The 57,671-nt window shown below is 62.3% G+C and carries 51 protein-coding genes and 2 tRNA genes (2 of these 53 cut by a window edge); 28 read left to right on the forward strand and 25 right to left on the reverse strand.

The features are described from left to right. Both HY556_09690 and lonB read right to left on the reverse strand, forming a co-directional pair. Nucleotides 1–476, reverse strand: partial view of an Mrp/NBP35 family ATP-binding protein gene (locus HY556_09690; GenBank protein MBI4394050.1) — the 5' portion only. 418 nt of this gene lie to the left of the window's left edge; the window shows 476 of its 894 coding nt (coding positions 1–476); its start codon is at nt 474–476; its stop codon lies beyond the left edge, outside the window. A gap of 230 nt (nt 477–706) precedes the next feature. Then, complete coding sequence (gene lonB, locus HY556_09695) at nt 707–2,695, reverse strand: ATP-dependent protease LonB (protein ID MBI4394051.1); 1,989 nt, start codon at nt 2,693–2,695, stop codon at nt 707–709. Between the two features lie 222 nt (nt 2,696–2,917). Between lonB and HY556_09700 the strand changes: the two genes are divergently transcribed. Further along, a complete protein-coding gene (locus HY556_09700; protein MBI4394052.1) occupies nt 2,918–3,769 on the forward strand; it encodes a ribose-phosphate diphosphokinase in 852 nt (283 codons plus the stop codon). Between the two features lie 44 nt (nt 3,770–3,813). On the opposite strand, the gene HY556_09705 is transcribed toward HY556_09700, so the two are convergent. Next, nucleotides 3,814–5,901, reverse strand: a complete 2,088-nt coding sequence (locus HY556_09705; GenBank protein ID MBI4394053.1) for a hypothetical protein — start codon at nt 5,899–5,901, stop codon at nt 3,814–3,816. A 307-nt stretch (nt 5,902–6,208) separates the two neighbouring features. Between HY556_09705 and HY556_09710 the strand changes: the two genes are divergently transcribed. Next, nucleotides 6,209–10,000 (forward strand): glycosyltransferase family 39 protein, encoded by a 3,792-nt coding sequence (locus HY556_09710; GenBank protein ID MBI4394054.1) that lies wholly within the window; start codon nt 6,209–6,211, stop codon nt 9,998–10,000. On the opposite strand, the gene HY556_09715 is transcribed toward HY556_09710, so the two are convergent. Together HY556_09715 and HY556_09720 are read right to left on the reverse strand one after the other, a co-directional pair. Beyond that, complete coding sequence (locus tag HY556_09715) at nt 9,997–11,202, reverse strand: glycosyltransferase family 4 protein (protein ID MBI4394055.1); 1,206 nt, start codon at nt 11,200–11,202, stop codon at nt 9,997–9,999. The genes HY556_09710 and HY556_09715 overlap by 4 nt on opposite strands. 4 nt (nt 11,203–11,206) lie before the next feature. Continuing rightward, on the reverse strand, nt 11,207–12,415 hold the full coding sequence (locus tag HY556_09720) for a pyridoxal phosphate-dependent aminotransferase (protein ID MBI4394056.1): 1,209 nt from the start codon (nt 12,413–12,415) through the stop codon (nt 11,207–11,209). Between the two features lie 119 nt (nt 12,416–12,534). Between HY556_09720 and pyrC the strand changes: the two genes are divergently transcribed. The 10 genes from pyrC to HY556_09770 all read left to right on the forward strand — a co-directional run bounded on the left by pyrC (nt 12,535) and on the right by HY556_09770 (nt 24,161). Further along, nucleotides 12,535–13,872, forward strand: a complete 1,338-nt coding sequence (pyrC, locus tag HY556_09725) for a dihydroorotase (GenBank protein MBI4394057.1) — start codon at nt 12,535–12,537, stop codon at nt 13,870–13,872. A 262-nt stretch (nt 13,873–14,134) separates the two neighbouring features. After that, nucleotides 14,135–15,010 (forward strand): ATP phosphoribosyltransferase, encoded by an 876-nt coding sequence (locus HY556_09730; GenBank protein MBI4394058.1) that lies wholly within the window; start codon nt 14,135–14,137, stop codon nt 15,008–15,010. A 17-nt stretch (nt 15,011–15,027) separates the two neighbouring features. Then, nucleotides 15,028–16,362 (forward strand): histidinol dehydrogenase, encoded by a 1,335-nt coding sequence (gene hisD, locus HY556_09735; GenBank protein ID MBI4394059.1) that lies wholly within the window; start codon nt 15,028–15,030, stop codon nt 16,360–16,362. Next, on the forward strand, nt 16,359–17,408 hold the full coding sequence (gene hisC / locus HY556_09740; protein MBI4394060.1) for a histidinol-phosphate transaminase: 1,050 nt from the start codon (nt 16,359–16,361) through the stop codon (nt 17,406–17,408). Before hisD ends, hisC begins: the two co-directional genes overlap by 4 nt. Continuing rightward, nucleotides 17,405–18,010, forward strand: coding sequence for an imidazole glycerol phosphate synthase subunit HisH (gene hisH / locus HY556_09745; GenBank protein ID MBI4394061.1), 606 nt, complete (start codon nt 17,405–17,407; stop codon nt 18,008–18,010). Before hisC ends, hisH begins: the two co-directional genes overlap by 4 nt. Then, nucleotides 18,007–18,720, forward strand: coding sequence for a 1-(5-phosphoribosyl)-5-[(5-phosphoribosylamino)methylideneamino]imidazole-4-carboxamide isomerase (locus HY556_09750; protein MBI4394062.1), 714 nt, complete (start codon nt 18,007–18,009; stop codon nt 18,718–18,720). The genes hisH and HY556_09750 overlap by 4 nt, the downstream gene beginning before the upstream one ends. Continuing rightward, nucleotides 18,721–19,263 (forward strand): imidazoleglycerol-phosphate dehydratase, encoded by a 543-nt coding sequence (locus HY556_09755; protein MBI4394063.1) that lies wholly within the window; start codon nt 18,721–18,723, stop codon nt 19,261–19,263. It abuts the gene before it with no gap. Nucleotides 19,264–19,313: 50 nt separating this feature from the next. Further along, the gene (hisF, locus tag HY556_09760; GenBank protein MBI4394064.1) at nt 19,314–20,069 is read left to right on the forward strand and encodes an imidazole glycerol phosphate synthase subunit HisF; all 756 of its coding nucleotides are present in this window, start codon (nt 19,314–19,316) and stop codon (nt 20,067–20,069) included. A 1-nt stretch (nt 20,070) separates the two neighbouring features. Next, nucleotides 20,071–20,760 carry a bifunctional phosphoribosyl-AMP cyclohydrolase/phosphoribosyl-ATP diphosphatase HisIE gene (locus HY556_09765; GenBank protein ID MBI4394065.1) on the forward strand — a complete coding sequence of 230 codons (690 nt, stop codon included), beginning with the start codon at nt 20,071–20,073 and terminating at the stop codon, nt 20,758–20,760. A 2,384-nt stretch (nt 20,761–23,144) separates the two neighbouring features. Continuing rightward, nucleotides 23,145–24,161, forward strand: a complete 1,017-nt coding sequence (locus HY556_09770) for a fibronectin type III domain-containing protein (GenBank protein ID MBI4394066.1) — start codon at nt 23,145–23,147, stop codon at nt 24,159–24,161. A gap of 15 nt (nt 24,162–24,176) precedes the next feature. Here HY556_09770 and HY556_09775 read toward each other — a convergent pair whose 3' ends face one another. Further along, the gene (locus tag HY556_09775; protein ID MBI4394067.1) at nt 24,177–24,647 is read right to left on the reverse strand and encodes a redoxin domain-containing protein; all 471 of its coding nucleotides are present in this window, start codon (nt 24,645–24,647) and stop codon (nt 24,177–24,179) included. 83 nt (nt 24,648–24,730) lie between these two features. On the opposite strand from HY556_09775, the gene HY556_09780 reads away from it, so the two are divergent. Continuing rightward, nucleotides 24,731–25,171, forward strand: coding sequence for a DUF309 domain-containing protein (locus HY556_09780; GenBank protein MBI4394068.1), 441 nt, complete (start codon nt 24,731–24,733; stop codon nt 25,169–25,171). A gap of 356 nt (nt 25,172–25,527) precedes the next feature. Further along, entirely contained in the window at nt 25,528–27,150 is a 1,623-nt protein-coding gene (locus HY556_09785; protein MBI4394069.1) for a M20 family metallopeptidase, read from the forward strand. Nucleotides 27,151–27,168: 18 nt separating this feature from the next. Here HY556_09785 and HY556_09790 read toward each other — a convergent pair whose 3' ends face one another. From HY556_09790 to HY556_09810, 5 genes are all read right to left on the reverse strand, one after another. Continuing rightward, nucleotides 27,169–27,489: a hypothetical protein gene (locus HY556_09790; GenBank protein MBI4394070.1), complete on the reverse strand. Its 321-nt coding sequence runs from the start codon at nt 27,487–27,489 to the stop codon at nt 27,169–27,171. Beyond that, nucleotides 27,489–27,851, reverse strand: coding sequence for a hypothetical protein (locus tag HY556_09795; protein ID MBI4394071.1), 363 nt, complete (start codon nt 27,849–27,851; stop codon nt 27,489–27,491). The genes HY556_09790 and HY556_09795 overlap by 1 nt, the downstream gene beginning before the upstream one ends. A gap of 118 nt (nt 27,852–27,969) precedes the next feature. Then, on the reverse strand, nt 27,970–29,583 hold the full coding sequence (locus tag HY556_09800; GenBank protein MBI4394072.1) for a hypothetical protein: 1,614 nt from the start codon (nt 29,581–29,583) through the stop codon (nt 27,970–27,972). Nucleotides 29,584–29,633: 50 nt separating this feature from the next. After that, the gene (gene gyrA, locus HY556_09805) at nt 29,634–32,201 is read right to left on the reverse strand and encodes a DNA gyrase subunit A (GenBank protein ID MBI4394073.1); all 2,568 of its coding nucleotides are present in this window, start codon (nt 32,199–32,201) and stop codon (nt 29,634–29,636) included. Further along, entirely contained in the window at nt 32,194–34,176 is a 1,983-nt protein-coding gene (locus HY556_09810; GenBank protein MBI4394074.1) for a type IIA DNA topoisomerase subunit B, read from the reverse strand. Before HY556_09810 ends, gyrA begins: the two co-directional genes overlap by 8 nt. 94 nt (nt 34,177–34,270) lie before the next feature. Between HY556_09810 and HY556_09815 the strand changes: the two genes are divergently transcribed. From HY556_09815 to HY556_09850, 8 genes are all read left to right on the forward strand, one after another. Beyond that, entirely contained in the window at nt 34,271–34,798 is a 528-nt protein-coding gene (locus HY556_09815) for a nucleic acid-binding protein (protein ID MBI4394075.1), read from the forward strand. Nucleotides 34,799–34,883: 85 nt separating this feature from the next. Continuing rightward, nucleotides 34,884–34,967, forward strand: a tRNA-Leu gene (locus tag HY556_09820). Nucleotides 34,968–35,127: 160 nt separating this feature from the next. Then, nucleotides 35,128–35,343 carry a hypothetical protein gene (locus HY556_09825; protein ID MBI4394076.1) on the forward strand — a complete coding sequence of 72 codons (216 nt, stop codon included), beginning with the start codon at nt 35,128–35,130 and terminating at the stop codon, nt 35,341–35,343. Nucleotides 35,344–35,692: 349 nt separating this feature from the next. Continuing rightward, nucleotides 35,693–35,767: transfer RNA gene (locus HY556_09830), tRNA-Met, on the forward strand. Nucleotides 35,768–36,062: 295 nt separating this feature from the next. Beyond that, nucleotides 36,063–36,338, forward strand: coding sequence for a hypothetical protein (locus HY556_09835; protein ID MBI4394077.1), 276 nt, complete (start codon nt 36,063–36,065; stop codon nt 36,336–36,338). Nucleotides 36,339–36,342: 4 nt separating this feature from the next. Continuing rightward, nucleotides 36,343–36,702: a hypothetical protein gene (locus tag HY556_09840; GenBank protein MBI4394078.1), complete on the forward strand. Its 360-nt coding sequence runs from the start codon at nt 36,343–36,345 to the stop codon at nt 36,700–36,702. 1,144 nt (nt 36,703–37,846) lie between these two features. Further along, a complete protein-coding gene (locus tag HY556_09845; protein MBI4394079.1) occupies nt 37,847–38,119 on the forward strand; it encodes a hypothetical protein in 273 nt (90 codons plus the stop codon). 78 nt (nt 38,120–38,197) lie between these two features. Beyond that, the gene (locus HY556_09850) at nt 38,198–38,728 is read left to right on the forward strand and encodes an HNH endonuclease (GenBank protein MBI4394080.1); all 531 of its coding nucleotides are present in this window, start codon (nt 38,198–38,200) and stop codon (nt 38,726–38,728) included. A gap of 476 nt (nt 38,729–39,204) precedes the next feature. Here HY556_09850 and HY556_09855 read toward each other — a convergent pair whose 3' ends face one another. Continuing rightward, nucleotides 39,205–40,116, reverse strand: coding sequence for an AsnC family transcriptional regulator (locus HY556_09855; protein MBI4394081.1), 912 nt, complete (start codon nt 40,114–40,116; stop codon nt 39,205–39,207). Nucleotides 40,117–40,307: 191 nt separating this feature from the next. On the opposite strand from HY556_09855, the gene HY556_09860 reads away from it, so the two are divergent. Both HY556_09860 and HY556_09865 read left to right on the forward strand, forming a co-directional pair. Next, the gene (locus HY556_09860) at nt 40,308–40,793 is read left to right on the forward strand and encodes a hypothetical protein (GenBank protein MBI4394082.1); all 486 of its coding nucleotides are present in this window, start codon (nt 40,308–40,310) and stop codon (nt 40,791–40,793) included. Between the two features lie 200 nt (nt 40,794–40,993). Then, complete coding sequence (locus tag HY556_09865; protein ID MBI4394083.1) at nt 40,994–42,343, forward strand: hypothetical protein; 1,350 nt, start codon at nt 40,994–40,996, stop codon at nt 42,341–42,343. 25 nt (nt 42,344–42,368) lie between these two features. Here the strand turns inward: HY556_09865 and HY556_09870 are convergent, their stop codons facing one another. The 5 genes from HY556_09870 to HY556_09890 form a co-directional block, all read right to left on the reverse strand. Then, nucleotides 42,369–43,631, reverse strand: coding sequence for a TCR/Tet family MFS transporter (locus HY556_09870; GenBank protein ID MBI4394084.1), 1,263 nt, complete (start codon nt 43,629–43,631; stop codon nt 42,369–42,371). Between the two features lie 146 nt (nt 43,632–43,777). Next, nucleotides 43,778–44,578 (reverse strand): ABC transporter permease, encoded by an 801-nt coding sequence (locus tag HY556_09875; protein ID MBI4394085.1) that lies wholly within the window; start codon nt 44,576–44,578, stop codon nt 43,778–43,780. Next, on the reverse strand, nt 44,575–45,525 hold the full coding sequence (locus HY556_09880) for an ATP-binding cassette domain-containing protein (GenBank protein ID MBI4394086.1): 951 nt from the start codon (nt 45,523–45,525) through the stop codon (nt 44,575–44,577). Before HY556_09880 ends, HY556_09875 begins: the two co-directional genes overlap by 4 nt. 111 nt (nt 45,526–45,636) lie before the next feature. After that, on the reverse strand, nt 45,637–46,251 hold the full coding sequence (locus HY556_09885; GenBank protein ID MBI4394087.1) for a hypothetical protein: 615 nt from the start codon (nt 46,249–46,251) through the stop codon (nt 45,637–45,639). Between the two features lie 109 nt (nt 46,252–46,360). Next, on the reverse strand, nt 46,361–47,869 hold the full coding sequence (locus tag HY556_09890) for a DEAD/DEAH box helicase (protein ID MBI4394088.1): 1,509 nt from the start codon (nt 47,867–47,869) through the stop codon (nt 46,361–46,363). A gap of 710 nt (nt 47,870–48,579) precedes the next feature. Between HY556_09890 and HY556_09895 the strand changes: the two genes are divergently transcribed. The 3 genes from HY556_09895 to HY556_09905 all read left to right on the forward strand — a co-directional run bounded on the left by HY556_09895 (nt 48,580) and on the right by HY556_09905 (nt 50,202). Further along, nucleotides 48,580–48,864, forward strand: coding sequence for a hypothetical protein (locus HY556_09895; protein MBI4394089.1), 285 nt, complete (start codon nt 48,580–48,582; stop codon nt 48,862–48,864). 85 nt (nt 48,865–48,949) lie between these two features. Further along, nucleotides 48,950–49,954, forward strand: a complete 1,005-nt coding sequence (locus HY556_09900) for a class I SAM-dependent methyltransferase (GenBank protein ID MBI4394090.1) — start codon at nt 48,950–48,952, stop codon at nt 49,952–49,954. After that, on the forward strand, nt 49,951–50,202 hold the full coding sequence (locus HY556_09905) for a hypothetical protein (protein MBI4394091.1): 252 nt from the start codon (nt 49,951–49,953) through the stop codon (nt 50,200–50,202). The genes HY556_09900 and HY556_09905 overlap by 4 nt, the downstream gene beginning before the upstream one ends. Nucleotides 50,203–50,326: 124 nt before the next feature. On the opposite strand, the gene HY556_09910 is transcribed toward HY556_09905, so the two are convergent. After that, entirely contained in the window at nt 50,327–51,286 is a 960-nt protein-coding gene (locus HY556_09910; protein ID MBI4394092.1) for a threonine/serine dehydratase, read from the reverse strand. An 87-nt stretch (nt 51,287–51,373) separates the two neighbouring features. Here HY556_09910 and HY556_09915 point away from each other — a divergent pair, with 87 nt between their 5' ends. Further along, the gene (locus HY556_09915; GenBank protein MBI4394093.1) at nt 51,374–51,832 is read left to right on the forward strand and encodes a RidA family protein; all 459 of its coding nucleotides are present in this window, start codon (nt 51,374–51,376) and stop codon (nt 51,830–51,832) included. Nucleotides 51,833–52,016: 184 nt separating this feature from the next. On the opposite strand, the gene HY556_09920 is transcribed toward HY556_09915, so the two are convergent. The 7 genes from HY556_09920 to HY556_09950 all read right to left on the reverse strand — a co-directional run. Continuing rightward, nucleotides 52,017–52,352, reverse strand: coding sequence for a hypothetical protein (locus tag HY556_09920; GenBank protein ID MBI4394094.1), 336 nt, complete (start codon nt 52,350–52,352; stop codon nt 52,017–52,019). Nucleotides 52,353–52,520: 168 nt separating this feature from the next. Beyond that, entirely contained in the window at nt 52,521–52,835 is a 315-nt protein-coding gene (locus HY556_09925; protein ID MBI4394095.1) for a hypothetical protein, read from the reverse strand. A 124-nt stretch (nt 52,836–52,959) separates the two neighbouring features. Further along, entirely contained in the window at nt 52,960–53,301 is a 342-nt protein-coding gene (locus HY556_09930) for a hypothetical protein (protein MBI4394096.1), read from the reverse strand. A 55-nt stretch (nt 53,302–53,356) separates the two neighbouring features. Next, nucleotides 53,357–54,142, reverse strand: coding sequence for a hypothetical protein (locus tag HY556_09935; GenBank protein MBI4394097.1), 786 nt, complete (start codon nt 54,140–54,142; stop codon nt 53,357–53,359). 10 nt (nt 54,143–54,152) lie between these two features. Beyond that, a complete protein-coding gene (locus HY556_09940; GenBank protein ID MBI4394098.1) occupies nt 54,153–54,557 on the reverse strand; it encodes a hypothetical protein in 405 nt (134 codons plus the stop codon). Further along, nucleotides 54,550–57,336 (reverse strand): PKD domain-containing protein, encoded by a 2,787-nt coding sequence (locus tag HY556_09945; GenBank protein ID MBI4394099.1) that lies wholly within the window; start codon nt 57,334–57,336, stop codon nt 54,550–54,552. Before HY556_09945 ends, HY556_09940 begins: the two co-directional genes overlap by 8 nt. A gap of 319 nt (nt 57,337–57,655) precedes the next feature. Beyond that, nucleotides 57,656–57,671: the end of a hypothetical protein gene (locus tag HY556_09950; GenBank protein ID MBI4394100.1), read on the reverse strand. It continues 350 nt past the right edge of the window; 16 of the gene's 366 nt are visible here — the last part of the coding sequence; its start codon lies beyond the right edge, outside the window — the gene reads right to left on this strand; its stop codon occupies nt 57,656–57,658.

Below are 57,671 nucleotides of genomic sequence, written 5' to 3' on the forward strand. Positions count from 1 at the left end.
ATCTCCTGCGCGATCGAGAGCGGCTCGTCGCTTGTCCCCGGCGGCAAGTCGATGACGAGGTAATCCAACTCGCCCCAGACGACGTCGCCGATGAAGTTCTGGATCATCTTCTGCTTGATCGGCCCGCGCCACACGATTGGTTGGTCGGGCTCGGCCGGAAAGAGGCCCGTGGAGACAACCTTGATCGCCATGCGTTTGGTGCTATCCGGATCTGTTCCCCCGCCAGCGACGCCGGCGACCTCGATTGGTTTCACGAGGTCGGCCTCCCCGGCGAGGCGCCGGCCCTCGATGCCGAACATCTTCGGGATGTTGGGGTTCGTCAGGTCCACGTCCATGAGACCGACGGACTTCCCGGCCCGTTGTATCCCGATCGCGAGGTTCGCGGCCACCGTGGACTTGCCGACCCCGCCCTTCCCGCTCATCACAACGATCTTGTGGCGAATGGCCGCCATGTTGGTGCGGATCCGGTCTAGCATCTCGACGCGCCGCGCGAAGCTCGCAGCCGCTGCCTTCGCCTGCGGCGAGTCGGGGTCCATCTGGCCGCCGTGGCCGCCGGCCCCGTGCGAGTGACCCTCGTGGCCGTCGTCCGCCATGTACGCGGGTTAACGCGACGCTCTATAAAGAGACTACCAGCGGTGGGGGGACAGGGGTCGGAAAAAAACCAGAAGCCGGTCTAAGCGCGGTCGGTCAGCATCTGTGGCGCCCCTCAGCCCGCTACGGGTCCGCGACCGCCTTTCGTGTCCGGAAGCATCGAACTCGGCTTCGGAGCGATCTTGATGAGTTTGGCTAGAAGCCCATTCTTGGCGCTTCCCGTCTTCAAGACCTGGTCGAGGACTTCATCGAGGCTTTCAACCGGGATGATCTCGACGCGGGCCCGGTATTGCTCCTCGATAAGGACGTCCTGCATGTTCGCCTTCGGGATGATGACCTTCCTAAGACCTGCCTTTACGGCGGCCTCGATCTTCGGCGTGACCCCACCGACTGGAAGGACCTCGCCGCGTATCGAAAGCGATCCCGTCATCGCGACGCTCTGATCGACCTCTATCTCCTCCAGCGCGGATATCACGGCCGTTGCCACCGATATGGACGCGGAATCGCCTTCGACGCCCTCGTGAGCGAGGACGAACTGGATGTGCACGTCGTGGTTCGAGATGTCCGTGCCCGTGTACTTCTTTATCAACGCATGGACGTTCTGCACCGCTTCCTTCGCGATATCCCCGAGTTTCCCCGTGGCGATGACCTTGCCTTCGCTCTTCGAAAGGGCGGGAGTGACCTCGGCAGCGATGGGGAGCACTATGCCCGACGGCTCCCCGACTTCACTGCCGCCGATGACGGCGAGGCCGTTTACGCGGCCGATGGCCCCGCCGCTCGTGAGAAACGTCTTGTAATCCTTCCTGCGCTCGATGTACTGGTCCGTGACCTGTTGTTCGAGGCTCCGGGCGATGTTCTTCGCCTTCAACACGTTCGCGGTCGTCACCGTGGGCGCCTTCTCTTCGATGGCGACGTCGCCCGCGACGCGCACGAGTCCGCCGAGCTCTCGAAGTCGAAGCGTGAGTTTCCCGCGGCGTCCGGCGCGTCTTTGCGCTTCACGGAGTATCTCGGCCACGGCGCCCATGTCGAAGTGCGGGATCTTCCCGTCCTTCTTGACCTCCTGGGCCACGAACCGCACGAGCTTCATGCGGTTCTCCTCCGTGTCCTCCATGAAGTTGTTCATGTAGATCTCGTACCCGTAGCCGCGTATGCGGCTCCTTAGCGCCGGGTGCATTCCGGGGTGGAAGGGATCGGTCGGCTTGATCGCGTCGAGGTTCCCGGCCGCCACCAGGATGAAATCACAAGGCACGGAATCGGTCTTGACCATCGCGCCGCTCGACCGCTCGCTTTGTCCAGTGATGTTGAAGCGCTTCTCCTGGAGCGCCGTAAGTAGCGACTGCTGGCTCTCGAGGCGCAGCATGTTTATCTCGTCGACGAACAGGACGCCCTTGTGCGCCTTGTGGATTGCGCCCGGTTCGACACGCTCGTGGGCGGGGGTCTCTAGGCCGCCGGATTGGAATGGGTCGTGGCGCACGTCGCCCAATAGGGCCCCGGCGTGAGCGCCCGTCGCGTCGATGAACGGTGGCTTGTCCGTCTGGTTGTGCGAAACGAGGAGCTTTGGGACAAGCGCCGTCTCCCGTTGCGTCATCTGCCGCATCACGAGGAACAGCATCGCCGCCGCGATGATCCCGAATATCAGGATCTCAGGGTTCGCCGGGTTGCGGATCACGTAAAGGACGGCGAAGAGGATGATGCCGGCGACGATCATGAGCTGGAACATCGCCTTCTTCTCCTGCTTCTTGGCGGCCTCGAGTTTCTGCGCCTGCACGATCTCGCGGCCCTTGCCGGCCGGGACGACGCGGATCTTCGGCGCGTGCGGGTCCTCCGGGTTCGGGTACGCGATGAGGTCTTCGAGTTCGTCCTTTGGAAGGAGCTCCGCCATCGCCTTCGCAAGCATGGATTTCCCCGTGCCAGGGTCCCCGATGAGCATCACGTGCCGGCGCTGCTCGGCGGCCTTGCGGACCACCTCGACGCCCCGGTCTTGTCCTATGACCTGGTGGATGAGGATATCGGGGACGTCGATGTCCGAAGTCGTGTTGTAGGAAAGCTTCCGCACCCAGTCGTCGACGGGCGGGAGTTCTGTCTGTGTCTCGTTCTCGGGCATAAAATCGCTTCGGAAGAAGGCGGGGCCGCGCGCCTTTTTCGTGGTTTTCCTTATAATGTCAACTAATGGGTCGGCGTATATATTGGTTGTGGAACCTCCGCTGAAATGGTTTCCAAGCGGCGCCGCCCGGGACTGCCCGATCTGGCCCAGGTGGTCTTGCTGTCCGCCGAAGCGGCCACGCCTCCGCCAAGTTATTTACCGCGCGGGATGGTTCGCGGCATAGTGAGTATGATCATCCTCGGTGGATCGAAGTCTCAAGGCCTTGCCTCCCGCCTCGCCGCCGAGACCGGCGCGTCGCTTGGCGAGCTGGAGAGGCGTCGCTTCCCCGATACCGAGGCGTACGTCCGCCTCAAAAGCGATGTCGCGGGGGAACGCGTCGTCATCGTCGCGACGACGCACCCTGATCAAGCGCTGGTGGAGTTGCTCCTCTTGGGCGACGCGGTGCGGCGCCAGAGACCGGAATCCATCACGACCATCGTGCCGTACTACGCCTACGGCCGCCAGGACCGCGTCTTCCTGGCGGGAGAGACCGTCTCGGCCGAGGTCGTGGCGAGGCTCATCCAGGGCTTCACGGACGAGTTCGTCACCGTGGACCCCCACAAGGAGCACATCCTCTCGTTCTTCAAATGCAAGGCGGGAAGCGTCACGGCGGTGCCGACGATCGCCGAGCACGTCAAGGCAAAGCACGTGGACCTGGTGCTCGCACCCGACAAGGGCGCTTTGGAGAGAGCGCAATCGTGCGCGGCGATCATGGGGGTCGACGCGGACCATCTGGACAAGGTGCGGCTCGACGCGCACACCGTGGAACTGCGACCGAAGAACCTCTCGGTCAGGGACAAGAACGTTTTGATCCTGGACGACATAATATCCACCGGCGGCACGGTGATGAAAGCCGCGGCGGAGTTGAAGAAACAAGGAGCGCAGAAGGTCATGGCGGCCTGCACCCACGGGCTTTTCGCGGCCGAGGCGCTCGCGCACATCAGGACGGTGTGCGACGACGTCATCGCCACCGATACGGTCGAGTCGTCGGTGTCGGTCGTGTCCGTCGCGAAGTCGATCGCGAAAGCACTGTGACCGGCGGGTCTTCGAGCGTCGCCGATGGCAACCTTCCAGCGCATCTATTCTCTAGGTCGGCGTCGGCGCGGTAACAAGGCAGCCGCGATCGCGACGAGTCCGAACCATGCGATTCCAGGCCCCGGCACCGGGAGCCCCGTGTCGTTTCCGCCGATCGGGAACTTCGGCAGGCCCAAGTCGCCGGGGTCGAACGGCGCGCCGCCGGAGACGCTCGCCATTAGCGTCTTCTTCACCTCGCCGCCGGGCCAAGTCCCGAGGATCTGGAGCTCGTGGTCGCCGCCGTTGAGGGTGATCGTCAACGTGATGCGCTGTGTGGCGCGCTCCGGCATCTCAAGTTCTTCGGGCGCGTCGCGAGGCCACAGGCGCTTGCCGTTGTCGAGGACACTCGCCGTGAGTGTCCCCGCGGTCTCCCCGCGGTTCACGAACGTGAAGTTCAACTTCATCTCCTCGCCCGCCTCCACGGCATCGGGCGTGAGGCTCACGTTCTCAAGTATGAAGGAAGCCGGGACCAGGACCTTGAATTCGTGGGAAAGGTAGACGGCGCGAACGACATACGTGCCCGGCGACTGCGCGAGAAGCTTGAAGGGGAACGATTGGCGCTCTCCTGGGAGGACGTTCACATCGGCCGTCCCGAGCAAGGTGTCGTTCACGTTCACGGCTATTTCCCGGATCACGGGCGACGAACCTGCGTTTGATACGGTGAGCGTGATCGTCAACTCGTCGCCGGGAAGGGCAGGCTCAGGAGAGACAGCGAGGTCCTCGAGGACGAGCGTCTGGTTGGTGTTGATCGCGACATAAGGCGGGTAATCCTGCCCGTATACGAAGGAATTGAAGAACGAGCCGAACCCGCGTTGCGTCATGTTCTCCAGTTCCCTCCTCCCAATCTCGTTGGTGACCTTCTTCTCCGCGTACTTCTTGTTCATGACCCGCAGAAAGGCGTCGAGCGTCACCGCGCCATCGGTGTTCTCCTTGAGGATGCTGTCGAGGTAATTGAGCGTCATGGCCCCCTTGTTGTACATCACGTCCTCGAGCGCGGTCCCGTACGCGGCCTTCGTCAGAGGATAGTAAAGGCCGTTCTCGTCCTTCATCGCCTTCTTCTCCACGTCCTTGAAGTGGTCGTCGAGTTGCTTTCGCGTCCAGAAATTGGTGACGAAAAGCGATACGGGGCCATGATAGTCGGCGTCGCCCTCATTGAGCCAGAGGGACGTCCCGTTGACGATCTCGGCGCGGCCCCAATCGAGTTCGGGGGAGCGTGGCGTCGCGTCTATCGTGAGGAACCGTTGCCAGACGTGGGCGTACTCGTGGGCGAGGGTCTTGAGCGAGACGTTGTCGTGCACGTAGAGCGAGTCTTCGCTTCCGAGTCCGCCACGGAACATCGGATCCGGCGCGTTGATGAGCAGGATGTCCTCTCCTGTCACCGGCCCGTAGACGTCGAGATAGTATGGGGTAGCCGCCTCCACGTAATCGAAAAGCTCCTCGGACCCTCCCGCATAGCCCGCGCCAAGGACGACGTACGAGAAGGTCTTCCCGGCGCGCTCCGCCTCGACCGGCGAAAAGGGCCCTAGGGCGATGAAACCTCGCGGGTTCCCGTCATTTCCGGGCAGTTCGAAAGCGGTGATGCCGATCTTCTTCCAGGGGGCCGCGACCGTCCAACCCGTGGGAAGCGTGAACCGCACGGTGGTCTGGAACTCGGGAGGCCCGGCGGCCGTGTCAGCGTAACTGTAGCTGAAGGGCACCCCGATCGCGTCGCCCTTTAGAACACCCCAATCTGGGCCGAGGTAGGCGTTGTACTCGCCGGCGCGGGATGCGCCCTTGCGAGCCAGCACTTTCCAGACCACGGTCTCCGTCTCGTCGTCGACTTTCAACCGATAGCCGGCGTCGGTATCGTCGAACGTGAAGGGGTCGGACGTGGGCGATCGGACGTCGCTCACGGTGAAAGTGTGGTCCGCGGTGAGGAAATCGATTTCGCGGAGAACGCCCGGGTTCTTGAGCGTGAGTGTGACCTCGAGGAGGCCTTTCGCGGCGTCGAGGACCTCGACCTCATACTCCGCTGCCACGGGCGCAGCGGACGCGAGGCCCGTGAGTGCCACGAGTAGCGCGCCAGCCAGAAACAAGGGGGTCCGCGAAAGCATTAACCCGTGGTCAACAAGACGCACCTAAAAACAAGTTTTGGTAAAGCCCACGGTGTTGCCCGGAAGTTGCGGCTCTCAGCCGCCGGATTTTCCCCTTCGACGAAGCCCGAGCGCTTAAATAGGGGAAATTTGATGCCCATGAGCCCGGCTCCGCGCGTGGAAACGCTGAGGCTTCGCATGGTCCCCAGGCCGATGGATGCCGTACCGGACCCATGCAAGGCCCGCAGGCTTTCCGAGAACGCCATTCGACGGGTTGTGATTTGCTATGACCAACGACGCAAGCGCGACTTCCGCAAGGAAGACCAAGATGAGCTGGGCCATAATGCTCAGCGTCGCCGGCCTCGTACTCCTCGCGTTCTTCCTACGCGCGTACTTCAACGTCGGGCCCGCCACGCTCGATGGCCAAGGTTTCGTGCTTTCGGAATCTGACGCTTATTACCACCATCATGCCGCCGAGTACGCGCAGGCCAACAACTGGCAGACCCTCAGGAGCGACCCGCTCTCCGCCTACCCTGACGGTGGGAACAACGACAATCCGCCCCTGTGGGAATGGTCGATAGCGCTCTTCGGGGCGTGGCTCAAGCCCATCCTCGGGAGCCCGGCTTCCCCACAGTGCGGGATCGGCGCCTTGACGCCGGCAGACCTCTGCACGTCGACCTGGTGGGTCACGGTCACAAGCCCCGCGGTCTGGGGTGCCTTGACGATTGTACCGACCTTCCTCATCGCGCGCGAACTCTGGGGGAACAAGGCCGGCCTCATCGCCGCGTTCCTGCTTGCGACCATGACCGGGCACATCGAGAGGAGTGTCCTTGGATTCGCGGACCACGACGCGTTCGCGCTCTTCTTCATCGTCCTGTGTTTCTATTTCTTCATCCGCGCGCTACGCACGGCCCACGACGGGGATTGGGTGCTCAAGTGGGGGAGGTCGGGCTCCGTGGTCGACGGCCTTTCGGCCTACTACCAGGCCAATGAAAGAAGCATCGGGTATGCGCTCCTGGCGGGCGTTTCGATCGGCGCCGTGAGCCTTGTCTGGAAGGGTTTCCCGTACGCGGTCGCCATGATCGCAGGTTACGCCGGGCTCCAGATGCTCGTGAACCACTGGCGCGGCCGTGACTCGACGGCGGTCTTCTTCACCGCCTTCTTCGCGCTCCTTCCCGGGATGTTCATCGGGCTCCCGTACTACTTCAGCGCAGGGTTCGGCATCCTCGCGACCGTGCATGCGCCCTTCTACATCTTCCTCGCCCTCATCGGCATCGGCCTCGTCTTCGTGCCGACGCGGGACTTCCCGACCGTCCTCGTCTTCCCCGCCTTCATCCTGCTGGCGGCGCTCGGCGTCGTGGGCGCCTTCTTCGTCGTACCAGAGGTCGTCTACTCGCTTCTTGGGCCCCTCATCTACTTCAAGCAGTCGAAGCTCTACACGACGATCGCCGAGGCCCACCCGGGCGACTTCAACCAGGTCGTCTTCGGTACGGGCGTCCTCGTCTTCTTCTTCACCATGATAGGTTTCGTCCTCATGGCGAACCAGGTGCGTAAGACCTGGAACAAGGAGATGCTCTTCGTCCTCATCTGGGGCGTCGTCGCCTACTACATGGTCACTGCGGCCGTGCGTTTCCTCTTCAACGCGACGCCGGCGTTCGCGATAATCGGCGGTTGGTTCGTCGCGCAGATGATCGACTTCCTCAAGTTCGAGGACATCAGGAAGACGATGGCCGGGTTCAAGGGCGACCTCGTGGGCGGCCTTCGCCGATCGGTGAGAGCGAGCCAAGTCGTCGGCACGCTCCTCATCACGGCGTTCCTGGTCCTGCCGAACGTCTGGCTCGCCGTCGACGCCGCGATGCCGGGACAGTACGAAGACCAGCTCCAGAAGGGCATCCTCAACGGCGACCTGCGCGCTCGCGGGGTCGGCTTCTCCGACGAGGAGCTCAAGTCGAAATCCATCCAGGAATTGCGCATCGTCTACATGAAAGACGAGCTTCGCAAGCGCGGTTTCACAGATGAACAACTGGGTGCCAGGCCGACGCTCGACGCCCTCGTGGGCGAGTACACGAAGCATGAACTGGCGGCGCGAAACCTCGACGACACGGCGGAGAACCGGCAGGCGGTCGCGCCGAAGATCCCGGGCGACTTCATCGATTCCCGCCTGCGAACGTTCGGCCAGGGATTCATTCCGGACTATTGGCGCGAACTCTATGTGTGGCTGTCGCAGCGCGACCTCGACAAGGCACCGGTGGACCGCCCGGCCTTCCTGTCGTGGTGGGACTACGGGCACTGGGCGATCTCGATCGGGAACCACCCGGCCGTCGCGGACAATTTCCAGTCAAATTTCGAGTTCGCGGGGCATTTCATCGCGGCGCAGAACGAGACGCACGCGGTGCAGCTTCTCGCGGCGAAGCAGGCTTCGCTCGTCGAGGCCCGCGAGCCTCTCCTCACAAAGGCCCAGGTAGTCGCCGACCTCAAGGCGGTCGGTGTCTCCGACAAGGCCGCCGCCGATGTCGATTGCTCCGACCCCGCGGTCATGGAGACGAACCAGGAGAACGTCTTCTGCAGGTGGGTCGGCTTCAAGCGCTACCAGAAGAACGCGACGGGCGGGATCGTGACGGACGCGGCAGGTAACAACGTCGTCGAGAACGTGCGCCCATTCGGGTTCGTCTCGGAAGCGGAACTGGACCTCGAGCGTAGCGTCACGCTACTCTCCTTGTTCGAGGCGAAGACGGGTAAGCACATCCGCTACTTCGCGGTGGACGTGAGGTTGTTCCCGTACGACAACCCGCAGACACCCTCGATCGACCAGACGTCGATCTTCTACGCGCCACTCACGTTGTCCGACCACAACCCCGACGATTACGTCGAGGCCGTAGGGCTAGGGCCACGCGACGCCTTCCACCCCGACGGCGAGTACACGACCGAGGAGATCAACGCCATACGGCGAGACATCACTCGGGCCCAGGATTTCCAGCTCAGCGGTTTCAAGTACAAGTACAAGGAGCCGTTCTTCGGCAGCATGTTCTACAAGGCGTACATCGGCACTCCGCCGTCTCCCGCCCCGACGCCCGAGAAGCCCGTCGATGGATCCTCCTTGCCGGGCCTCATCTATCCGGGCTTCGGCCTCAAGCATTTCCGCCTGGTCTTCGCCAACAGCGGCGTCCGCATGCTCCAATATTACCCGGGTGCAATAGGTGAAGGCGCGGTCACTGTGAACGGCGGTAGGGCGCTCCCGGACACGGCCGTCTCGGTGGCCGATGATGCCGGTACGCTCACCTATGCGCTTCTCGGGGGCGATTCCCGCGACCGGATAACTGTGCGCGACCTCAACGTCTTCCACGATCGTTCCCAATCCGATGCGCAAGGACGCTTCAGGGTCATCATGCCCTTCGCGACGACGGATGCCGGCGTCGAGATGAGGTTGTCCCGTGGTTCGGTCATCCTTGGCCGCTTCAACGTCTCGGTGTCGGTGGAAGAGGCCGAGAGGTCCGTCACGATAGACCCGGCCAGGTTGGTCTTCGACTTCGCGAACGGGAGCCTCGCGGGTTTCGTCTTCTACGACCGGGACAAGAACGGGGTCTACGATGTCGGAACGGACGACCCGCTGACCAACTACTCGATGTCCGTGGGCGGGGTCGCGCCGAACGTCACGGACGACGGGGCGTACTGGTACGACGACATGCTCCCGGGGACGGCCCAGATCTCGATCTTCCACTCTGCCTACATCGCCGTCGGGGAGCAGAGCGCGGACGTCGAGCCCGGAAAGCACGCCGTCCACAACGTCTCGATGGATCTGCGTTCTGTGACCTTCATCGGGAACCTCACGACACCAGACGGCACGAAGGTAGGGGACTCGACCATACAGTTCGCGCTCGATGCGAACGCGACGCGTAACACGGCGGAGAACCAGACCACCATCGTCCAGACGGACGGCTCCTACCAGACGTCGGTGAAGCCCGGCACGTACGTCGTGACCGCGAAGAAGACGCTCGAGGACGGGCGCAGGTTCGAACTTCGCGAGACGCTGGTCGTCGCCCCGGGCGAAGTCGGCCCGAACGGCGGCGCCGTGGTCCACGACTTCGTCATGACGCAATCCTTCGAATCGACCCCGCCTTAGGACCGGGGAAGACGTCGGGGCGGGCGCCGCCGCGACGCGATGGCGTCGCGGTACACGCGTAACGTCGAGTCGGCGATCGCGTCCCAATCGTAACGTTGCGACCGTTTCCTTCCCGCCTCGCCGAATCCCCTCGCCTTCGCTTCCGACAAGACGGTATCGATCGCCCTTGCGAGCCCGCCCACGTCGCCGTACTCGACGAGGAGACCCTCCACACCGTCGGTGACGACCTCGGGAATCCCCCCGACGCGCGTTGCCACCACCGGTTTTCCGGCGGCCATGGCCTCGAGGAGGACGATGCCGAACGCCTCGTACTCGGACGGGAGGACAAGTAGTTCGCACCCGGAAAGCGCCGATAGGAGGACATCCGCCTCGAGATGGCCCGGGATGTGGACGCGGTCGGCCGTCCCGAGTCTACTTGCCAGCGACAGGAGTTCCGGCGCGATGCCCTGGTCCTCGCCGGCGATGACGAGCGACACGCCGGCCGAGGCGATTCTCGAGTGCGCCTCGACCAGGGATCTGAGCCCTTTGTTGGAGGCGAGTCGCCCGATGTAAAGGACGTAGCGGCCCCCGACGGGAACGGTTTTTCGGAACAGGTTCCCCTCGGCGGGTCTACGAAACCGCGCGAGGTCGATGCCGTTTGGGACGCGGACAACGCGGTCGGAAAGAGACCGCGGGAAAGACATGAGCCGCTCCTCCTCGCCGGATACCGAGATTATCCGGTCGCAAGAGTTCCATACGAACGGGGCGACGAACCGGTCGAATACGGCCCTGAGCCTGCGACGGCGCGCCCCGAACTCCATGCTCCACGAAGGGTGGAAGTGTGGCGTGAACACGAAAGCGCGATCGGCCAAGCGGCTCCCGAAGGCGCCGGCGACCGTGTGGAGGTAACCGTAGCTGTGCGCATGCATGACGTCGAAACGACCCGCCTCGGCGACGGCCCGCCGGACCAATCCGGGGGAGACGACGTAATGGGCGTCACCGCCGAAGGTCATCGCGGGAAAGCGCGTGACGCGCACCCCGGAAGGGGCCACCTCCCCTGCCGCCGTCGGCCGACGCGTGAAGGGCACCTCCTTGTGAAGGTCCGTGGTGAGCACGCTCACCTCGTGGCCTCTTTCCAGAAAACGCTTCGAAAGCTCGGCGACGTGCGTCTCGACGCCGCCGGGGGCGGGAGGGAAACGGACGGCGAGTTGAAGGATCTTCATGCGCCTACTTGAGAGGTTTCACGGCCTTCTCAAGCTTATCCATCGCGAGTTCGATCTTTTCGACCGGCAGGGCATAGGAGAGGCGCAGGTGACCGGCCCCGTTCTTACCGAACGCGTTCCCCGGTGTCGTAACGACGCCCCCTTTGAGGATCGCGAGAGCGAGGTCCTTGTCGTCCATCTTGAAGCGGTGCTGGGGGAAGGCGTAGAACGCCCCCTGCGGCGTCAACGTCGAGAACCCGTCTATCGCGTTGAGTCGTTTCACGATGGCGTCCCGCCGCTTCCTGAACTCGGAGCGCATACTCTTCGTGAAGTCCTGCGGGCCCGTGAGGGCCGCGAGCCCCGCGTACTGGGTCGGCGTCGGGGGGCAGGCGACCATATGGTAGTTCATGCGTTTCACTAGGTCGGCCACTTCGGGGCTCGCAACGACGTAGCCAAGGCGCCAGCCGGTCATCGCGTAGGTCTTCGAGAAGGAGTTCACGTAGAGGACGTTTGGCAACCGGCCGAGCATCGTCTGGTGCCTCTCCTCGTAGACCAGGTGGTCGTAGGCCTCGTCGGTGATCACTAATATGTCGCGGTCCTCGAACAGGTCGATCAATTCGCGCGCGCACTTGTCCGTGAAAGCGCTTCCCGTCGGGTTCGAAGGCGAATTCAGGATGACCGCCTTCGTGCGCGGCGTGATTGCGCGTTCAAGTTCGGCCCGCTGCGGAAGGTAGCCGTTGGCGTGGCGCAACGCGTAACCGACGGGGATGCCCCCTGCTAGCCTCACGTGCGGGTCATAGAGCACGAAACCGGGGTCGGGGATCAAGACCTCGTCCCCGGGGTCGAGGATGACCTGCATGGTCGCAAAGAGCGCGGCGGTCGACCCGGTGGTCACGACCACGTTCTCCCGCGTCGCTCCAGGAAGATCCTTGCGGTGCCTCTCGGCCAGGGCGTCGCGCAGTTCCGGGATCCCCGCCGTCATGGAGTACTTGTTCTTCCCATCGTGGAGCGCCTTGCTGTATGCCTCCAAGACGAAATCGGGCGGGTTGAAATCCGGTTCACCGAGGCCGAGGCTGATCGCGTCCTTGGGGGCAAGTTCGAACATCTGGCGGATGCCGGACATGGCGATCCCCGCCATCCGCGCCGATGTCCAGTCGAGCGCGGCCCCGTGCCGGCGCCCCTCGGCCTCTGACGCGGCGCCCTTGTGGTCGCCCGTCTTTGAAACGCGCGTCATCAGGAGAACTCCGCTCAAAAATGGGTTCCTCGCAATTAAACACTTGCGTGACACCTCTTGGCATTGACCGTCCGCCCTGCGGCCGCTTTGCTTTTAGCCCGCACGGCGTTTTGCCCGCCGTGAAGACACGCCCCGCCGCGGCCCGCATCCGAAGACAGAGGGCGGCCCCGGAGTTCGTCATTTCGGCGAGGGCGGTCCTTCCCGCGGGCCTTTCTCCTTGCGAGATCGGGATATCCGACGGCCGCATCGTCGCGGTGGGAAAGCGCCTCCGATCCACGGCGCCCCGCCTCTCGATCCGCCGCGGCATATTGATGCCCGGGGCCGTCGACATGCACGTGCACTTTCGCGACCCCGGCTCGACCCACAAGGAGGACTTCGTTTCGGGCACCACGGCGGCCGCCTTCGGTGGCGTGACGTTCGTCGCCGACATGCCGAACAACGAAACGCCGGTGACAGATGCACGCGCCTACGCAAAGAAACAAGCGGCCGTCCGCGGCCGCGCAGCCGTCGACTACGGCCTTGTTGCCGGGTTGGACGACGCGCTCGAAGCGCTGCGTCTCGGGGCGGCGCCCGTTGCGTACAAGGCCTACCTCGGGCGAAGCACCGGTGGGCTCCTGTTGGCTTCCACTCAAGCCCTTCGACGTGCGGTGAAGCGCAGCGAACGCTCCGGTCGGCCGCTTATCGTCCACGCCGAGGCGGACACGTGCCTAGCAAAGTCGGATGGGACCCAGGAAAACCTTCGTGGGCATTCGTCGGCTCGTTCTCCCCGTTGCGAGGTCGAGGCGATCCAGCGCGTCGTCGCCGCGAGGCCTTCGGGCGTACATGTGGCCCACGTGACTTCCAGGCTTGCCTTGGCGGCAACGCGGGGCGCTGGCCTCACCCGCGAGGTGACGCCCCACCACCTCCTCCTCGACTTCAACTCCAAGAAGAGACCGGGTTCGCTTTGCAAGGTGAATCCGCCGCTACGCTCGCCGGCTGATCGCTCCGCCCTCATGTCGGCGTTACGCGGCGGCGGCGTGGAGGTGCTCGCCTCCGACCACGCCCCGCACACGCTCGCCGAGAAAGCTGCCGGGTTCAAGACGGCCCCGGCAGGCGTGCCCGGCGTGGAGACGATGGTGCCGCTCATGATGTCGCTCGTGAAGCGGGGAGGCCTTTCCATCAGGCGCCTCGCAGAGGCGTCTGCTTCGAACCCGGGTCGGATCCTGGGCATCCCGAAGGGCGCGATTGCGCCTGGTTTTGACGCGGACCTTGTGCTCTACGATCTCGCAGAGGAGCGGCGTATCGAGGCATCAGTATTGCATTCGAAATGCGGGTGGACGCCCTTTCAGGGCCGGCAGGCCGTCTTCCCGACGCGCGTCTGGTTACGAGGCGAAGAGGTCGTGACCGGGCCGGGACGATCGTCGGGTGCCCTTCGCGGCCGTGACTGGAGCGAAGCGCAAGCGTCCGATCGCCGATGAATGGTTCACGGGACGAATGCTCGGGGCCCTGTCCTTCGAACGTGGGGGGCGCTCTTCCCGGAGCCGTGCCGGTTCGGCACGACATTCGAGGACGGGTGTTTTCTCTTCGGGGAAGGACAAGGAAAAACATAAGTAAACACAAGTTCTCGAGGCGCCGATAATAATGCGGTCCGTCCCGTGTCGCGAGAGTGGTTTTTATCATCTCCAGCACGCTTCGGTCTTCCGTTTTGCCAGATAAAGCCGTAGCGAGGGGGGACGGGCCTTGCAATTGAAGGTCGCAATACCGAACAAGGGCCGCCTATCCGAGGCGTCCGTGGCGCTTCTCAACGCCGCCGGCGTGAAAGTCGATTACGTCAATGACCGGAGGCTCTTCGCCACGGCCCTGAACGAGGAGGTCATGGTCCTCTTCGTCCGCGCGGACGACATCCCCGAATTCGTGGCGGACGGGGTCGCCGACCTCGGCATCACCGGCTTCGACATCATAAGTGAGACCGGAAGACCCGTGGAGGTGGCTTTGGACCTCCGTTTCGGACGCTGCAAGCTCGTCGTCGCGGTGCCGGAGGACTCCAAGTATTCGACGATCGAGGACGTGCCGCCCGGGGTCCGTGTGGCCACGTCCTTCCCCAACCTCACGGCTCGCTATTTCAAGTCCCACTCTAAGAGCGTGCAGATCGTGTCGGTCTCCGGTGCGGCCGAGATAACGCCGCACATAGGGGTCGCCGACATCATCGCCGACCTCGTCTCGACCGGAAGCACCCTCAAGATGAACCATATGCGCCCCATCGCGACCATCCTCGATTCGACTGCCCGCGTCGTCGTCCGTAAGGACGCGCTCTCGGGGAAGGACTCGGAGCGCCTGCGGGAACTCATCTGGGCCCTCGAAAGTGTCGTCCGGGCCCGGGGCAAACGATACCTGATGGCCAACGTCCCGCGAGACAGGCTCTCGGACGTGCGCAAGATCCTTCCCGGCATCTCCGGCCCCACGATCGTCGACATCCTCGTCGACGGCCGGCAGGGCCCCATGGTCGCGGCCCACGCGGTCGTCGACGAGGACGAACTCTTCCGCGTCGTCTCGGACCTCAAGAAGATCGGGGCCGAGGGCATACTCGTCACGCCGATCGAGAGGCTGATGCCGTAGTGGGCCTTTTCAGCCGCATGGGCCGCTTGGACGGCATCTCCGTCGACGAGCGCCAGCGTCTACTTGCAAGATCGAAGGGGGACCTCGGGTCCTACGAGGGGCCGGCCCGGGAGATAATCGCGGCGGTGAGGGCCCGAGGCGACGCGGCGTTGTACGACCTCACTGAACGCTTCGACGGGGTGCGCCCCAAGACGATCGAGGTGCCGAAGGCGGAATGGGCCGCCGCGGAAAGACGCGTCCCCGACGAGGTCCGCCGCGCGCTTCGCTACGCGGCCAGGAACATCGCCGTCTTCCACGAAGCGCTCCTTCCGCGGTCGATGACGCTCCAGGTCGGGCAGGGGATTTCGGCTGGCCGAAGGGCCATGCCTCTTTCAAGCGTCGGTTGCTACGTTCCCGGTGGAAAGGCCGCCTACCCGTCCACCCTCCTCATGACGGTGGTCCCGGCCCGTGTGGCCGGCGTCCCCATGCGCGTCGTCGTCACGCCGCCCGGAAGCGACGGGCGCGTCTCCGACGTGACGCTCGCCGCCGCGAAGGTCGCGGGGGCGACACGCCTCTTCTCCATCGGAGGCGTCCAGGCGATCGCCGCGCTCGCGTACGGGACGGAGTCGGTGCCGCGGGTCGCCAAGATAGTCGGTCCGGGGAACAATTACGTGAACGCCGCGAAGCGCCTCGTCTACGGCGACGTGGGCCTGGATTCCCTTGCGGGTCCAAGCGAAGTCGTCGTGATCTGCGACGACACGGCCGATGCCAGGCTCGTGGCGTTGGAGCTTCTTGCGCAGGCCGAGCACGACGAGGCGGCGGCTTGTGTCGCGCTCACCACGAGCGCGCGCATGGCGAGCGCGGTGGAGGACGAGGTCGTAGCCCTCCTCAAAGAGCAGCCGCGGCGCGAGATCATCACGAAGGCACTGGAAAGGCACGGCGCGATACTGGTGGCAGCGAGCCTAACGGACGCGGTCTCCTTTGCCAACGAGTACGCGCCGGAACACGTGGTGATCTCCACCAAGGCGGCAAGAAAGGTGGCCGCGCGGCTCACCACAGCCGGTGCTATATTCCTCGGCGCCTCATGCGTCGCTTTCGGAGACTACGCGAGCGGGACAAACCACGTTCTCCCGACCGCCGGGTCGGCGCGGTTCGCCTCGGGCCTTTCCACAAGCGATTTCCTACGCTTCACCACGTGGCAGGACGTGCGTCCGCCGGGAAGCGCCGCGCTGGGAGCGGCCGCCGACACCCTTGCAAGCGTCGAGGGCCTCCACGCCCACGCGCAAGCCGCAAGGGCCCGGGCCGCGCCGGGGACGGCGTCCGCCCGCCCAAAGTCGCGCCCCACCCGCCGGGGCGGGAGCCGGCGACGATGAGCGGGACGTGGCTCGCGAGGCGGTCTCTCGCGCTCGCCAAGGCGTACGCGGAGGAACCTGGAGGTGGCGTCATCCTCAACAACAATTCCAATATCTTCCCCCCGAACCCCGCGATCGAAAAAGCCCTGCGTCTTGCCGACCCTGTGAAGCTCGCCGGTTACCCCAGCACCGATTCGCGTGACCTCAAGACGGCGCTTTCGAAGCGGTACGGCCTCTCGCCCGAAACGTTGGTCACGGCGAACGGCAGCAACGAGATAATAGACCTGGTCATCCGCGCCTTCACGGAGCCCGGCGACGCCGTCGTCTTCCACCCGCCGACTTTCGAGATGATAGAGGTCTTCGCCCGCGTGAACCTCGCAAGCCCCGTCGCCGTCCCGCTTTCTGCGGCATTCGACCTGGATGTCGAGGGACTCACGGCGGCGCAAGGAAAGGTCACCTTCATCCTGCGGCCGAACAACCCCACTGGCGCCGCGTTTCCCGCCCGCGAGGTCATGGAGATAGTGAAGGGGCTTGAAGGCCTCGTCGTCGTGGATGAGGCCTACATCGAATTCGCGGGACCGTCGCTCCTTGGCGACCTGGTCGACCGGGGAAACGCCCTTGTGCTTCGCACGTTCTCGAAGGCGTTCGGCCTTGCAGGTTTTCGTGTAGGTTGGGCCGCGGGGGCTCCACCCCTCATCGAGGCCATCGCGAAGGTCCGCGGGCCCTTCAAACTGAACGCCGTCTCGGAGATGGTGGCCGTGGCCGCGCTCGAGGACACCTCCTACGTCGACGGCGTCGTCGCCGAGGTCCGACGCCAACGGGCGATCCTCTGCAGCGGTGTGCGGGACATAGGCATCGAGGCATTCGACAGCGACGCGAACTTCGTCTTGATGAGGCCGCCGATGGACGCGCACGCGTTCGCCCGGGGCCTTGGAGAGCGGGGCCTTTCCATCAGGCGCTTCGACGCGCGGTTACGCGACTTCGTGAGGGTCAGCGTGGGACCGGCCGAGGTGACCAAGCTTTTCTTGGAGAAAGCCGCGGAGACGGTATCGGAGGCGCCGCGATGACGGTGCAAGTCGATCTCGTGAACTACGGCGTGGGTAACCTCCACAGTATCCGCAAGGCGCTCGAGACCGCCGGAGCCGTCGTCGACGTCCGCACACCCGACCAGGGGTTGACGGGGGACGCCGTCGTGCTTCCCGGTGTGGGGGCCTTTGGCGAGGCCGCAAGGCGGCTCGCCCCAATGCGAGACGAGCTCGTCGACCACGTACGAGTGGGCCGACCGCTCCTCGGGGTATGCCTCGGGCTCCAGCTCCTCTTCGAATCGAGCGACGAGTCGCCCGGGGCCGGCCTCGGTGTGATCAAGGGCCGTGTGCGCCGCCTCGAAAACAGCCGGCTTCCCCAGATAGGCTGGAACGAGGTGGCCTTGCAGCCGGACCCGCTCTGGCAGGGGTTCGAAACACGCACCCACGTCTATTTTGTCAACAGTTTCGCCCCCGTGCCCGAGGAAGACGTGGAGATCGCGAGTGCCGTCTGCGGCAAGCGGTTCACGGCAGCAGTGAGAAAGGTTAACGCATGGGGCGTGCAATTCCACCCCGAGAAGTCCTCCGTAAAGGGACTCTTGGTAGTGAAGAACTTCGTGCGACTCGCCGAGGGTATGAAGAAATGATGGTCATTCCAAGTATCGACATCCGCCAGGGGCGTTGCGTGCAGCTCGTCGGCGGCGACCCGTCGAAGGTAAAAGTCTCCATAGACGACGTGGAGGGCCAGGTCGAAAGATGGGCATCGACCGGCGCCAGCATGATCCACGTCATAGACCTCGACGCAGCGCTCGGGGCCGGGAGCAACTGGGACACTATCGCAAGGCTCGTGACGACGACCGATGTGCCGTTCCAGGTCGGCGGTGGGCTGCGCTCCGTGGAACTCATCCGGCGCGCTGTGGACGCGGGCGTCAAGCGCGTCATCGTGGGGACGAAGGCGATCAAGGACCAGAAGTGGCTCGAAAACGTCGCCGCCGAGTTCGGCGACAAGGTCGTCGTGGCTGTGGACGCAAGAGGCGGCGAGGTCGTGGTCTCGGGTTGGACGGAGGGGTCTGGTCTTCGCCTCGTCGACTACGCGCGCTCCATCGACAAACTTGGCCTGGGGGCGCTCTTCTTCACCGACGTCGACGGCGAAGGCAAACTCACGGGGATCAACGAACGGCTCGTGAAGACCCTGGTCGAGGCCGTCGAGACGCCCGTCATCGCCTCCGGGGGCATCAGCACCATGGACGACCTCTACATGCTCAAAGACCTCGGCGTCGACGGGGCGGTCATCGGCATGGCGCTTTACACGGGACGCATCGACCTACGTCAGGCCGTGAAGGAGCTTGAGTCGTAGATGGCCCGCATCGAACGCCGAACGCGCGAGACGACCATCGTGGCGAGCGTCAAGAAGGGGAAAGGCGTCGGGAAGGCGGACGTCCCGGAGGATTTCCTGAAGCACATGGTGGAGACGCTCGCCCGCTACAGCGGCTACGACATCGCTGTGACGGCCTCGGGCGATCTGCGCCACCACACGATCGAGGACGTGGCGATCTCGCTCGGGCGGGCCTTCCGCGAGGAGGTCGACGCGGACAACATCGAACGCATGGCCGCCGCGACCATCCCGATGGACGACGCGCTCGTCACCGTGGCCATCGACTTCGTCGACAGGCCGTTTTTCGTAGGCGAGCTTCCGGAGGACATCTACACGCACTTCTTCCGGAGCTTCGCGTTCGAGGCGAGGGTGACGCTTCACGTCGACGTGCGGCGCGGCACCGACAAGCACCACGTCATCGAGGCCGCGTTCAAGGGCCTTGGCAAGTGCATCGCCGCAGCGACCGCGAAGAGGCCGGGCGGGGTGTCGACCAAGGGGAAAGTGGCCGTGAAGGCGAGGAAGTGACCGCGCGATGCGTCCCCCCATGATGAAGCAACGCGTCGGGGGCCGCTGACTTGCTCAAGAAACGGATCATCCCCTGCCTCGATGTGAAGGACGGGGACGTCGTCAAAGGCGTACGGTTCGAGAAGTTGCAAAGCGTCGGCTCGCCCAAGGCGCTTGCGGTCGAGTACGAAAGGCAAGGTGGAGACGAGGTCGTCTTCCTGGACATCTCCGCTTCCGTCGAAGGGCGTAAGGCGACGCTTGACGTGGTGCGTAAGACAGCCGAGGATCTCTTCATCCCTCTCACCGTCGGCGGCGGGATCTCTACCGTCAACGACATCGAGGCCGCCCTCTCCGCTGGTGCCGACAAGGTGTCCATGAACACGGCAGCGGTGCGTAACCCTTCCATGATAACGGAGGCCGCCGAGCGTTTCGGGAGCCAATGCGTCGTCGTGGCGATAGACGCCAAACGGAAGGGCCGCTCGTGGGACGTCTTCACGCACGGCGGGTCGCGTAAGACCGACTTGGATGCGGTAATGTGGGCCAAGCGCGCAGCGCAGCTTGGCGCCGGCGAGATCCTCCTCACATCGATGGATCGGGACGGGACGACCGAAGGTTATGACCTGGACCTCACGCGCAAGGTCGTCGACGCCGTGCCGATCCCGGTGATCGCGTCCGGCGGCGCGGGGACGAACGAGCACATCCTCGAGGCCTTGACGGAAGGGAAGGCGGATGCGGCGCTTGCCGCAAGCATCTTCCACTACGGAACCTACACGGTGGGACATGTCAAGGCGTTCTGCGAGGATAACGGGGTTCCCATGAGGCCGTGAGATGGCTACCGGGAGGAAACGCGCGCGGCGATCCGGTCCGCGTCGGAGAAAGACCAAAACGACTTCGTCCTCCCCGCGGAGAATCGCCAAACCTTCTGACATCGACTTTGCCAAGGGCGATGGCCTCGTTCCCGTGGTGGTCCAGGACGTAACGACGCGCGAAGTACTCACTGTTGCGTACATGAACAAGGAGGCGCTGGCGAAGACCATCAAGACAGGCTTCATGCACTATTGGTCGCGTTCGCGCGGCGAACTTTGGAAGAAGGGCGAGACGTCCGGACACTACCAGCGCCTGAAGTCCTTGGCCCTTGACTGCGACGCCGACACATTGCTCGCGATCGTCGAGCAGGACGGTGTCGCCTGCCACGAAGGGACGTTCACGTGCTTCGAGCGGGAACTTCACGGAACTAAGGAATCGAGCCCGCTCATCGAACTGTGGGAGACGATCCTCGCCCGAAAGGAGGCGGATGCGTCCGAGTCGTACACGGCAAAACTGTACTCGGACCCGAACCTCATGTTGAAGAAGGTCGCGGAGGAGGCGAGCGAGGTGATCATGGCGTACAAGGACGGCAAGCGCGACGAGATGGTGCACGAGCTCGTGGACCTCTTGTATCATTCGATGGTCGTGGCGGGGAAGGCGGGGATAACACCCAAGGAGGTCATAGCAGAGATCCGTAAGCGGCGCCGGTAGCACACTTTCATAGCGATTGCGTATTCTCAAGATTTCATGAAATCACGAGGTTGTACTCGAGCGCTTCCTCGAATCGGCCCAAGCTCAGCACAATCCTTATAACACCGCAATCTCCCTGGCACATGGGGGCAATGAACCAACTGGGCGCCAGATGCGGACATCGCACCGTTCTGTTTGTTATCATTGTCCTACTAGCGGCACCGCTGCCAGGACTTCGGCCGGCCGCCGCCGAATCCGTCGCGGTCATGTCATCCAAATTGCCGCTCACTCTTCGAGACTCCACGACCGTCTTCACAGGCGATCGTTTTTGGCTCTTCGGAGGTTTCGGAGAAGGTTACCTGGGCGGGCTCGCAATGGACGGCGTCATAGAGTTCGACCCATTGACGAATTCGGCCATGAACCGGACCCCAAGGTTACCGTACCGCGTCTCCGCAGCCGGAAGCCTATGGGACGGAGAGGCCGCGTGGATATTCGGTGGCCGGAACCCGGATTCCCCTTACTACAATGAGAATAGGATCATCCATTATTCGGCCACCCAAGGGAGCTGGGCCATCGGCGCGCGGTTACCTTCGCGTGTTGCCGACATCACGGCCGTTTGGACTGGCTCGTACGGATTCCTGTTCGGCGGAAGCGGGGCGGGATCCAATTATCGAAGTATCTTGCGCTTCGATGCAAGGACTGAAGCGATTTCTACCATGGCCGCGGTCCTGCCCACCTACATGGAGGCACCGGCGGCCGCTTGGGATGGGCGCTATGTATACATCTTTTCGGGCCACCAGAGCGCCGATGGAATCTACAGGCCTCTGCGCTACGATCCGGCGACCGATAGCATTGCGGTCCTTAACGCCTCCCTGCCAAGTGATATGAGCGGGTACGTTGCAATTTGGGATGGTCAATTCATCGACATTTTTGGGGATCGGGTCGTCCGCTATGATCCCGCCACTGACGAAGCGACTCTCACTGATGAGCGACTTCCTACCATAGCAATCGGCGCCTCTGGGTCGTGGGATGGTCGGCACGCCTACATATTCGGGGGTCACGACCGGAACTGGGCGCCCACCGGCGCCATTGTGCGGTACACGCCGGCACAAAATGCCGCCGGCATCCTGGATGCACGGCTACCCATGGGTCGGGAGGACGCGGCCGCTCTTTGGGCGGGCGACCGGGCCCTGATTTTTGGGGGAAGGTGGAATTCATTCTTACTCAATGAGACCATTCAATACGACCCCGTGCGTAACATCGTGTCAAGTAAGATGCCAATCCCGCGTGAAGTGTATGGCGCGTCGGTCGTGTGGACGGGCGCCCACGCTTTCTTGTTTGCGGGGTCGCCAACCGGAACAAACGTTCTTCGGTACGAGCCCGAGACCGATGCATATCGAGCCATGAATGCCTCATTGCCGCCCTGCCTTTATGGGTCAAGCGCGGTTTGGACGGGCTCCGCGGCGTATATATTCGGAGGGTCCTGCGGTTGGGCAAGCAGTGCCATCCTGAGATACGATCCAGTCGCGGACACGGTTACCAGCGCAGGTTCTTCTTTGCCAACGGAGCGTACGGGCACCACAGCCTGGTGGGACGGTCGCTTCGTCTATGTGTTTGGCGGACGCACATTGGATCCGGCCTTCGGGAAAGTCATCTACCTTGATCAAATTGTCAAGTTCGACCCCGTTTCGGAATCCGTGTCAGTCCTCACGACACGCCTCCCGTCGGCGCGCTCCGACATGGCAAGCGCTGGCCCTTTGGGCGCCGTGGCCATATTTGGCGGACGGGGGGACGCCGGTAATCTCGGTGACGTCTTGATTTTCAAGAGCGGCGCCGAGACCATTTCGACCCGTCTCCCTCGCATCCCTGCCGGCCACTCATATGCCGCGTTCTATGATGGAAGAGATTTCTTTGTGGCCGGCGGAACCGATGACGTCACCACCAACGGCGTGCGACGCGCGTTCGCGGATATCCGGAAGTACTATGCATCGCCGGATCCGCCTTCGATTCTTGCTTTCCGCGGTCCGGGCGCTGGCCAAATACAATTGTCGTGGGGTGCGACGCAGTCTCCGTTCCCCATCACGGGGTACCGTGTCTTTCGAGGCAATTGGTCTGGCAACTACGCTCCAATCGCGGTGATTGGCGCAAACCTTTCATTCACTGATTCTAGTCTCCCGGAAAACACCACGTATTTCTATCGCTTGGCGGCGATTGGAGGTGGCGAGAGTGTTCCGGGGCCCCCCGCGTCATCTTCCACGTTTGGGCGCCCCTTGCAACCCGTCGGCCTATCGGCGACCGCGGGGCCCGCCCGAGGCCAGATTCGCCTGACATGGGCGGCGCCTTTCTCCAATGGTGGGACACCCATCGTTGCGTATGACATCTATCGGGGCCAAGATACGGAGTCGATGGAGCTCGTGGGAAACGTCACGACTACATCATTTGTGGACGGAGTTTTCGCCGACAATGAGACATGGGCATATGGCGTCACCGCGCGGAACATGGTTGGCGCGGGCGACATGGCCACGGCGGTGGGAGCAACGTTTGGCGTCCTCGCATCTCCTAGTTGGACCTCCGCGGCGCCCGGACCGCTGGGGGGCCAGGTCACGGTCACTTGGGGACCGGCCACCGACATTGGAAGAAATCTTGCGACAGGGTACAAGGTCTATGCTGGCAATACCGCAGGAAACCTCTCGCTTCGGGCCACTGTTGGAAACGTTTCTTCGTACGTCGCGACGGGATTTGGCCCAGGGCAAACGATGCACTTTGCGGTGGCTGGCGTCAATCCGGTGGGGGACGGCCCATTGGGGCCGATTGCGCAAGGGACGACGTTTCGCCTTCCGGATCCACCGACCAACCTTTCCGTGACGGCCGGACCTTCCGATGGGGAGTTCCAACTTTCTTGGACGGCCCCCGTTGATTCGGGCGGCGCTCCGGTATTCCAGTACAGGATTTACCGTTCAGCGTCACCGAGCGGTCCATTCGCTCTCGTGGCCGTCGTCGGGAACCAGACCTCAACCGTCCAATCGAATCTCCCTTCGAATACCACCTTCTATTATGGTATCGTTACCGTCACTACCGCCGGCGCAGGCGCCAGGGGGCCGGCAACGGGCGCAACCACCTTCGTTTCCCTTCCCGGCCCGCCAACCAACCTCATCGCTCGCCCAGGCACGGCGGTCGGGGAAGCCATCCTGACATGGAACCCACCCGCATCGGCCGGCGGCGGCGTGGTCCACGCGTATCGGGTATATGGCGGATCTGCCCCTGGCGGTGAATCGTTCATCGCAGAAATCGGGAACGCTCTCACGTTCACTGACGTTGGAAGACGGCTCGGCGCGTACACGTATCATGTGACGGCCGTCAACGAACGGGGCGAGGGCGGGCCATCGGGACAGGCACAAACCATAATCGTGGGTGAACCTTGACCGGTCACCGCCGGCCTAGAGCTTCTTCACAACGTCCTTTACTTCGTCGTAGTTCGGCTCGACGCCCGGGTCCTCGGTGACCCACTTGAAGCGGATGGTCCCGGTCTTGTCGATGACGAACACGCTGCGCTTGACCACGCCTTGGTGCCCGCCGACCAGGTTCTCGTAGATGCCAGCGTACTTGTGCGCGACCTCGCGGTTGTAATCGGAGAGGAGAGTGTGCTTGAGGTTGTTCTTCTCGGCGAAGCCTTTCAACGCGTGGAGGCTGTCTTGCGACATGCCGTAGACGACTGCATTGACTCCCTTGAAATCCGCCCAGCGGTCTGAAATCGCGCACATCTCCTTCGTGCAAGTCCCACTGAAAGCGAGCGGGAATATGGCGATGACCACCGGGTTCTTCCCGAAATTGCTTGAGAGCGTGTGGGCGGTCTTGTTCGAATCTGGCAGCGTGAAGTCGATGGCCTTCTGGTTCAGTTCGAGGGGCATGCTATCAGGTCCGATGAAGGCGGACGTCCCTTATCCCGGTTTCGTCGCAAAGGATACATCCGAAGGGCGCTTCCTCACACGTAATGAACAGGGTGGACGTTCCCCCGGACGGGAAAGCCCGCGGCGCCGGAACGGTCTCGAACACGATCTACGACCCCCGCTACGTCGCCGGGATCGCCCATTTCAACGCCCGCGAATTCTTCGAGTCGCATGAGGTGATCGAAGACTACTGGCGCGAGGTCAAGGGGAGCGAGAGGGTCTTTCTCCAAGGAGTCATACACGCGGCCGTGGCTCTCCTTCATTTCGAGCGCGGAAAACTTGGAAGCGCCATCAGCCAGTACGGGTTGAGCGTCAAGCGGCTGAGCCCCTATCGCCCGTCCTGCCTGGGCCTTGACGTCACCCGCTTCCAGCGCGAACTCGAAGCGGTCTTCTCGGAACTCCTTGAGAAAGGACCGGATTCGGGCGTGAAGCTCGATCGCGCGCGGATACCGACGATCCGGCTGGACCCGCCGCCCGCCCCATGAGGGACGGCGCTGTGGCTCTAACATGGGACAAGTTTTCCGTCCACGCTTTTGTGGGGCAGGGGCCCCACAAAAGGGTGGGAGGGAACGCCATCCCCCCAAAATAATTTTGGAGGCTATTAAGGGGCGAAGAAGTGGAGCGCCCCCTCCACTTCAATCTTGTGTGAAGCTCCGATAAACCTTGTCCCCGTGCAGCCGACCACGTGGGCGATCGCGTCCTTATCCGAAGTCGTCCACGTGTCTTGTGCGGTCCCCCATGGCCGTGTCGCGGCTTTCGCCCGTAGGACGCCCATCGGTTCGGATGCTGTTCAATACTCCTTTTATACCACGCTTTCGTTATATGCGGGCCGGTGCGGCCAATGGGGAAGGATAGCAAGCGTACGCTGACTCGCGAAGCGATCGTGGAACTGCTCGGCGGCCCGCAATCGTTCGAATTCTACGAGAAACTGGTGGAGCTCGACACCACCAACTATGAGGACCCAAAGACGGGGAAGGTCGAGAAGCGTAACCACGAAGAGGCGACGCACTACGTCGCCGAATACGCGAAGTCGCTCGGCCTTCCGGCCACGGTCTTCGACCCGATGAAGGACCCGGACATGAAGACCGAGGACTTCAAGGGGACCGCACGCCCGAACGTCGTCATCGACTACGAAGTGGGCGCCCGCGAGACCCTGCTCTTACTAGCCCACTACGACACGGTGCCCGTGCCGGCCCACCAAGCGAAGAAGTGGAGCTATCCGCCGCACAGACTCACTATCAAGAACGGGCGCATCTACGGCCGCGGCTCGAACGACGACAAGGGGAGCGGCGTGTGGGCGTCGATCCAGGCGCTGAAGGAGTTGAAGGCCCAGAACGTCCGCAACGTCAACATCCGCCTTTTCATCTGCTGCGACGAGGAGACCGGTTCGACGGGGGGGCTTCTTGCCATCATGAAAAAGGACAAGGCCCTGGAGAAGCGCGGCGAGCGGCCGATGCTCTACGGGCACCTGGCGATGCTTCCCGATGCCTCCCCGACGGTCATCGCGGGTTCGAGCGGCGTCGTCTTCAGCGACGTCATCGCGTCAACGCCGTGCGCTCCCGCGGCCTTCTTCCGGCTCGCCGAGAGGATCGCCGCGTTCCACGCGGTACGGTCCGGGAAACACTCGGTCCTTGACGCCGAGGACAGCGAGAAAGAGGGTGCGAAGAAGGTGCCGGGGCGGCTCACGGTCACCAAACTTGATTGGACGAGCAAGGCCGAAGGCCCGTTCACGCTCCTGTTGATCCATGCGGAGACGGATTCGCACAACACCATCGCCGAGGTCGTCACGGTGGAATACTCCGCCACGAAGGAGGGGCTGGAGGCTGCAAGGGCCGCGATCAAGGGCACGGGCCTCGCCTCCAAAGTGAAGTGGTTGGAGGAGAACAAGCACGGAGAGCGTCGCCACGGCAAGTTCGAGGTAACCGGCCAAGGCGGTCACGGTGGTTACCCTCACCGCTTCGACAACCCCGTGAACCACGCGCTTCCCATCCTCAAGGCCATCGCGCTCCTTCCCGGGACACCCGAAGGGACGGGAAGCCTCGGCGTGGACATGAGACTCGTCCCGGAGGAGGATCTTGCCGGGGGGATCAAGGAATACCAGGATCACTTCGAGGCTGCGAGGGCGGCGACCGAACCAAGCGCCAGGCTCCTCATGCCGACCGACCGTCAGAGACCAGGTTACTTCCTCCCGGCCACACACCCCGATGTAGAGATGCTCAAGCGCGCCTTCGACGCCGTCACCGGCGGCTCGACGCGCGTCATCGGGGAGTACGGCGGGACGGACGCGAGTTTCTTCACGGCGTTGAAGACACCGCTCGGAAAGCCCCTGGTCGCCCTCATGTTCGGGTCGATGGACGATGAGTCGAACATCCATTCGATAGATGAGAACGCGAAGCCGGAGCTGCTTCGCCAGAACGTCGATCTGCTGTTGTGGATCGCGAAGAACTGGAAAAACCACGAATGAGCGATCGACCCGCCTGGGTCAGTCCGTCCTTGATTTCGACAAGACGACGAGCGTCAGCATCGCAAGGCCCAGGATGATAAGGACGAGTCCTGCGCTTTGGAGCTCGACATAGACCTGATTGTCCGGCGGCAGGTCCGAGAGCCAGCGAAGCGCCGACGCCTCCGAGGTGATGGCTATCCCAACAAGAAGAGGCACGAAGCCGCGGCGGAACATGACGCGTTGCCTTCGCATGTGGACTATCGCTTGGCGCGTGGCGGTGGCGGAGCGGAAAGCGTAGCCGAACCCGAGTACGACAGCCACTATGACGAGGAATAGCGCGAAAAGCGTCGCCTCATCCATTATTCATTGGCCTCCTCGGCCATTTCGGAGGGCCGGGGCCGCGGCCACGGCGGCGACCATGTGGCCGAGGCCATCATGAAGACACCCGCGTAGATCAACGGGTACCCCGCGATGTTCACGAGTTCCTTCAAGGGGCTTTCAAGAAGTCCCGGGACTTGCGACGGGAACATGATGAGCATGCCGATTATCGATAGCAGTATCCCGAAACGGAACCGGCCCGGGTAACGTTCGATCGCGGCGAGACTCGCCTCGGCACGCGAGTCGGTGGCGAACGGGAGGGCGAGCGCCAGCATGATCGCCGCCATCCCGATGTTGAGAAACGTCAGGACGGCCCGTACGGGCAACGGCTCAAAGGTCACCATCGAAACACTCCCAGGCCCACGTCGCGCCCTCTCATGCCCCGGCCTTGAAGCGTTGTTCTCATCTCTTGAACCCTTCGAAACCTGGTGCCAGGTTTCAACCTTGGGCGAGCGCCGAGGCTCACCGGAGTACGGTGGCCACGTAGACGTCGGCCCGTTGGTTACGCGTGTCGGTCCAGAGGAACGTGGCGCCCAGCGTCGACGATGCGCCATGCCTGTAGTCGCCTAGGAATATCATGCCATTCTGGTGGTGGCTGTATTGCTCGTCGCTTGCCACGTCCGTGACGCGGATGTTCTTCGTGAACGTTGCGCCGCCGTCGCCCGAGGTCGCGAAGTAAGTGTGGAAGAGATGGTTTCCGGGATCGTCGCGCCGATCGTACCAAGAGACGTCCACCTCTCCGCGCGGCGAGACTGATATCGCCGGCATGAACTGGTCCTTCTCATTTCCAGGCGTGTCGTCGTTGACTCGCGCTGGCGCCGACCATGTTCCGCCGCCGTCGCGCGACACCGAGACGAAGACGTCCGATTCCCTGAACTCGCCGTCGGTGGCTGTGCCGTTTCCGTTCCACGCGACGTAGATCGAGCCCGCGAACGGTCCGGCGGTCCGGTCCACGGCCATGTTCGGCATCGGGAAGACGCGGAACGCGCTGCCGCGGAGGGCCCCCGGCACGGCATCGATCTTGAACATCTCGCGTGGCCTCGACCAGGTGCGGCCGGCGTCGGTGCTGCGGCTGATCCCGAATCCCAGGCCATCGTTGGTGAATGTGGTGCCTATCACGCTCACGCTGCCGTCGGCTCCGACGTCGACTTGCGGATAGTAGAGCGGCATGTTGTCGCCCGCGCCCGGCGCAGATTCCGTGTCGAGGAAGAAGTAGGGTTCCCACGTCTCGCCCGCGTCGCGGCTGACGGCCATCGCCGTGTGGCCTTGCGAAGCAGGCCCCTCGCCGGCGTTCCAGTCCCAAGTGAGGTAGAGCGTCTTGGCGTCGGGCGCCACCGTGAGCCACTGTTTGTCGTGCATGAGGCGCGGGCCGATGCGGCCCACCTCCTTGATGTCATCGCCAAGCCAGGTCTCGCCGCCGTCGCGGCTGATGGCCACGTACATGCCGGCGCACGTCCACGCGAAGTCGTTGATGCCGCCTTGCGGGAAGACGCCGCGGCCGGTCTTCGAGGCCGAGCCCGGGTCGCATTGGTAGCCCATCACCGAGTAGTAGGCCCTGCCGTCAGGGCCGAAGGCCACTACGGGGTCGGTCGCGCACCAATACTTTGAAAGGGGTGTGACGGGCTCGGTCGGGTCTTTGAGGCGCTTCCAGTTGGAGCCGGGCATGTTCCCGTTCTTCCAAGTGCGTCCACCGTCCTTTGTGACGTAGTACCCGTCCCACACGCATTGGCCGCCCGTGGCGTCCGGGTTGTAGTCCTTGGCGCCGGCGAGGATGTTCAAGGGGTCTCGCGGGTTGACGGCGATCGTGACTTCGTTGCCTTCGGTGTTCGTGACGGTCGCCCTGAAGTTGCAGACCTCGACGCCGCCCTCGTCGACGTAGCAGTCGAGCCGTGGCTCGATCTCGCTTCCCGGGCGGACGAGTGGGAGGTTCGAGAGGTCCGGCGATAGGAGGTCGATGGCTTGCAAGTCGATAGGCTCGCTCGACTGGGAGACGCATCCCGCGAGGACGGGTGCTGCGAGAAGCAGCCAGACCGCCGAGAACGTGCCCTTCCGCGTCACCTGGTTCGACCTCACCACGACCGTCGGATAAGTCGCCGGGACCTCTTATAAGGCTTGTTGAACGGAGGTTAGTCTTCTTCCTCATCGGCGTCGTGTTTTTCGGTGCCGTCGCCGTTCTGCATCGTCGTGTCCTTGGCGTCCCGCGGTCCCGGCCCGATGTCCGTCGGCGGCGCGGGCGGCCCCGTCTTCTGGAGCTTCGCGGCCTCCTCGATGTCCTCCTTCCCAAGGCGGGCGACGGCGATCACCTTGTCGCCTTCGTCCATCCGCATCACGATGACGCCCGCAGTGTTACGCCCTTGGACGGAGATGCTGTCGACGGGGATGCGGATGACCATCCCCTGCTCGCTCGTCGCGATTATCTCGTCGCCAGGCTTCACTTCGCGCACAGACACCACCTTGCCGTTGCGGTCCGTGGTCTTGATCGTGATGACGCCATAGGCCCCGCGGTTCGTCGTGCGGTACTCGGTTATCGCGGTCCTCTTCCCGTAGCCGTTCTCGGTGATCGTGAGGAGTTCCGTTTTCTCCTTCTCCTTCACAAGCGCCAACGAGACGACCTCGTCTTTGGGTTCGAGCTTCGCCCCATAGACGCCCGTCGCGGTGCGCCCCATGGGACGGACCTTCTCCTCGTGGAAGCGCACCGAGTCGCCGCCCGCCTTCGCGAGGACGACGTCGTAGGTCCCGTCCGTTATGCCGACGCCGATCAGCTCGTCGCCCTCCTCGAGGTTGATGGCCCGGATTCCGGTGACGCGGACGTTTCCAAACGCCGATAGTTCGGTCTTCTTCACGAGGCCGAGCCGGGTGGCGAAGAAGGCGAACCTGTTTTCGCTGAAATCGTCCACGGGGATCGCGGCCTGGACCTTCTCGCCCTCCTCGAGGCCTTCGAGGAGGTTCACGATCGCCTTGCCCTTGCTGTATCGGCTGCCTTCGGGGATCTTGTAGGCCTTGAGCCAGTACACTTTCCCTTTGTTCGTGAAGAAGAGGATGTACTTGTGCGTGGTCGTGACGAAGAGATCCACCACGTGGTCCTCGTCCTTGGTCTCCATCCCGATGAGGCCCTTGCCGCCTCTGTTCTGGCTCCTGTAATTGTCGAGCGTCAACCGTTTGATGTAGCCGGCGCCCGTGGTCGTGACGACGACCACCTCGTCCGGGATGAGGTCCTCGATGAAGATCTCCCCGCCCGTGTCGACGATCATGGTCCGGCGTGGGTCCGCGTACTTCTCGCGAAGCTCCTTCAGTTCCCCCACGATGATCTTCAAGACCTCCGCGCGGTCTTCGAGTATCTCCCTGTACCGTTGGATGTCCTTCTTGAGTTGGGCGAGTTCGTCCTTGACGCCTTGCACTTCGAGGCTCGTGAGCTTCGAAAGGCGCATCTCGAGGATGGCCTTCGCCTGTTCGCTTGAAAGTTGGAAACGCCCCATGAGACCGGCCTTCGCCGTCTCCGGGTCGCGGCTTTGCTTTATTGTGTCGATGACGGCGTCGATGTTCTCCAACGCTATCGTGAGGCCTTCGAGGATGTGGGAGCGCTCCTCCGCCTTTCGCAGCATGTACCTCGTGCGCCGGGTCACGACCTCGACGCGCTGCTCGACGTACTGGTCTATGAGCCCGCGAAGGGTGAGGACCTTCGGCTCATTCTTGACGAGGGCGAGGTTCAGGATGCCGAACGACGCCTCCATCTGCGTGTGAGCGAAGAGTTGGTTCAAGACGACGTCCGGGATGGCGTTACGCTTCAGTTCGACGACGACCCGCATGCCGTCCCTGTCCGATTCATCGCGAAGGTCCGAGATGTCCTCGATGCGCTTCTCCTTCACGAGCTCGGCTATGGTCTCAAGGAGTGTGGCCTTGTTGACCTGGTAGGGAAGTTCGGTGACGATGATCCTCGCCCTCCCCTCTTTCGTCTCTTCCATCTCCGCCTTCGCTCGGACCCGAATGATGCCGCGGCCCGTCGCGTAGGCCTCCTTGATGCCATGGCGGCCCTGGATGATGCCGCCTGTAGGGAAATCGGGGCCGGGCACTTTCGCCCAAAGCTCGTCGAAGGTGATGGCCGGTCTCTCCACGGTAGCGATTATCCCGTCAACGAGTTCGCCGAGGTTATGCGGCGGGATGTTCGTCGCCATGCCGACCGCTATCCCGCTCGAACCGTTCGCAAGCAGGTTCGGGAACTTGCCCGGAAGGACGAGCGGCTCCTTGAGCGAGGCGTCGAAATTGTCGGTGAAGTCCACTGTCTCGCTCTCGATGTCTTCCAGAAGTTCGCCGGCGACCTTCGTCATGCGGCATTCCGTGTAACGCATGGCCGCCGCGTTGTCGCCGTCGACGGACCCGAAGTTCCCTTGCCCGTCGACGAGCGGGTAGCGGAGCGAGAACTCCTGCGCCATGCGGACAAGCGATTCGTAGACCGCGGTGTCGCCGTGCGGGTGGTACTTTCCAAGCACCTCGCCGACGACGCGCGCGCTCTTTTTGTACGCCTTATCGGATGTGAGGCTCATCTCGTTCATCGCGTGGAGGATGCGCCGATGCACGGGCTTGAGGCCGTCGCGCGCGTCGGGAAGCGCCCTTCCGACGATGACCGACATCGCGTAATCGATGTACGACGTGTGCATCTCCGTTTCGAGGTTACGGTCCACGAGTTGTTCAGACATCTAGGACCTTCACCTCCTTCGCGTGCTCCATGATGTAGTCCTTCCTCGGCTGTACCTCGTCGCCCATGAGGATGTTGAAGAGCCTGTCCGCCTCGATCGCATCCTGGATCGTGACCTTCCCAAGGGTGCGCTTGTCAGGTTCCATCGTCGTTTCCCAAAGCTGCGTCGGGTTCATCTCACCAAGCCCCTTGTAGCGTTGGATGTTGACGCCATGGCCGCCCCACTCCGCAAGGAGAGCGTCCTTCTCCGCGTCGCTGTAGACGTAGCGCTCCTGTTTTCCTTTCCACAAGCGATAGAGGGGCGGTTGCGCGATGAACACGTGGCCGTTCTCGACGAGCGGGCGCATGTAGCGGAAGAAGAACGTGAGGAGAAGCGTCCGGATGTGTGCGCCGTCGACGTCCGCATCCGTCATGATGATGATCTTGTGGTAGCGGATCTTCGAAAGGTCGAAATCATCGGTCGCTGGCCCATCGGCCGCCGCCTCCTTTTCGCCCTCCTCCGCCCCGGCAAGCAGGTGCGGCGAACCGATGCCGCCGCCGATCGCCGTGACGAGCGTCTGGATCTCATTGTTCTTCAGGATCTTGTCGAGGCGCGCCTTCTCCACGTTCAGGATCTTGCCCTTGAGTGGGAGTATCGCCTGGAACTCACGGTTACGGCCTTGCTTTGCCGAACCGCCTGCGCTGTCCCCCTCGACGATGAATATCTCCGATTTCGCCGGGTCCTTTTCGCTGCAGTCTGCGAGTTTGCCCGGGAGGCTCCCGGAGTCGAAGAGGCCCTTCCTTCGTATGAGTTCACGGGCCTTGCGCGCGGCATCGCGCGCCCGCGCCGCCTGCACGGCCTTGCCGATTATCACCTGGGCGATCCGCGGGTTCTCCTCCAGGAAACTGCCGAGCCGTTCGTTCACGAGCGATTCGACGATGCCCTTCGTCTCGGAATTGCCGAGCTTCGTCTTCGTCTGGCCTTCGAACTGCGGGTCGGGCACCTTCACGCTCACGATCGCCGTGAGGCCTTCGCGCACATCCTCGCCGGTCAGCGCCTCCTCGTCCTTCTTCAGGACCTTGTTCTTGAACGCGTAATCGTTCAACGTGCGCGTCAACGCCGCACGGAACCCCACGAGGTGCGACCCGCCTTCGATGGTGTTTATCGCATTGGCGAAGCTCAAGAGCGCTTCCGAATACGTGTCGCTGTACTGGAGCGCCACTTCCACGTGAGTGCCTTCGCGGTCGCTCTCGAAGTAGATCGGCGCCGGATGGAGCGCGTTCTTCCCCTTGGTGAGGTATTGTACAAACTCGGCGATGCCGCCCTCGTAATGGTAATGCTCCGCGCGATCCGCCTGCTTGATGGTGATCTTGAGGCCCTTGTTCAGGAAAGCGAGTTCGCGTAGCCGGGTCGCGAGGGTCTCGAAGTTGAAGACGCGCTCGGGGAAGATCTCGGCGTCCGGCATGAAGCGCACGAGTGTCCCGGTCCCTTCGACCTCCCCGACGACTTTCACCTCGGTCTTCGGGATGCCCTTTTCGTACCGTTGGAACCAGAGCTTGCTCCCACGGCGGACGTAGACCTCAAGCCATTCAGAGAGGCCGCAGACGACGGATACGCCTACGCCGTGGAGGCCACCCGAAACCTTGTACGCCTTGTGGTCGAATTTGCCGCCGGCGTGAAGGACTGTCATCACGATCTCGAGGCCCGGTTTCCCGTGCTTCGGGTGGATCTCCGTCGGGATGCCTCTCCCGTCGTCGTCGACGCTCACGGAGCCGTCCGCGTGGAGTTCCACAACTATCTCTGTGCAGAATCCTGCTAGTGCTTCGTCGATCGAGTTGTCGACCACCTCGTACACGAGATGGTGGAGGCCCCGGACATCGGTGGAACCGATGTACATGGCGGGGCGTTTACGCACCGCCGAGAGCCCTTCCAGGACTTGGATATCGGTGACTTGGTAGATGTCTTTCCCACTCTGTGCGACTGACTTTTTTGCCATGAAAACCGGTCCCGAATCCCGTAGAATAGATTTATATACCGAGAGGTGGTATTTTATGCGATGGAATGGCGTCGGGCATTTATAAGGGTTCCGCATGAATGAAGGGGGCCCACAGCCCGGTAATCAACGAGGCGCGAAAAAACGCCCATTGGTCCTCGATTCGTCGGCCATCATGTCCGGCAAACCCGTGTCCTCCGAAATGGTCCTTTACGCTCCGCCGTCCGTCATCACGGAATTCAATGTCGGGGGCCGCTCAAGACGCAATCTGGACTACCTACTCGAAGCTGGACTTCGCGTGATCGACCCGAAACCAAAGACCGTCGTCGAAGTGGAGGAAGTCGCAACACAGACGGGCGATTATCACCGGTTGTCGAAGACGGACATGGACGTGATAGCCCTCGCCAAGGACGTGGGGGGCGTCATCGTGACCGACGATTACTCCATACAGAACGTCGCGGCGACGATAAAACTCCCGTTCGAAGCGGCGGGGCACGAGGCCGGCATCACCGAGGTCCTGAAGTGGGAATACCGCTGCCGCGGATGCGGGAAGAAGTATGCGGACGGGGCGAAGAAGGACTGTGACGTGTGCGGGTCAGAGATCAAGGCCGTGAAGGCGAAGTAGGTACAAGTGCGTACTTGCGCGTTCGACCGGTCGAACGTTATTTGAGGACCACGGACTTGTTTTTCCACATCCAGGGTAACCCTAAGCGGGGGTATCCGAGCCTGGAAAAGGAGCAGGGCTTAGGACCCTGTCGCGAAGGCGTTCGCAGGTTCAAATCCTGCCCCCCGCATTTTTCGACCGAGCGTCAGCGAGGGAGAAAAATGCGGCAAGATGACGAAGGCCCAGGGGGCCGGAGTCATCGCGGCCGCATCCTTTCGACTCTTTGCATCGGTCGCTGACCGCCACCATTATGCCGCTCCGCGCTCTTCGATTTCACGGAGTCACGCAGAATGGGCCCCTGGGGATTCAACTGGTTCGGCATGTTGCTAGTGATTGTCGGCGTCGCCTTCCTCCTGAGTAACCTCGGATACTTCCCCATCCGTTGGGACCTCATCTGGCCCGTTTTCATCATCATGATCGGCCTCGGGATGCTCTTCGGCGGGCGCCGGCGCATGTGGATGTGGCGGGATTGGGACGAACGGCCGCGCAATCCGCCGCCGCCTTAGGGTCCACACAGCGATATGTTTCAGGGCACCCAAACTTTTATGAGGCGCGCCTTCATCCCCAAGACCCAGCAAGTCACTTCTTCTCGACAAGTCCTGGATGAGAGGAAGCCACTCAATCGTTCGCGCGTGGGGAACGGCGCCGGGCGACGCGACGCCAACAGACCTTATTCCCAGCCGGGTGGGGTCTCGTGGACTCGTTGTCGCTCGTCCACTCGCCCCAAGCCGGCGAGAATGATTGGGTCAAGCACCAGTGGCGACGGACAAGTCGCGGGGTGGGGTCTCGTGGACTCCGCCTTCGGCTACGTCCACTCACCCCTCCCCGCTGGTGGGAAAAGTTGGGGTGACCACCAGCGGGGTGGGGTAGCCAGGAAATCCCGACGGGCTCATAACCCGTAGATCAATGGTTCAAATCCATTCCCCGCTACTGAGCCGAAAGTCGGCGAAGTCAGGGGAATGTGTCGCGTTATCCATTCCCCGCTATCGAGCAACAAGGTTGCGAGATGAGGGGAAGGGCGCCTCAGCGCCATTCCCCGCTACTCAGAACGAAGATGCGCTTTGAACCATGGGCGCCGCTACGAACCATTGTTGTTGAGGGGGCGAGCAGAGAATTTGGACCTCCTTCAGTTCATAGCGAGACCGCGAAACGAATCACGAAGACGCCGGTCCCGGAGCGGAAGTTATAAGTAGATTGACAATTACATACAATTGCTGGCAATTGTATGCCCACCACGATCACAGTCGAACCCGAAGTCAAGGAGGAACTCGATCAAATACGGCCCGAGACTCTGACGTGGGGCCAATTCCTTCATGCGCTCGGTCGCAGCGTAGACCCGGAGCGGTTGGAGCGCGAGTTTCAATCATTCTACGCGGCAGAGTATCAGGAAGCGGCCCGCCTCGCCAAGGAGCGCTACGAAGCCGCCCAGCGGGATCCTGATTCGTTGCTGAGCGCGACCGAAGCACGTAAGCGCGTGCGGGCGCTACGGGGCCGCAAGTGAAGCCTTGGTCAGGCAGTGCCCACTGACGCCGAAAGAACCACGCTACGAGGTCAAGTACACGCAAGAGGCGCTTCCTGAGTTCGCCGAACACGCCGACTATGAGAGGCTCATGAACGAGATCGAGTCCGTCCTCGCCGTCGATCCATTCGATCCGCCAGGCCACCGCAGCGAGAAAGTGGAGGGGTCGCCACCGTTGCGGCGGTATCGGCCACATGCGGACAATGATTCACGGGTGTTCTACGCGGTCGAGGGAAGCGAGGTTTGGATTCTAGGGTTTCATGCACGCAAGACGGCGTATAGGCCGGCGAACTTCAGAGCGGCGTTGGGAAGGTTGAGGCGGGCGGGTGGGGAGTCCCGAGGCTAGAAACAGAGCTGGCACGACCCTTGGATTCTGGTGGAATCGGGAAACTCTTAGGTCCTCCGACGTCATACATACCAGCGCGGTACTGCCATGGCCCACGACGAACCTCCTCGGATAAACTGGCGCCTACTCGGGCCGCAGCGACGCGTTCCATCAACTGCTGCTCAAAGGTCTAGTCAATGCCCGAAAACGTCCCGGCGCATTGTGGGCAAGATGCGTTGTTCCATATGCGGTGGGGGTTTCAGGGGGAAACAAGATTTAGACGATCATGTGCTCGCTTGTCACGTTCGAATCGGACCGCCGGTTCTGGATACCGCGCCTCCCGCAGCCGGTACAGCCATCGCGATTCGAAACGTCACGGATGCCGCCATCCTGAGTCTGTACGAAATAGCTGAAACCCGGGCCGAGCTATCGACCAACGCGGTTCTCGAACGACTCGTCGCAACAATCGAAGGGGGCTGGGCCGTCCCCGTTCCGCTCGGCAAGAAGGTGATTTCAGCGACCATCGATCTTCCCCCCTGCGAAATCTTAGGTGTGACCGCATGCCACCAATTTCGTGCAACTCTAATCTTGGCTGGAGGGCGCGGCCCTGAGGTGACGCGGTCTCGTTCGGATCCTTGGAGCTTGGACGGGGGCTACGCCATAGAGGGCGCGGTAGGGCGCCCAACGCCGGCCGCAAACCAAGCTCCCACGATTCCTGTGGAAACGTTGGGCCGCCTCGCGGAAAGCGGAGTGGTCGCGGCGCCCCTCCCGGACACGCTCCGGTTTCAGTGGCGCGGGGTCGCGTATTCTCCCGAGGTCTACGACGACCCGCCGCCCGAGGTGATGTGGGGCCAGCTGTTGCGGGCAATATCTAGCGGCTGGGCACCGCCGGATACAGCTGGAATCGGGAATGCCGCCGGCAAGATGGAAATCACTCGGTTTCCGACGAATGACGGTCGAAACCAGTACCACTTGCGGGCAACGGTCATTAGGAAAGGAGGAGGTTCCGGCAAGACCCTCTACAGTTTGACCGAACCGTGGGTCCACTGACGAGTGCCGGGCGTGCGCCCAGAATCGAAAGATTGACTTACTACGCCTGGCTTGAAAATGCGGCTTGCCGACGACCAATCCCGAACCACCGCCTCGCGACGCTGATTTGGTCCAGTTGAAGGAACATATGAAGAACCTGCTCTCCAGCTACGGTTCAGGATATGCTACGTCGCCTACCGCAGGTCCCGTGTACCTTGCGGCCATAGACACGACCGCTCAACTGATCGCCGCCGAGACAATCGCAGAAGCCGTCACCAGGGCCGACGAGAACGCGCAGGCGCTCCAGAAGCGGGCCGAACGGGCGACGTGGGTTCTTGCGGTCGCTACAATCGTCCTGGCTGTTTCCACGATCGGGCTCTTCCTAGCGGCGCTCGTGCCACGCGCCTGAAAGTCGCAAGCAGAACGCGTCACAAGAAGCCGTGTTTGTCCGCAACGTTCTTTTCGGGACTCTGCCTTCTCCGAGTTGATGCTTCGCCGGGATCCCAAGGCCAGGCTCGTCACTAAAAGGATTCCCTTTGTCGGAGGAAACTACGCCTACATGTTTGAGTGCGGGAAAATCTTCCGTAAGATATCCAATATCGAAGGCGACAAGATTCTCGAAGACTCGGAACAGCGCGCCGTGCTCGTGGCCAGCTATGAAGGACGAACATGGTGGCTTTTGAAGGGTGCGTTCTTCGTAACGTCAGAACTGCTCACGGCCGACGAAGCCACCGTCCTTATCGTCGAGAGGCTTCTCAAGGCCCAACGCCGCATAGACCGGGCCGCCGCGTATGTGGCTACACAAGGTGAACCGGCCGAAAAACGTGAACCAATCCCGCAAGCCGTCAAGGAGGTCGTGTGGACCCGAGATCATGGTCGATGCGTCCAGTGTGGAAGCCAGGAGCGGATAGAATTCGACCACATCATTCCGCTTTCCAAGGGGGGCGCGAACACGGCCCGTAATCTTCAACTTCTGTGTGAAGGGTGCAACAGGGAGAAAGGAGCCAATATTGCCTAATTCACCACGGTAACGGATGAAACGGGTAGGGAGGTCGGACCAGCGATCCAGCTCAAAGGCATTGATTATTGACAACTTGGCCGGGGCCCATAAGACGAATTCGCTCGGGGTGCGTCGCTTGATCTCGTGACACCTTGTGGTGGCCTCCGGTGGACCGGGCGCGATGCCTTACTATCACGCGGCCGCTGAATAAATCTTGTCGACATACGAGATGCATTGGGGCAAAGGATGCAGCCAACCTCGGAAAAAGAGGGGAAGCCTCCCCCCGAGAAGGGCACCAAATGGAGGGAAGACCGCTCGTCATCCATTCCCCGCTACTGAGCCGAAAGTCGGCGAAGTCAGGGGAATGGCGTAGCCATTCCTCGCAATGCACGACCTGAGCCCAGCGAAGGTCGGGCACGAGATGACGAAAGCCACCGAGGTCGGCGACGGAAATCGCCGAACCGGGCGATTTGTTGTTTATCATCCATTCCCCGCTACTTTCCTTCCCCCCGTGCCCTCCTCTCCACTTCCTCGTCCATCCAATGCGTTATGCTTCGTCTGGCAAGTTGCACGTCCGCCCGCACCGCCTTGACGCCTTGCATCTTCGCGAAGTGGTCGCGCCTCTTGTCTAGTTCCAACATGCTTTCGATCACCCCGCTCACCCTCGAGGCGGGGCCTTCGAAGCTCGAGAACACTAGGCCGGGAAGTTCCTTGAGTTCTCCGTCCACGGCGGAGCGTGCCTTCGTGTCGCCGTACTCGACGCCCATGTGGAACATGACGCCCGAATCGACTTTCAATGGGCCCGTGATGACGCTGAGGATCACTGCGCGTCCTGCCGTGAGCGCGTCCACGCGGCGTCGAAGGGTCCTCTCGGAGAGCCCTATCTCCTCTGCGATCTCGTCGTACGGTCGCCGCGCTCCACGGCGCAGGGCCGCGATTATCTTCCAATCGGTCTCGCTAGGTTCGATCGTCGCGGGCGGGCACGTGACGCTCGCACGGGACGCAGGGGGGCCGGTGATGTTGGCGAGTAGGGCCAGTTGGCGCTCGAAGGCGGCGCCGGACGGGTTGAAGAAGACGACGGCGGGTCCAGCGACGTAGTACTCGAAGAGCCACTTGGCCCCATCGGCCATCATGAGCGCGTCGTGGACTTTCTCCTTGGAAGCGGGATCGGGGCGCGGGAATTCCACTCGCGTCATCAGCCGACCGAGGAGTCCCGGATTCACGACCACCTCCCAACCCTCGATAAGGCCGCTCTCCTGCATCCGAAGGATCCTTGCCCGAACCGTCTCCTCGTCGACTCCCAGATCGCGGGCGATGTCGGCGAAGGATACCCGCACGTTCCACTGGAAGATGTTCGGGTGCCCCAGGGTTCGCATGATCCCGGCGTCGAGCGTGTCCACTTTCACAGGGGCTCGAAGGAAAACCGGCCACGGACCGGATAAGATTGTCGCTTCCCGGGTAATGGCCAGGGGCGGCCTTACGTGAGGGCCGACCCTCGTAGGGTCATGCGCGTTGGTGCCTGGTCCGAGGATTCCCCGCTCGCCGACATGCTCGGCGACGGGAAGGCACGCCGCGCAAAAAAATGGAGAAGACGCGAATGAAACAGGAGACGAGATTTGCCGTGGTCACGCTTGTGTTTGCGATCGTTGGGCTGGCGGTTGGCCCGAACACGCCGATCGGGGAAGCGATCTGGGGGAGTGCCGCTGAAGAGGCGGGCGCCGGGCCCACGGGTAACGAGTTGGCGTTCCTCATAGGCGTCTCGATCGTGCAGGCGATCGCCTTCGGCTTTGGGGTTGCCTTCCTTGCCTTCGGAGCTGGCGTGGTCCGGCAGCTCGGCGGTTCCCCGGGACTCGCGACGGCCGCGCACCTTGCGATTTCGTGGTCCCTCATTTCGTGGGTGCCCCACTCGGCGATGCACATGACGACGGGGCCGGACATGTCGAAACTGATCTTGACCGAATACGTGTTCCACGTGACGTTGATCCTCGGTGGCGCGGTCCTGGCATGGTACTTCTGGTCGCTTTCCAGACTCGACACGACCACAAAGGTGGCGGGGCGAGCGGGTTCCTCGATCGAAGCGTGAGCCGGGCCACGGAGGTCGTCCCCGCAAGCCTCCGACCCCGCTGTCTCCGTGGGGGATCCGAGGCCCCTGAATCTCGCGCCTTCCTCACGGCGGCATCCACATTCGCCAGCGTCAAATATGACGCTGTCGATCGACAAGGCGTGAAGGACTGGTTCGGCCCGCTTGTTAGCTTTTTGTTTTTGACGTCCGGGTGCGTCCAGATGGGGCCAGACAGTCCTTACGAAGGCAGCTCCCCGTCTGGAGACCCGACGGATCGCGGCCCTTCCACGGGTGGACCCGATAACGGCTCAGGCGGGTTCCAGAATGGGTCCAAGAACCTCTCGGGGGGCCTGGGAGACGACGCGTCCGACGCTACGGGCGATGGCAGCGGTTCGACAGACGGCTCCGGCACAGGTGACGCTGGCGCGAACGCCACAGGGGATGACGAAGTCGACCATGGAAACGTGCCGCATGCTGGAAACGCATCCGACGAGGGCAACGTGTCAGGCGGTGGCGGCGGCCCCCGCCTGATTCCGCTAAACGATTTCCGCAACGAACCCGAGATCCCGTCGACACTGGAGCGGGCACGTCTTCCGGATTGCGCCGGTCGCCGGTTCTTGACCACACCGGTCGACCTCGCCGTGCTCATCGACATCACGCCGCGTGGCGAGATATCGCCTCCCGGCCACACGTTCCCCACCGACCACGCGTTCCTTCACCTCTCGCCGGGCGGAGCGACGACGGCGACACAACCGCTTTTCGCGCCCGCCAACGTGACGCTCACCCTCATCACGTTCTCACACGGCATCACGCAAGACCCGGTCGACTACACGCTCTGGTTCGCGCTATGCAAGGACGTGATCGGTTACTACAACCACGTGAAGGAGATCAGCTCCGACTTGCAGAAAATCGTCGACGGCGGCGAATGCATGTTCCAGGGCGAGGAGAAGACGGGCCGTTGCAACATCCGCGCGTTCGAAAACATCACCGACGCGACGACGCTTGGCCGCGTGGGCCGGCTCCAGGGGAACTTCGATTTCGGGCTGTTCGACCTCAGGAGGCCGCTCACGTTCGCTAACGCGTCTCGTTACAGCACCCGGACACTTTTTATCCAGTGCGCTTTCGAGTATTACGACGACGCGACGAGAGATCGTTTCTTCGCCCTGATCGACCGGGACGATGAGGCGCAGTGCGGAAAGACCGACTTCGACCTCATGGGCACGCTTCGTGGCAATTGGTTCCATGAGAACGCGACCGATTCCATTGTCCAGTGGGACCGCCACCTCGCCTTCGTCCCTGACAACGAGGCTCCATCGACTCAAATCGTCTCGATAGCCGGTGTGTTCCGCTCTTTTGCAAAGCTCGAATTCTCACCCGTCCCCACGGGGCTTATAAACCAACGTTTCGAGGATGTGAGGCAGGATGGTCTGGTCCGCTGCTACCACGGACCCGATTACGCGGGAAAGATCCTGGTCGAGCTTCTTGGACCATCGCGGCTACGCATCGAACACAATGATGGTTCCTGCGGTGGATCCGAGACCTTCCAAGCGCCCGCGTTCTACGTTCGGTGAGCGTTTGTGGGGCGGGGCGCACCGTTCACTTCCCCGGGTCGGGGGCCGCGCCGGGTCGCATTTCCAGGTGGAGTCCCTCTTTGGACGGCGTCGTATCCTTGGCCGACGTTTTTTGTCGCGCCCCCAAGAAAACCATTACGGCAGCCAAAGTCAAGACGCTCGCGACGAAGAATGCTGCTCCCGGGAAATGGAAGGGCGCATCGCTTCTTGAGAAAGTCCCGAACAATTCGGCCATGACCAATGGGCCGACTATCGCCGCGAGGCTGAAAAGGCTCGCGTTGGCGCCTTGTAACTCACCTTGCGACGTTGGCGGGATCTCCTTCGACATCATCGCGTTCATGCCTGGCATCACCAACCCTGCGAGAAACCACGTCGAGAGCCAGGCGAACATCATCCACCCGGCGGTCGCGAAAGCGAAACCCATGAATCCGATGGAGCCGGCGATGAGGCCGATGAGGACGGTGCGCCGTTCACCCAAGCGCGGCATGAGCGCCTTGGGAAGCGTCGCCTGGCTCACGGCCATTATCACTCCGACGAACGCCAGCGAGTAGCCGACGAGTGTCACCGACCATTCGAAGCGTTGCATCGTGTAGAATGCCCACGTAGCAGGATACACTTGTCCGGCGAGGGCCCAGAGGAAAAGCGCTGCGGCGAGGCCGAAGACCTGGGGGAACCTACGCAGTTGGATGAGAGCTCCAAGGGGGTTCGCTCTTTTCCAGGAGAAAAGTCGCCGTCTGTCCTTCGGCAGGCTCTCTCTTAGCACCAAGAACCCGAAGGCACAATTGGCAAACGCAAGCGCCGCCGCGGCAAAGAACGGCGCCCGTGTCCCGAACTGGCCGAGGAGCCCACCCAACGCCGGGCCCAGGATGAACCCTATGCCGAAGGCCGCCCCGACCATGCCGAAGTTCTGCGTCCGTTTCTTCGGTGGGCTCGAATCAGCGATGTACGCGTACGCCGTTGTGTAGGCGGCGCCAGGAATCCCGGCGAGGATGCGACCGAGGAACAACCACAAGAGGCTCGGCGCGACACCCATGATGAGGTAGTCGATCCCGAAAGCAAGAAGTGAGACGAGAAGCACGGGCCGCCGTCCGAACCGGTCGCTAAGGTTCCCGAGTACTGGAGCGCAGACGAATTGGACCGCCGCGAAGGAGAAGAAGAGCCAACCCCCGTAGATCGCCGCCTGGCTCAGGCCCTCCCCGGTGAGTTCGAGGATGAGGCCGGGGGTCACCGGGATGATGATGCCGAAGCCGATGGCATCGATGAGGACGGTGAGGACGACGAAGGTGATGGCGGCATTGCCTTCCCCAGGTGGTCTTGAAGCCACGGTCGGGGCGATTGCCTCCCTCGATATAATAGCATCGCGCGGCCCCCCGCGACCTGGGCCGCGTCGCGGGCACAGGGTTTCATCGTCGTCGACCGGCCGTTCAACCGTTCCTATGTCAGCTTCTTGAACTTCCAGACGGCGATCGTCCCGAAGACGGCGATTATCCCGACGCCCCAAAGGACCGTGAACATGGGAGCGCCACCCACCGGGGTCCCGAGCGAGTAGGCCCGCACCGCGTTGGCGGCGAGCGTGATGGGGTTGTTCCCGGCAAAGGCCTGCAACCACGCCGGCATGGACTCGACGGGGACGAAGACGCTGCTTGCGAAGATCACCGGAAACAGCGCCGTGAACCCGGCGGCCTCGGTGGCCTGCGGACTCCGGACGAAGAGCCCTATCGTCGCCGCCACCCATGAGAATGCGAACGCAAGGAGGATCGTGAGCCCGATCGCCGGTGCCACGTCCCCCGGAGCGCCCTGGAAGCGGTAGCCTATGAGGTAACCGACGCCGGCCATGATGAATATCGCGAGCGTGTTCCAGAGCGTGTCCGTGAGGGTGCGCGCCGCGAGGACCGTCGCTCGCGAGATCGGAAGCGATCGGTAGCGGTCCATGATCCCGGTCTGTAGGTCCTCGGCAAGTTTGATCCCCGTGCCCATCGCCCCGAAGACCACTGTCTGGACGACTATTCCGGGGATGAGGAAATTGATGTAATCGCCGTTCGGCGTGTCTATGGCGCCGCCGAAGACATACGCGAAGAGCAACGTGAACATGATCGGTTGAATCACAGTGTAAAGGATGAGCTGGGGGACGCGAACGTAATGGCGGAGGTTGCGTTGCGTCATGAGCAGCGTGTCGGTCACCGGCCAAAACGGGGAGCGGAGAGCGTGCGCGGGAGGACCTTGGGAGGCGCTCACTTCTTCGCCTCGGCTTCCTCTACGCGTTTTCCGGTGAGGCGCAGGAATGCGTCGTCGAGTGTCGGGCGCCTTAGCGTGATGTCGGCGGGTTCCAGGCCCGCGGCGTCAAGCCGTCGGATCGCCTCGGTCATGCTTTTCACGCCGTTTGCCGCCGGCACAACGACTTTGAGCCGCGATCCATCGTTCTCGGCGCCAAGAGCCGAAAGCGCCTTCGCGGCGCCGTCGAAGTCGCCTTCATTCGACATGGTGACCTCGACCACGTCGCCGCCGACCTTTGCCTTCAATTCGCTTGACGTCCCCTCGGCGATGATGAGGCCGTGATCGACGACGGCGATGCGGTCGGCGAGTCGATCGGCCTCTTCAAGGTACTGGGTGGTGAGGAGGATCGTCTTCCCGTCGCGTCGAAGTTGTTCGATGATGTTCCAAAGTGCGAGGCGTGAGCGGGGATCGAGACCGGCCGTGGGCTCGTCCATGAAGAGGATCTGCGGGTCTCCGATGAGGCTCGCCGCAAGGTCGAGACGTCGCCGCATGCCTCCCGAATAGGTCTTCGCCGTACGGTCCGCTGCCTCGACCAGGTCGAAACGCCGGATCAGGTCCTCGGCGCGCTCGCGGGCAAGTTTCGCGTTGACGTGGTAGAGCCTGGCCACGAGGACAAGGTTCTCGCGCCCGGTGAGGTTCTCGTCGACGGCCGCGGCCTGACCGGCGAGTCCTATCACTTCCCGCAACCGTTGTGCGTCGCGAACGACATCGAGGCCGGCCACCGACGCAACACCCGCGTCCGGCGGCAGAAGCGTTGCAAGCACGCGTACAAGCGTGGTCTTTCCCGCCCCGTTGGGTCCGAGGAGGCCGACGATGGTGCCGCGCTCCACGGACAGGTCGACGCCTCGCAGCGCCTCGACCTTTCCAAAGGACTTGTGGATGCCCTTCGCTTCGATGACCGCGGTCATTTGCGTGGTCGCCACCGTGTTCTCCGATAAAAAGGAATCGGAGGGATCGCCGCAACGCATCAGGCGCTTTCAAGTCGATCTTCGTGCGAGAACCTTCGGTACGGTGCCGGTTCACGAATCGGCCGTCGACCGTCCCTTGAGGCGCCGGGCCGTCGAGTGCAGCCAAAGACTCGCTTCCGGGCGAAGCGGTATGAGAAGGAGTGCCGGGAGAAGCGCCACCGTCATATTGAACGCGAAGTGCAAGTAGACGCCGTCGAACCCGCCCATCCCTAGAAGGATACCGCCTTTCGCAAGCGTTCCAGGGCATGGTTCGCAACCGAGCGTCAGGTGCTGGTACATCCGGACCGTGTGCTCGACGACGTGGTAGAGTTGTACCCCCACGCCGACGGCGAAGAGGGGGATCGCGGTCGCGCCGAAGGGCCGCGACCGTAGGACTTGGCGAACGCCGGGCCGCCTGAGAAGCCACCCGACGATGAGGAGCGCGACGAGATACGCGACGTTGAAGATCCAGTGGTTCCACTCGAGGTCGAGAAAGAAGAGTATCCCGTGCGAAGCGGCGGCGGGAAGCCCTTGCACCGCGTGTTGCCACACCTGGGCGAAGTGCTCGACGAGATGGAACGCCTGGACGACGACGGCGATGACCATGATCGCGGTGAGGTTGCGGATCGTGCCGGAGGCGCCGATCATCGGATTGGGTGGTTTCGCGCCGGTTCCCGTCGCGGCCATGTGGGACCAACGGCCTCCCATTTAGAACCGTTTTGCTTTCGTCCCCCACCCACGGCGAGGTGGTGCGTGAGGGCCTTGCCCTTCCTGTCCTGTCGCCCGGGGGTGTTACCTATTCCCAACCGCGCGGCTTGGATCGTCCCCTTCGCCCTTGCGGGCGACCGGCCTGTTGGTGGCCTTGCCCGAACGAAGGACGATTCTCCGGAGGTCTTCCGCCCGGAGGACGCCCCGAGTGGGGCCCGCGCTGTTCCCGACGAGAGTCACTCCCGAATCGCCTCGCCGGAGCGGCGCTGGGTCCGCGCTGCGAGGTGTGGCCAGGATTCGGCCGCTGGCCTCCACCGCGGAAAGTCCGGTGCTCGTTTCCGCCGGGCCCCGGTCGGAACGAACCCGGGCGACCCGGCTCGCTCCGGAACGGAGCCCTGTGCGGCGTGTCCCGTTCGCCCGCCCGGAAGGGCGTTGCGGGCGCTCCCGGTGAGGGGCCGCGGGGTTGGGGACCCTCTTCCGGCAGTTCCCCGAGCGGATACATCTCAAGCCGTAGACCCGCGGCGTGTTCGACGTCGCGTAGATCGCGCTGTTGGTCGGGTTGGACGAAGGTGAATGCCTTTCCGGTCCTTCCCATGCGTCCTGTCCTTCCAGCCCTATGGACGTACACGTCGGGCTCCATCGGGATGTCGTAATTGACGACGTGGCTCACTTCCGGGATGTCGATGCCACGGCTCACGATGTCGGTGGCGACGAGCACTTGGACGTAGCCGGCTCGGAACGATTGCATCGCTCTTTCGCGCTGCGACTGGCTCATGTTGCCCTGGAAGGCGACCGATTCCCAGCCGCCTCGGCTCAAGTGCTCCGCGACGCGGCGCGCGAGGTGCTTGGTCCGGGTGAAGATTATCGTTCGCTCCGGCCTCTCCTTTTCGAGCAAGGCCCTCAAGGCCCGGCCCTTCTGTTCCTTGGAGACGTCTATGCGATAGTGGGTAGCCAGCGGTGACGCCTGCGGCCCTTCCTCGACCCGTACGCCGGCCGGGTTCTGGAGGAACCGGGAGCTTAGCTTCCTGATAGGCTCCGGCAAGGTCGCGCTGAAAAGCGACGTCTGGCGCTTTCTCGGAAGCGATTGCAGGATGCGTTCCACGTCGGGAAGGAAGCCCATGTCGAGCATCCGGTCTGCCTCGTCGAGGACGAGGACCTGGACGCGTTCGAGGTTGATCGTGCGTTGCTTGAGATGGTCCAGCAACCGCCCGGGCGTTGCGACGACCACCATGCTCTCCAGGCGGCGGAGCTTGTCCGCTTGGCCGCTGAAGCCTACGCCGCCGTAGACGGCGAGGATGCGGAGGTTCGCGCCCTTGGCAAGAAGCGTCAATTCGTCCGTGACCTGTATCGCGAGTTCGCGTGTCGGGACGAGGACGAGGGCTTGGACGCCGTTGGTTCGCGTCTTGAGGTGGTGTTCGATGATTGGGATGCCGAAGGCGGCGGTCTTTCCTGTGCCCGTTCTTGCCTGCGCGACGAGGTCGCGGCCTGCAAGAAGAAGCGGGATGGATTGGCCCTGCACGGGGGTCGGGTCCTCGAATCCCATTGCGGCTAGAGCGTTCAACGTGGTCGGACTGAGGTTCAGTTTTTCAAATGTCATTCTATATCTTGTTCCTGTCTTTTGGGACGTGTTCGGCGAAAAACACAAGCGTCGCCGGTCCCGCGCACATCGGTGCGCGTCAGAAGCGAAGCGGATTGTTAGGCGACCACGCTTCGCGGACTTCAGCCCGTTCTCGCATCCCCCCAGATGGGCGGGCGCGTTCCACGGGCATGACTGCGTTCTTACCGGCCACAAGTAGACGAGTCTGGTATTTAGCATCTTGCCCGTTTGGCGGGGAAACGGGCGTGCGTTGGGCGGACGGACGGGACGTGGATCCCTCAAGGCCTCCGTCGCTAGCGTCCTCGACATCGTGGCGATATCTGGGCCCGGATCGACGACGCCGACGCAAGCCCGTGGCTCGTCGCCCTTCTTGAGGGTCAAGAATCTGCCGGCGCGGGTCCGAAGACGATTGTGTGCCGGGCCGGGGGCGGTCTTCGGGTCGGCCCGTGGGACGAATCCGATCTCCTCACGCGCCGACTCCACAGGGGCGATCCCGACGTCTAGCGGGACCCCCGTGGACTTTGATGAGCCGGTTCCCGCGGGAATACGCCTTCCAAGATCCCGCGACGGTGATCCGGAGCGACGCATCCACGCATCCGTTGGGGCTCCACCATGATATGCCTGGCGCACGGACGCATGGTAGAGGTTTTCTCCCCCGGGACTCTTACCCGAACGAGACCATGCCGGCAATCAAGTCAGGGCAAGGGCGCGTGGAAGTGCGAACACCGAACGTACCCGGGTACACCGGCAGGGTGGACGCCGTCAAATACGAAGCGACCCGGAAGCCCCTATTCAAGATAATGCCGCGAAAAGGAGCCGGGATCACCCAGGTCGAGATGATGGCGAAGGTCAAGGCACATCTTCCCGAGAGCCTCTTTCCGAAGGGCGCGAAATCGGAGTGGTGGACCAAACGCGTCCAGCTCGATCTCGAGGCGCGCAAGGTCTTGGCGCACGACCCTGACGCGAAGCCGCTTCGATGGCGCCGCATCAAGTAGGCCGATCGCCGCACGCCCGCGTCCTCCCGGGGTGTGGCTGCGGCGAGGGCCAATCTTTTTCTTCCTACCATCGCATCGTCCCCCGTTGACGGAGTTCGCGTGGCCAACGGGGTTTCCTCGTATACCTACGGACAAATGGATCGCGACGCCCATAGACCGGCTTGCACTGGAATACGATGCCGTTGGAGGGCACGGATGGTACGCGAACCTCGACCACACGCTCGCGGAACTCAATGGTTTCCTCGAAGATGGCGACATACTCATCGACTACTCTGGGGGGACCGGCATCTTGATCGACCGTCTCTTGAAACGATTGCCCCAGGTGCGCTTCGGAGTCATCAACGTCGACGCCTCGCCCAAGTTCCTGCGGTTGAGCCTTGAGAAGTTCCGCGATGAGCCGCGCGTGGCATTGCGGCTCCTTCGCTACATCCGGGAAGAGGAACGCATCCAACATCTTGACGAGGTCCTCGAGGGGCCCGTGCGCGGCCGCGGCGTCGACGCGATCGTCTGCGCGAACGCCATCCACCTCTACTACGAGCTCGCTCCTACGCTAAGGTCGTGGGCGGGGATCCTCAACGGCGATGGCCGGATCTTCATCCAATCGGGCAACATCCGCCACCACGCCCTGGCCTCTTCGACCATGATAATCGATGACAGCGTGTCCGCCGTGAACGAGGCCGCCGCCGAGATAGTCGCTGAGGACGAGCGCTTCAAGGTGTACCGGGCGAGCCTTTCCGACCAAGCCAGGATGAAAAGCTACGAGACGTTCAGGGAACGCATCTTCCTTCCCCCGAGGCCCGTGGAATCCTACGTCGATTCGTTGCGATCGGCGGGTCTCGAGGTGCTCGGGCTCCACACTAGCGGGATCGACGTCGACGTGGCGGAATGGACGAGGTTCCTTCAAGTCTACCATGAGGGCGTCCTTGGCTGGGTCGGCGGCGTCGAGCGCATCGAAGGGCGACCGATCCCGCCAGAAGCGGTGACCGCAAGGCTCGAATTGATTTCCCTTGCGATGGCGAGGGCGTTCTCCGGGCGGGCCCGTTTCCCGGCCCTCTGGACCTACCTCACATGCGGCAAGACCCCCCATTGACGCCCGCTATCTACGGCGCGATATCGCCCGGTGACTCCGGCTCGGGAAGCAACACGCTTCTTGGAGGCTCGGTCGGCGCTCAACGACAGGCCGCCGGCATCAACACCCATATCGTCCTCGTGGACCCGTCGGAGATCGCGAAGGACATGGGCGCTCTGATGATCGGGACGCGCTCGACTGTCGTGACGGCGAGCCTCGCCAATGGACAACTCGTCCCATGCCCGGCGCCAGCGCCGGGATTACCGTGACACCAGCCTGATGCGGTCACGCGGCAAGGGATTCGGCCCATAGACCGGTACGCGCCCAGCAGGCCGGAATCTGACTTTGAGGGTGGGCAAGGGGCCGGGGTAGCGCCAACCCCGACTCTTCTTCTTACCTTGAGAGCAGGTCGGCGATGAGCGCCGGGTCCGCGTTTCCCCCACTCACGACGCACGCGACCGGCTCCGCAAGCTTCCCCTTGTGCTTCAAGGCCGCTGCGAGCGACGAAGCTCCCGCCGGTTCCGGCATCACATGGCACTCCTTCATCAACTGTCTCATGGCGTTCTTTATCTCGTCGTCCGTAACCACGAGTGCCGCCGTGAGGTTCTCCTTGAACAAGGGAAGCATGTAGTCAAATACCATGGAAGCGGCGATGCCGTCGGCGATGGTCTTCGGCGCCCCAACATGCTCCGCTTGGCCGGTGGAGAGCGATATCGGGAGGGGTGCTGCGCCTTCCGCCTGCACGCCGTAGATCTCCACACCCGGCCTTTTCGCGTGTATCGCGTAGGCGATGCCGTTCACGAGGCCGCCGCCGCCGACAGGGACGATGACGGTCCGTACGTCGGGAAGGTCTTCAAGGATCTCAAGGCCGGTCGTTCCTTGGCCCGCGATGATGTGCTTGTCGGCGAACGGGTGGATGTAGGTCATGCCGAGTCTCTCCATCCGGTCGTCGGTCATGGATTGCATTATCTCCTCGTGGGGGCGGCGGATGATCTTAGCACCCATCGCCTCCATGGACTTGACCTTCCGCTCCACCGCCTTATCTGGGACGTAGACCGTGCAGGACGCGCCGAGCTTCTGCGCCGACCACGCGACGGCCTGACCGTGATTACCCGCCGACACGGTCACGAAGCCACGCTTCAACTCGTCCTTCGTCGCCCGGCTCATGCGGTTCCAAGCACCACGGAGCTTGAAACTGCCAGTGCGCTGGAGGCATTCGAGTTTCACGTATGCCTTGCCATCGTCATGCCGGGAAGCGGGCAGAAGCGGTGTCCGCCACGCGACGCCTTCGATGCGTTTTCGGGCGTCCTCGATGTCTGCGAGGCTTACGCGGAGGTCTTCGGCGCGTGGCATGCACTTGCGAGGCATCGTGCGCTATTAACTGTTTTCGAGCGGCGGAAAAGGCCATTAGCCGTGTCCCCCATCCACGCGTCGATACCCATGGAATACGAAGCGCGCGTCAAGCAACTCGGGATAGAACTCCCGGCACCCCAGAAACCGTTCGCCACCTACAGCCAGTTCACGCGAAGCGGCAACCTGATATTCGTCGCGGGCACGGGCCCGACGAAGGACGGGAAGATCCTGATGACGGGAAAACTGGGCGCGGGCGTCACAGTCGAACAGGGCTACGAGGCCGCGAAAATCTCGTGCCTCAATTCTCTCGCGGTGGTTCGGGCCGCCGCGGGAAGCCTGGACAGAGTGAGACGCATCCTGAAGGCGAACGTCTACGTCGCGAGCGCGAACGATTTCTACGAACAACCGAAGGTCGCGAACGGCGCGACGGACCTGTTAAGGGACATCTTCGGGGAGCATGGGCTTCCGGCGAGGGCGGCGGTCGGCGTCAACGTCTTGCCGATGGACATTCCGGTGGAGTTGGAGCTGGTGGTGGAGGTCGGGTAGGCCTCCGAAGCGGGGGCGCGCAACAGCTGCCTCTTGATGCCCTCGCCCGCCTCGCCTGAGTCCGCGTCGGCGAGGAGGTCGCGACAAAGGTCATGCACTATGGTTCCACGTACACGGATAACCCAGGTAGCGACAGGAACGACCTGCGCCGTGATCGGGACCACTTTCCAACGCATCGCGCACCCTACGACACCACGTGGCTCGACATGAGTTGAAAATAGTCTCCCTTGTAGGTCAAGTAGACGAGTCCGTTTGTCGTCCACCACGGGCCCGGATCACGGCTTTGGAATGACCTGATGAGTTTTCCTATGTCTTCGCGCGGGTAATCCTCTCTCGCTCCAGCGGCGCCTGCCTCGATTTTCTGAAACATCCGGTTCAGGACGGCGTTCTCATCTAGGTCAGATTGGGTGACGTTAATGACGTGATTCGGAGCCTTTTCCAATTTCGTCAAAACGAGTCTCCAGTCGCCATCCGTGTCGGTCGTCGTACAGCCAGTTGACGCAGCTAGAAGTAAGATCACGGTGAAAACCCACAGGCGATGAGCCGGAACGAGAGGCCTTTTGCGACCGTATGCCAGATGCTTACGCAGTGTTGATCACGATCCAGCTCCTTATCCTTGCGGCGTTGTCGTGGCCACCGGTTCTTCGCTCGCGTCGAACCCGAAAGCTGCGGAGATGGAGCCGCGACGTCAGCCGTCGACCGCCGTGCGGGCGTAGCTCAACCCGAAAAAGTGGTCGGCGTATGTGATGTTTACGGTGCCCGGACTCTGCCACCAAGGGCCGGGCAAGCGTTCTTGCAGGTCGTGGATGAGGGCCAAACTGTTTTCTTTCAGATTCGGCTCCGACAGGACCCCCGGGGGTCTCCTGGCTTCCCAATCCTCCAGCAGACGTTTCAGGGCAACGTTTCCTTCAAGGTCTTGTGTCGTGACGTTGACGTAGTACGGGGGTCGCGCCGGGAGTTCGCGCAATCTTAGGCTTTCATCGTATCGGTCTTCTGCAGTCACACAACCCGCGAGCGCGAGGTTCGCTAAGACCAACACAACAAGAGGAAACCTGGTGGCTCCAGGCGGTGCGCTCCAACGACGAGAGTCAATCAGAACCTTGATTCGCGCCGCCGGCACGGCGCCGCTACGCGACTGGCGCTTTCTTGGCCGTGAGATCATAAAACCCATCGTCATGAGAAACGTACGCATAACTTGGCCCCTTCCACCAAGGTCCTGGGTCCCGATCTTGAAAAACCTTGGTCAAACGAACGCTGTCTTCGTACGGATTACTTTCTCGGGCCGTTACGCCGGGTTGCACCTTTTCGAACAGTCGCTCAAGAATGGGATACGTCGCAAGATCTTCGGCGGTCACGTTCGCGTAGTGATCAGGTGGTGTCGCCAGTTGGCGAAGCAATAACTCCTCATATTCGCGGCCGCCCGTGGAAGCGCAGCCGCTGATCGAGCCAAACAAAACAAGGGCGACCATGACCCATCCGCGACTTCGTATGCTTTCCCTCAGTCCAGGCTCCGCGCGTCGGCGTTTAGGCCCCGTTAGCAACAATCCACCCCCTAATTCTTGCTGCGTTGTTGTGATTGATGTTGCGGTCGCCGTCGGAGAACGCGTCGACGAAACTCAGCCAGAAAGGCCCATACATGATGGTCCTGCACCAAGATGGTTGACCCAGCGCGATGCAGGCGTAGTCATCCGCGAACGGGTGATCCCCATTATGATTATGGCCAAGTTCGTGTTTGATGGCATACGCGCGCTCCGCGGCGTTGATTGGCCGCTGGGCATGACAGGCGTCGTTCCTTTGCTGTATGAAAGAAAAGACAAAATCTGGAGAGTACCCCGCCTTCGGCGGGCTCTCCGAAAGCCCGATGAGGCAAGCTCTGGGGGTGCCAAAGTAGTCATCGGTCCCTTCGAAGTCCTTGCCGGAGAGGAAAGCCGCCCATCGTGTGGGCGGCACCAATTCCTTCGTGACGCCGAATGACGTCTCGAATTGGTGGAATGAGGCAGGCATATCGTAACTCGTCTGGCTTCCATCCAGCATCATCCCCGTGATAGCGTATGTCAAGCCGACCTGTGGAACGTAGACGTCGTTGACCAATGAGATCATGTATTCCGCTTGCTCAAACCACGTGCTTCCGCCGTAGACGGCCAAATACTCGGAATCTACGTAAATGTCGATGTAGGTCTGGTACAGCGCGTTCGATATCCAGACGATTTGAGTGACCTCGGAGGACAGGCCCCGGTCATCAGTGACGTTCAACGTGACCTCGTGGTCGCCCGAGTATTCGTATTCGTGGGATGCGGGGACGCCGGCCACGTAACGCGCGCTACTGCACCACCTTGGTGATAAGTAGCCTCAGGAAGGTGGCGTTGTGAAGAAGATAGACCTCCTCAGCGCTGACCCACCACGGTCCGGGATCGCGTGCCTGGAACGATCGGATCAAGCGCACACTATCCTCATAGGAATACTCTTCCTTAGCCGCGATAGATCCGCCTTCAACCTTTTCAACCAGTTTCTTGAGAACCGGGTTGTTATCCAAATCAGATTCAGTCACGTTAACGAAGTGCTCCGGGGGGTTCGCCTGTTTCGATAGTGCAAGTCGATAGTGTGCCGGTGTGTCGTTTGATAGACAGCCACCAGACATTACGAGCATGAGAATCAGGGCAACACCCCATGCGACAAAACCGACGACACGAGATGATCGCCGTGGCGGACAACCCTTCTCATGCATTGTTGCTCACAATCCAATTTCGGATTCTCGCCGCGTTGTTATGGCTCGCGTCGCGCGTTCCGTCGGAGAATTGATCGACGAATGTAAGATGGAATGGCCCGTACATGATGGTTCGGCACCATGATGGCGTTCCCATCGAGACACACGGGAAATCGTCGGCGTAGGTGTGATTGCCGAAATGGTTGTGACCAAATTCATGTTTTACAGCATATGCTCGTTCAAAGGTGTTCACCGGATGTCCCGTGTGGCAAACGTCACCCGTCTGTTGTACGATGGAAAAAATTAGGCTGGGGTCGTATGGTATCATGCTTCCATCTGCTCTGCTCGGTTCTTCCCCGAGCCCAATTAGACAAGCTCTCGGGGTTCCTCCGTAGTCGGCCGCGCCCGTGAAATCCTTTCCTGAAAGGAACGTTGCCCACTTCGTCGGCTCTACCAGTTCTTTGATTCCAGAAAAGAAGGAATCCTCGAATTGGTCAAATGCCGCCGGCATGTCGAAGCTCGTTTGGCCTCCGTCCTGCGCCATTCCAGTAATCCCGTATTGCAGGCCAACCTGGGGCACATAGACGTCGTTAACGAGGCCAATCGTGTACTCGGCCTCTTGGAACCACGATGATGTGCCGTACAGGCCCATGTATTGCGTGTCCACGTAGATGTCGACATAAGTCTCATAGAGCGCGTTCGAGATCCACACGTGGTAAGTGACCTCGGCCGACGCGCCCCGGTCGTCCGTGACGTTCAACGTGACCTCGTGGTCTCCGGAGTATTCGTATTCGTGGCTTGCCGTGGGGCCGGTCGAGGTGGTTCCGTCGTGCCAATCCCAACGGTAGGAAGCAATGTAGCCGTCCTCGTCATTGCTCCGGCTTCCGTCGACGTTTACAATCGGATCGTTATTGAAGACCATCATATCTGGGAACGGGATGAAATTGTTTGCCGGGGCAAGGCGTTCCACTTTGCTCACCCTGACCTCATCGATGTACCCATAGAATTGATCGTCTCCATTGGACCCCGAGCCTATGTAGGCGTCGGAATAATCGGAGTCGAGGCACCCAAGGCTTGGGTAGGTCTGGGTAATTCCATCGACCGACAGCCTCCAATATCCGCCATCGAACGAAAAGGCGATGTGGTGCCATTCGTCCAAGGAAAAATATGTTGGGTGCCAAAACTCGTGCCAGTGTGGATGATTGTCGTTGTAACTGAAACGTAATTGCCATTTCGGCTTTGGTTGGCCTGTCGTGTAGTCTGTGTCGCCGTGCGCATAAAGCGAGAAGTAGTATGGTTCGTCGAAGATGATGCCGCCGCTCGCCTCGCCTTGGCCGGCGCTCATCGGAAAAATTGCCGCCTCGATGGTTCCCTGGCACGACGAACCCCAGGTCGCCGGTCCCATGGCGATGTCGCATGGAATTACGTGGAGCCACGTTCCAGAATAGAAGCCAAGTGGAAAATATCCGGAAAACCCGGGCGTCGGCTCGTGGTTCAGTGGTCCCCAAGAGCCAGTCGCGGTATTCCACCTAGCATCGTTGGTATTCCCGGGACTGACAGGCTCGTCACAGTAAGTGGAATCGTGGACCGTTCGGCCGGAACCCTCGTCAAAATGCCATAGCGCTTTTGTTTTCTGATCCACGATGAAAGTGCTAAAATGCGGCGCGTGGATGGCGTATGCTTCGCCTTGGTCGCCGCTTGGAATGTCCGTGCCGTCCGCATATCGAAAGGAGGCATCGTAGAACCCCAACGAGTGAAGCCAAGTCTTGTTGACCCGGAGAGTTTGCCCCGACGTGTCGGGTCCCGTTATTTCCATCACCAGTGGACGGAAATGTCGCGTTGGCATCGAACGCGTGCCGTTGATGTCGGTGACCGTCACGCTCGATTCTTCCATTCCTGGCCATTGTGTGACCCTGATCGCCATGGGTCGGCGCGACATCGAGGCCGTCGATGAGGCGCCCATCGAGAACCCTTCGTCGGCGGAAATGTCGAAGGGAACGCCGATGATCGTGACGCTTGTCGTGGGATCGGCGACTTCGAACTTCAGCCATTTGCCTCCTCGGACCAGCTCGAACGGCACGTTGAACGACGCTTCCGGGACCGTTTGGTCAACGTAGGCCCTTTTCACCAGGACTTTCATCGGCGAAGGGTCAGTGTCGGTGATCCGAAGTTCCAACCTCTTATGGGCCGCATCTGACATTTTTGCGATCGTCGTGGTCATTCTCGGGGAACCGTCGCGCGATTCCGCGGCTACATCCGGGTCATCCTTTGGTGCCCCTGGGGAGGCGCTTCCTCCCGAAGACGAGGTTCCAGTGTTCGCGCCGTCAGTTTGCTTCTGGGCGATGGGCGCGGGGGCGAGAACGACGCTCGCGGGACGCGCGGAGTCGGTCGTTGTCGGTTCAAGCGACGGTTGCCCGCGTGAATCGTATGTGACCGTCGGCACGCAGCCGACGCCACCCTTCGGATCCTGCGACTCGATGTAGATGTCGCGCTCGCCGTCCATTATGTGCGCGTCCACCCAGACGCCGTTGAGGCTCATGGTCGCGCGTATGTCCGTTCCAGGGACCTTGCCTCGGAACATGTGTTGACGGTACGGGATCGTGACAGGCTGTCCGGATTCGTCAAGGCTCTGGATCGTGGCCCCAGGCGCCATCAAGGAATACGGCTTGACCTCGAAGGTGTAGATCCGCCCCTGCGCAGAAAGGGTCACGATGCCCGTGTCGAGGGCTTGGCGCCGGATCTCCATGGCGTCCATGCACGTGCGTTCCCCGCCGAGATAACCCGCAATCGGATCGGGCAATCTGATTTCGGGAATGGGCGGCATGAGATTAGGGATTGAAACGTCCCAACCAATCCCGCTTCCCGTTTCAAGGGTCGGCGGCGCCATCATGATCAGGAAAACGGCGAACGCGTGGTGGCCACGTCTGGCTCTCTCTCTCTCTCTCTCTCTCCCTCGCCTCATGCTAACCCCGATAGGCGATGCCCGTGCCAGCTATAAGAACGTTGGTCCGGAAGCTTCGAGGGGGACGGTGAAGCGGCAAGGCGCCGTCAGGCACCGTCCACCGTTCATGGCAAGCGGGTCGTCCTCGGCCGTCGCATCCCGGGATGTCCGCGCGGCTTCATAGGATCGGTCTA

This window comes from Euryarchaeota archaeon (assembly GCA_016207515.1).
In the GTDB taxonomy this organism is placed as follows: Archaea; Thermoplasmatota; SW-10-69-26; order JACQPN01; family JACQPN01; genus JACQPN01.

Bases quoted from the DNA above. Each gene is read 5' to 3' on its own strand.
- lonB (MBI4394051.1), bottom strand. From the start codon at position 2,695: ATGCCCGAGAACGAGACACAGACAGAACTCCCGCCCGTCGACGACTGG.
- HY556_09705 (MBI4394053.1), bottom strand. From the start codon at position 5,901: ATGCTTTCGCGGACCCCCTTGTTTCTGGCTGGCGCGCTACTCGTGGCA.
- HY556_09710 (MBI4394054.1), top strand. From the start codon at position 6,209: ATGAGCTGGGCCATAATGCTCAGCGTCGCCGGCCTCGTACTCCTCGCG.
- HY556_09715 (MBI4394055.1), bottom strand. From the start codon at position 11,202: ATGAAGATCCTTCAACTCGCCGTCCGTTTCCCTCCCGCCCCCGGCGGC.
- HY556_09720 (MBI4394056.1), bottom strand. From the start codon at position 12,415: ATGACGCGCGTTTCAAAGACGGGCGACCACAAGGGCGCCGCGTCAGAG.
- hisD (MBI4394059.1), top strand. From the start codon at position 15,028: ATGGGCCGCTTGGACGGCATCTCCGTCGACGAGCGCCAGCGTCTACTT.
- hisC (MBI4394060.1), top strand. From the start codon at position 16,359: ATGAGCGGGACGTGGCTCGCGAGGCGGTCTCTCGCGCTCGCCAAGGCG.
- hisH (MBI4394061.1), top strand. From the start codon at position 17,405: ATGACGGTGCAAGTCGATCTCGTGAACTACGGCGTGGGTAACCTCCAC.
- HY556_09750 (MBI4394062.1), top strand. From the start codon at position 18,007: ATGATGGTCATTCCAAGTATCGACATCCGCCAGGGGCGTTGCGTGCAG.
- HY556_09755 (MBI4394063.1), top strand. From the start codon at position 18,721: ATGGCCCGCATCGAACGCCGAACGCGCGAGACGACCATCGTGGCGAGC.
- HY556_09765 (MBI4394065.1), top strand. From the start codon at position 20,071: ATGGCTACCGGGAGGAAACGCGCGCGGCGATCCGGTCCGCGTCGGAGA.
- HY556_09770 (MBI4394066.1), top strand. From the start codon at position 23,145: ATGGAGCTCGTGGGAAACGTCACGACTACATCATTTGTGGACGGAGTT.
- HY556_09775 (MBI4394067.1), bottom strand. From the start codon at position 24,647: ATGCCCCTCGAACTGAACCAGAAGGCCATCGACTTCACGCTGCCAGAT.
- HY556_09780 (MBI4394068.1), top strand. From the start codon at position 24,731: ATGAACAGGGTGGACGTTCCCCCGGACGGGAAAGCCCGCGGCGCCGGA.
- HY556_09785 (MBI4394069.1), top strand. From the start codon at position 25,528: ATGGGGAAGGATAGCAAGCGTACGCTGACTCGCGAAGCGATCGTGGAA.
- HY556_09790 (MBI4394070.1), bottom strand. From the start codon at position 27,489: ATGGATGAGGCGACGCTTTTCGCGCTATTCCTCGTCATAGTGGCTGTC.
- HY556_09795 (MBI4394071.1), bottom strand. From the start codon at position 27,851: ATGGTGACCTTTGAGCCGTTGCCCGTACGGGCCGTCCTGACGTTTCTC.
- gyrA (MBI4394073.1), bottom strand. From the start codon at position 32,201: ATGTCTGAACAACTCGTGGACCGTAACCTCGAAACGGAGATGCACACG.
- HY556_09810 (MBI4394074.1), bottom strand. From the start codon at position 34,176: ATGGCAAAAAAGTCAGTCGCACAGAGTGGGAAAGACATCTACCAAGTC.
- HY556_09815 (MBI4394075.1), top strand. From the start codon at position 34,271: ATGAATGAAGGGGGCCCACAGCCCGGTAATCAACGAGGCGCGAAAAAA.
- HY556_09825 (MBI4394076.1), top strand. From the start codon at position 35,128: ATGGGCCCCTGGGGATTCAACTGGTTCGGCATGTTGCTAGTGATTGTC.
- HY556_09835 (MBI4394077.1), top strand. From the start codon at position 36,063: ATGCCCACCACGATCACAGTCGAACCCGAAGTCAAGGAGGAACTCGAT.
- HY556_09850 (MBI4394080.1), top strand. From the start codon at position 38,198: ATGCTTCGCCGGGATCCCAAGGCCAGGCTCGTCACTAAAAGGATTCCC.
- HY556_09860 (MBI4394082.1), top strand. From the start codon at position 40,308: ATGAAACAGGAGACGAGATTTGCCGTGGTCACGCTTGTGTTTGCGATC.
- HY556_09865 (MBI4394083.1), top strand. From the start codon at position 40,994: ATGGGGCCAGACAGTCCTTACGAAGGCAGCTCCCCGTCTGGAGACCCG.
- HY556_09880 (MBI4394086.1), bottom strand. From the start codon at position 45,525: ATGACCGCGGTCATCGAAGCGAAGGGCATCCACAAGTCCTTTGGAAAG.
- HY556_09885 (MBI4394087.1), bottom strand. From the start codon at position 46,251: ATGGCCGCGACGGGAACCGGCGCGAAACCACCCAATCCGATGATCGGC.
- HY556_09890 (MBI4394088.1), bottom strand. From the start codon at position 47,869: ATGACATTTGAAAAACTGAACCTCAGTCCGACCACGTTGAACGCTCTA.
- HY556_09910 (MBI4394092.1), bottom strand. From the start codon at position 51,286: ATGCCACGCGCCGAAGACCTCCGCGTAAGCCTCGCAGACATCGAGGAC.
- HY556_09915 (MBI4394093.1), top strand. From the start codon at position 51,374: ATGGAATACGAAGCGCGCGTCAAGCAACTCGGGATAGAACTCCCGGCA.
- HY556_09930 (MBI4394096.1), bottom strand. From the start codon at position 53,301: ATGGTCGCCCTTGTTTTGTTTGGCTCGATCAGCGGCTGCGCTTCCACG.
- HY556_09940 (MBI4394098.1), bottom strand. From the start codon at position 54,557: ATGCATGAGAAGGGTTGTCCGCCACGGCGATCATCTCGTGTCGTCGGT.